Raw genomic sequence first — 55,916 nt, 5'->3', positions numbered from 1 at the left:
GTGGCCAACAAGCCGGCGTTCGACTGGAGCAGCTACCAGGCCAGCAAGCCGAGCTTCACCGGGGTGAAAGTGCTGGAAGACATCGACCTGGCAACGCTGGCCGAATACATCGACTGGACGCCGTTCTTCATCTCCTGGGACCTGGCCGGCAAGTACCCACGCATCCTCACTGATGAAGTGGTTGGCGAAGCTGCCACTGCGCTGTTCGAAGATGCCCAGGCGATGCTGAAGAAGCTGATCGACGAGAAGCTGATCAGCGCCCGCGCGATCTTCGGCTTCTGGCCGGCCAACCAGGTCAACCACGACGACATCGAAGTCTACGGCGACGACGGCCAACCGCTGGCCAAGCTGCATCACCTGCGCCAGCAGATCATCAAGCCGGACGGCAAGCCCAACCTTTCCCTGGCCGACTTCGTCGCGCCCAAAGAGACCGGCATCACCGACTACGTCGGCGGCTTCATCACCACCGCTGGCATCGGTGCCGAGGAAGTGGCCAAGGCCTATCAGGACGCCGGCGACGACTACAACTCGATCATGGTCAAAGCCCTGGCCGACCGCCTGGCCGAAGCCTGCGCCGAATGGCTGCACCAGCAAGTGCGCAAGAACTACTGGGGTTACGCCCAGGACGAGCAGCTGAGCAACGAGGATCTGATCAAGGAAGCCTACAAGGGCATCCGCCCGGCCCCCGGCTACCCGGCCTGCCCGGACCACACTGAGAAGAAGACCCTGTTCACCCTGCTCGACCCGGAAGCCGGCTTCGACAAGGCAGGGCGCAGCGGCGTGTTCCTCACCGAGCACTACGCCATGTTCCCCGCCGCCGCCGTCAGCGGCTGGTACTTCGCCCACCCCGAGGCGCAGTACTTCGCCGTGGGCAAGGTGGATAAGGACCAGGTGGAGAGCTACACCGCACGCAAGGGCCAGGAACTGGCGATCAGTGAGCGCTGGCTGGCGCCGAATCTCGGTTACGACGACTAATGACACAGGGGCGCCATGCGCCCCTTACCTTTATGACGCCTCTCGAAATCATCGCCTCCGCCCTCGGCATCACCTCCGTCTGGCTGACCGTGCGGCAGAACCCGCTGTGCTGGCCCATCGGCCTGGTCATGGTGCTGCTCTATGCCTGGTTTTTCTTCGATGCCCGCCTGTATTCGCTGGTGCTGCTGCACGGCGTGTTCGCCGCCATGCAGCTGTACGGCTGGTGGGTATGGCGCCAGGACGTGGACGCAAGCGGCAAACGGCCGGTCAGCGAAGCGAGCCGCAACGAGATCCTGATCGGCATGGCTGTGGCGCTGCTGTTCGGCCTGCTGCTGGGGCTGGCCATGGATCGCCTGACCGAAGCCGCCTATCCCTGGCCGGATGCTCTGCTCACCGCCTTCAGCCTGCTCGCTCAGCTGTGGATGGCGCTCAAGCGCTGGCAGTGCTGGGTGCTATGGATAGTGGTCGACGTGCTCTATGTCGGCTTCTTCGCCTTCCAGGGTTACTGGCTGACGGCCGCACTGTACGCCGTGTTCACCGCCCTGGCCGTGCTCGGCCTGCGCGAATGGCGGGCCCCGCGGGTGCAGCCGGCATGAAAGTGGTGGTGCTCACCGGCCCCGAGTCCAGTGGCAAGACCTTCCTCACCGAGCGTCTGCAGCGGCATTTCGGCGGGCTGGTGGTCGGCGAGTACGTGCGCCACTTCATCGAGCAAGAGCGCCGCGACACCTGTCTGGCGGATATTCCAACCATCGCCCGCGGCCAGTTGGCCTGGGAAGACGCGGCCCGCGCCCAGACGCCTGGGTTGCTGATCCTCGACACCCACCTGCTGAGCAATATGCTCTGGAGCCAGGCTCTGTTCGGCGACTGCCCGCCGTGGCTGGAACAGGCTCTGCTGGATCGACACTACGACCTGCACCTGTTGCTCTCGCCGCAGGGCGTGGACTGGTACGACGACGGCCAGCGCTGCCAGCCGCAACTGGCCGACCGCCAGCGCTTCCACCAGGATTGCCGCGCTTGGCTGCAGCGGCATGCACGCCCCTGGACGGAAATTGGTGGCGACTGGGTGCAACGCGAAACCCAGGCCATCGAACAGGTACGCCAACTGCTCGGCTAAAGCAGCTGACAGTAGCTCCTACACTTGTCCCATCGCCCCGAGACAACGCAGGAAGTCCATGTCCCCCATCACCTACATCCGTCTCCACCCTTCCGCCGGCCTGCTGTTCGTCCAGCTGCTCGGCGTGCTGCTGTACCCCTGGATGGAAGACACGCAAATCGGCCGGGCGCTGTTCGGCGCCTTCGGCCTGCTGGTGCTGGGCATGGCGCTGCATGTGGTCAAACGCAGTCCGGTGCAGACCTGGGTGGCCGGGCTGCTGGCCCTGCTGGTGGTGGGCCTGAACCTGCTCGACAGGTTCACCCCCAGCCCACTGCTGGAGGCGCTGATCGCCATTCTGGAAGCCGCGTTCTACGCCTATGCGGCGACCAGCCTGATCGCCTACATGACGGCCGACCAGCACGCCACCACCGATGAGCTGTACGCGGTCGGCGCGACCTTCACCTTGCTGGCCTGGGCCTTCGCACATCTCTTTACCTTCTGCCAACTGCTGTTGCCTGGCAGTTTCGTGGCGATGATCGAGCCACAGGCGGCGCGAACCTGGATGGAACTGCTGTTCCTCAGCTTCACCACCCTGTCTGGCGTCGGCCTGGGCGATATCGTGCCGATCACGCCCATGGCCCGCTCGCTGGTGATGATCGAGCAGTTCGCCGGGGTCATGTACCTGGCGCTGGTGGTGTCACGGCTGATCGCTCTGACCACGGCCAAGCGCTAGGCTCAACACTCCAGGCCAGAAGCGGCGAGGCCTGATGGAATATTCAGCGAACTTCTGCGCGCCTGTGCAGCTCAAAAATTAACGGAGCCAGTCCGGCTCATTCGATGGAGCGACGTTATGTACAAGCAGACTCTGGCAATACTCGGCGTGGTGGCGGTGGTCAGCGGTTGTGCGACCAAGCCGGAAAACCCGGTGGACTACGTGACCTATCGCGATCAGCCGCTGGTCAAGCAGGTCGAGGACGGCATGACCAAGCAGCAGGTCATGACCATCGCCGGGCCACCCTCCTCCGAAATCACCCGGCCTGGCACCCAGGGCAGTTGCAACAACTACGTGCTCAGCCTTGAAGGCCACCAGCAGGTCTACTACGTGAATTTCGACAGCAGCGGCCGCGTCGACAGCAAAGGCTTCAATACCTGCGAACAGCACGAGATCAACGAAAAAGCCCTGTAGCCCACAGGCTTTCGTTCCAGCCAAAGCCGCTGCCAACAGCGGCTTTTTTTCGTCTGCAGTTCCAGCCTGTCGTGCGAGCCAGAGCATCTATGCTTGCTGCATTCACTGAGCGCACTACCAGCAGACAGGGAGTTCCACCGGATGCTCGACTTCGTACTTCACGCATTGCATTCCTCACCGGAAATCGCGGTATTCCTGGCGATTTCCCTGGGCGTACTGATCGGCCGGATTCGCATCGGCAGCTTCCATCTGGGCTCGGTTGCCGGCGCGCTGCTGATGGGTCTACTGATCGGCCAGATCGGCCTGGAAGTCCCGCCAATTCTGAAGTCGGTGTTCTTCGTGCTATTCATCTATGCGGTCGGTTTCAAGAGCGGTCCGGAATTCTTCGGCAGCCTCAACCGCGGCACGCTCAAGCTGGTGATCCTTTCGGTCGTGCTGTGCGGCACAGCGCTGGGTTCGATCCTGCTGATGAACGCAATCTTCGACTTCGACGCCGGCTTTACCGCCGGGCTGGGCGCCGGTGCACTGACCGATACGGCCATCATGGGCACCGCCACCAGTGCCATCAGCCAGTTGCCGCTGGACGAAGCGGCGAAAGCCGAGCTCAACAGCCACATGGCCATCGCCTACGCCGTGACCTACCTGTTCGGCACCATCGGGCTGATCGTCTTCGTCGGCAGCATCGCGCCCAAACTGCTCGGCGTGGAGCTGCGCAGTTCGGCCCGCGAGCTGGAGATCGAACTGGGCATCGCCGATGAGGGCGACGCCTTCACCATCCCCTACACGCGCATTGTGGTGCGTGCCCATCAAGTCGCCGCGCAGGGAGCGGCCGATGGCCAACTCATCGCCGATATCGAAAAGCTGCACGAGGCCCTGAGCGTGGAGCGCGTGGTACGCGATGGCCAGGTGCTGGAGCGCGATGGCAGCCTGGTGCTGCAAGCTGGCGATATCGTCGGCGTCTATGCCCTGCGCGAGGCTGTCGGCCCGCTCTCGCAGTGGATAGGCCCGGAGATCGACCACCCGGAATCACTGTCCTTCCCGACCCGCGAAGCCGACATCGTGCTGACCAGCGCGGAGTTTGCCGGCAAGACCCTGCATGAAGCCAAGGCAAAGTTGATCGGCAGCGAGCGCCTGGGCTGTTTCCTCAAAAACATTACCCGCCAGGGCTTCGATCTGCCGCTGCTGCCCAATACCGTGCTGCGTCGGGGCGACGTGATCATCCTGACCGGGCGCCCTAGCAGCGTGGATGCCATCGCCGCACGCGTGGGCCGGGTACGCGAGAGCAACTACAAGAGCGATATCGCCGTGCACACCATGGGCATGGTGGTCGGCTCGCTGCTGGGCATTCTGTCGACCCATATCGGCATGATCCCGGTCGAGCTTGGCGTGGGCGGTGGCGTCCTGGTCACCGCGCTGGTGATCGGCTGGTACAACTCGCGCCACCCGGAGGTCGGTGCCCTGCCGCCTGCCGCGCAGTGGGCATTCTCCGAGTTCGGCCTGACCGCTTTCGGCGCGGTGATCGGCCTGCTAGCCGGGCCACAGGCGATCACGGCCATGCAGGAGCATGGCTTGTCGCTGCTGCTTTCCGGGGTCGTGGTAACCCTGCTGCCGCCCCTGGTGGCACTGTACTTCGGCCGCTATGTGCTGGGCCTGCACCCGATGATCCTGTTCGGCGCGCTCGCCGGCGCACAGACCGAAGCGGCCTCGATGAACAAGATCATCGACGAGTCCGGCAGCAACACACCAGTGATCGGCTTCACCGTGTGCTACGCGATCTCCAATGTGCTGCTGGCCGTGTGGGGGCCGATAATCATCTTCCTCACCGCCGGCTGAACCCTCCCTGCCCGCGCTACAAACCCCTCTAGCGCGGGCAATCGGCACGCCATCACCGCGATAGCGCAGGCATAATGCCCACCTCGATATGACCGCCGTTAAGCGCAGAACGCCATGATTGCACTCGCCGCCCTGGCTCTTGCCACCGCCCTGACCCTGTTCGTGCTGCTCCTTCGGGCCAAACGCGCCCAGCAGGAATTGGCGCAATACCGCGGGCTGATCGACAAGCTCACGGATGGCGTGCTGCGTATCGACCAGGACGGACGCATCCGCCAATTCAACCCGGCCGCCGCTCGCCTGCTGGGCAAGCCAGAAGCACAACTCCAGGACTGCCTGCTCAGCGAACTGATCCCCGAGGCAGGCTCGCTCACGTCGCTGCAAGGCCTCACGGCGCCCGGTGCCGAGGGCGGGAACATCTGCCTGCACGTTCTGCCCGCAGCCGCCGACGCCAGCGTCATCGTGCTGATCCAGCCGGCCAGCGACAGCGAAGGTTCGACAGAAGATGCCCAGCGCTTCCAGCGCAGCCAGTATTTCGCCCGCATCGGCACCTGGGACTGGGACATCGACACCAACCGCCTGTACTGGTCGGATGCCATCTACGCCCTGTTCGGCTATCAGGTCGGCGAAGTGGTGCCGAGCTACGAGCTGTTCGTCGCCAGCGTCCACCCGGATGACCGCGAGCAGGTACGCATCGGCGAGGTGCGCTGCATCGAAACCGGCGAGAACCACGACGAGGAATACCGGGTGATCTGGCCGGACGGCAGCCTGCACTGGCTGCGCGAGACCGGCAACGTGATCAAGGATGCGCAAGGTACGCCGGTAAAAATGATGGGCGTGGTACGCGACATCACCGAGGAAAAAGCCTGGGCCAGCCAGATGCACCAGCTCGCCCACCACGACGCCCTCACCGGCCTGCCCAACCGCCTGGTGTTCGAGGACCGCCTGCGCAACGCCCTGGAGCGCGCGCGGCGCAACGGCACCCGGGTGGCGCTGGTGTTTATCGACCTCGATGGATTCAAGGCGATCAACGATACCCACGGCCATGCTGCCGGCGACCAGGTGCTGGTCACCACCGCATTGCGCTTGAAAGGGGCGTTGCGTGAATCAGACAGCGTGGCCCGGGTGGGCGGCGACGAATTCGTGGTGATTCTCGAAGGGCTGACGCTGGAGCAACCGCTGGAAGAGGAAGCCCAGGGCATCGCGCAGAAGATCCTCGCCGCGCTGGCTGCACCGCTCAGCATCGGCCAACAGCAGCAATGCATCGGCGCCAGCCTGGGTATCGCGGTGTTCCCGGATCACGCGCCGAGCATGGACCGGCTCATTCATATCGCCGACCTGGCGATGTACGAAGCCAAGCGCAGCGGCGAGAACCAGTATCGTCTGGGCAGCGACACGCCCCCACGCACCAGCACTGAATAGCGCCAGCTCTTGGCGCTTAGCTGAGGGTCGTGCTGGAGCGGCGAATGATCTTGATCGAATGGGTCAGCGCCGGCTTGCGCGTCACACTGATGGCCCGACGGGTCACCGTGTCGATGGTGATGTTCCAGAAGCCACTGTTGGGCACGGTGATCTTCGCCGGGAACTTGTCGAACGCGCCGCCGTGGTAGGCATGGCGCCCGCCATTCTTGAAGCTGCGAAAATTCGCATCGCTCATCAGGCGGATATTGCAGGGCTGCGAGCACTGGATGACGACAATGTCGTCTTCGTTCAGGTGTTCGCGCTGGTGGATGAATTTCATGCGTTGGGGTCCTGAGGGTGAAGCGGAGCGCGCGACGATATCACGCGCACGCGTTACAGGCAGGTTCTGGCGATGGAACGCTACCACCCGGCAACCTGTTAGGGCGCTGCTATGCTGGGTTGGATAAATCAACTACTAAGGGAAATCCATGCGTCATCTGCCAGTGCTCTCGCTCATATTACTCATCCTCACCGGCTGCGCCGGCCCTGGCTACTTCGAAGCGCTCCCCCCAAGCAGTCCAGACCAGGCCGTCGTCTATCTGTATCGCCCCAAGGCAGACAATCCTGGCACGCAGCCACTGCGTTTTTCCTATCCGGACGTGCTAATAGACGAACAGAGTGTCGGCACCCTGCAGTTCAACGCCTATCGCCGCGTCGAACTGGCGCCGGGCCTCCACACCCTGCGCATCACCGGCCTGACCCGCCAGGCCAAGTGGGAGCCGCGCGACATCAAGCAAAACTTCACCGTCGCGCCGGGCGAGATCAAGTACCTTAAACTCGATGTACGTTTCAACCTGAGCGAAATGCCTTTGGGTTCTTTCGGCCCCAGCTACCTGATCCACATCCGCCCCATGCGCCCCGACGACGCCGTCTACGAAATTCGCACTACTGAACCGCAAACCCCATGAAGCAAGGAGCTATCCATGAGCACAACGCGCATTCTCACCCTTTCGCTGGCCGTAGCCCTGATCGTCGGTTGCCAAAGCAACGACGAGCTGAACACTGCGTATGACCGCACCGAGGCCTACGCAGAAGGTGTCCCTGGTGGCGCGGTCGCCGAGACGGATGAGCTGCTGGCCAGCGTCACTGCCATCGACACGGCCAAGCGCAGCTTTACCCTCAAGGATGATCACGGTAACAGCCGCACCTTTCAGGCTCCTGCGGAGATGCACAACTTCGAGCAACTCAAGGTCGGCGACCGGGTTCGAGCCGTGGTCGCCCTGGAGCGCATCGTCTACCTGCGGCAACCAGGTGAAGAGGCAACGGACGGTGCCGCTGGCGTATTGGCTACCGCCCCGCTGGGCAGCAAGCCCGGCATGCTGGTAGCCGACACCGTCGAGATCACCGCAGTGATCAAGGCCATGGATAGCAAACTGCGCACTGCCACCCTACAACTCCCCGACGGCAGCGAACGTACCGTCAACGTCCGCCCTGATGTCGTCATGAAAACCGAGTACCTCGGTCGTGAAGTGGTGCTGCGCATGACCTCCGCCTTCGCCGTCAGTGTCGTTCCGCAGTGACGACGAGGGAGTAACTCGGTAACGGGAGCCACCAATACCACCCCGCAGAGACGCAACTGCGGGGCAGTCCAACCAACAAGTTGGAGGGAGAGCAATTCTCCCCCCGACTACAAACGGAACAGCCGAATTCAGGCATCGGTGCATCTGTATAAAGCTCATCGCGCACTCCAGCCCCCGCAAATCACAACACGACGACAACGCCGGGAGACGCCCGCATGAAACCGCGCATCAGCATGATCACTCTGGGCGTCGATGACCTTGAGCGCGCCCTGCGCTTCTACCGCGATGGCCTGGGTCTGCACAGCGAAGGGATTGTGGGCACAGAGTTCGAGTACGGTGCCGTGGCCTTCTTCGACCTGCAGAGCGGCCTGAAACTGGCGCTCTGGCCCCGCGCGAGCATCGCCCATGACAGTGGCCTGCCGTTGCAGCGCCCCGCCGCCACCGAACTGACCCTGGGCCACAATGTTGCCAGCAAGGCCGAGGTCGACCAGGTCATGGCTCAGGCGCAGCAGGCCGGCGCGGTGCTGGTCAAACCGGCGCATGAGACGTTCTGGGGTGGCTACGCCGGCTATTTCCAGGACCCCGACGGGCACCTTTGGGAAGTCGCCTGGAACCCAGAATTCGTACCCGACGAATCCTGAGCCGCAACCTCATCAGGCCTCGGCGAGGCCCTTCTCGTAATCCTTGAAATACTGCGTGGCCAGCTCGACCTTCTGCTTCTCGCTGAGCAGCTTGCCGGCCATCTGGAAGAATTTCTGCTCCTCTTCCTTGAGATGGTGGAAGACCTTTTCCTCCAGCTTCTTGGCCATCGCCAGCCAGGCCGGACTGGAGCGTTCCAGCTCGTCGAGCTGCTCGATCATTTCGTCCAGCTCATGATGTTCGGCGATGGCATGGCGCGACAGATCCACCCCGTTGTCGTATTCCAGCAAGGGGCTGTAGAAATACCGTTCCTCGGCCCGCTCGTGAGCCTGCAGTTCGGCCTTGAGCTGCTTGTAGGCCGCATCGCGCTCCGGCGTATCACCGCTGGTGGCGATCACCGCCTGGGCATACTCACGCTGCTTCTCGTGGCTCTCGCGCAGGGCTTCGAAAATATTCATCGTCACTCCTTATCAGGCGAATCATGGCCACCAGCCCCAACCGACAGGCACGGGGCTGGCCAAGCCTCACCCACAGCAGACCCACGCCCGCGTGACAGGGTTCAGGCCTTTTGTGCCGCCGGGCGGCGTGGTTTCACCTTTGGCCCGGTGGTAGGATTCGCGCCCCATGCGTATTCCCGAGATTCACCAGCGCCTCGCCGACCTCGGCGCCCTGCCTGCCCACAGTGGTCGGGTGGTACGCGCCTGGCTGCAAGGCAAGCCGCTGAACACCGGCACTCGCCGCCAGCATACCGATAACTTCCTGCCACTCTCCGTGCGCAACGGGCTGCCGCAACTGAGCGACGACCTCGACAACCTGGTTCGCCTGCGCTCCGAGCACCCCGCCAGCGATGGTTCGGCGCGCCTGCTGGTGGAGCTGAGCGACGGCCAGATGATCGAAAGCGTGCTGCTGCCGCGCGGCGGCCTGTGCGTCTCCAGCCAGGTCGGTTGCGCAGTGGGTTGCGTGTTCTGCCAGACCGGCAAGAGTGGCCTGCTACGCCAGGTAGGCAGCGCCGAGATCGTCGCCCAGGTCGCCCTGGCGCGGCGCTTTCGCCCAGTGAAGAAAGTGGTGTTCATGGGCATGGGCGAGCCGGCGCACAACCTCGACAACGTGCTCGAAGCCATCGACCTGCTCGGCACCGAGGGCGGTGTCGGCCACAAGAACCTGGTGTTCTCCACAGTCGGCGACCCACGGGTGTTCGAGCGCCTGCCGCAGCAGAAGATCAAACCGGCACTGGCCCTGTCGCTGCACACCAGCAACGCCGAGCTGCGCCAGCAATTGCTGCCGCGCGCGCCGCGCATCGACCCGGAAGAGCTGATGGAACTGGGCGAGGCCTACGCCCGCGCCGTCGACTACCCGATCCAGTACCAGTGGACGCTGCTCAAGGGCATCAACGACAGCCAGGAAGAGATGGACGCCATCCTGCGTCTGTTCAAGGGCAAGTACGCGGTGCTCAACCTGATCCCCTACAACAGCCTGGAAGCCGACGAGTTCCAGCGCCCGGACGGCGACCGCATCGTGCAGATGGTGCGCTACCTGCACAGCCGTGGCGTGCTGACCAAGGTCCGCAACTCCGCAGGTCAGGATATCGACGGCGGCTGCGGCCAGTTGCGCGCCCGGGCCGTGGATATCGTCAACACCCAGCGCCTGCGCCGCCCGCCGAACTGACCCCGAGGGTGCTACCCTCGCCGCCTTGATGATCCAGGCCCTACCCTCCATGCAAACACTCGAACAATTGCGCCGTGGCGAACTGGCTGGTTGCCAGCGTCTCGACCTGAGCGCCGAGCTGCACGAATTCCCCGCGGAAATTTTCGACCTGGCCGACAGCCTGGAAGTGCTCAACCTATCCGGCAACCAGCTCAGCCAGCTGCCAGCCGACCTGCCGCGCCTGCGTAAACTGCGCGTGCTGTTCTGCTCGGACAACCCGTTTACCGCCGTGCCGGAAGTCCTCGGAGATTGCCCGCACCTGGAGATGGTCGGTTTCAAGGCCAACCGCCTGCGCCACCTGCCCGCCGACGCCCTGCCCGCCCAATTGCGCTGGCTGATTCTTACCGACAACCAGTTGCAGAGCGTGCCCAACGAGCTGGGTGACTGCTCGCGCCTGCAGAAACTGATGCTCGCTGGCAATCAGTTGGCGGAGCTGCCCACGAGCCTGGCCGCCTGCCACAACCTGGAGCTGCTGCGCATTGCCGCCAACCGCCTGCAGGCCCTGCCGAGCTGGCTACAGGAGTTGCCGCGCCTGAGCTGGCTGGCCTTCGCCGGCAACCCGATCAGCGATGCCAGTGAAGCCGCTGCCCTGGCGCGACATCCCGTGCCTGCCATCGCCCGAAGCGAAATCAGCCTCGGCGCCATACTTGGCCAAGGCGCTTCCGGAGTCATCCATCGCGCCGACTGGCAACGCCCGGGGCAGCCAGCACACGCCATGGCCGCCAAGCTATTCAAGGGCGCGCTGACCAGTGATGGCCTGCCCCACAGCGAAATGGCCGCCTGCCTGGCCGCCGGCGAACACCCGCACCTGATCCGCGTGGCCGGCCCCTTGGCCGAACAGGCCGATACGCCGGCGGGCCTGCTGCTGGAACTGATCGACCCCGCCTACCGCGTGCTGGCCGGCCCGCCATCGTTGGCCAGCTGCACCCGTGATGTGTATGCCGACGCGCGCCGCTTCGACCTCGACGAGGCACTGCGCATTGCCCACGGCGTAGCTTCGGCCGTGGCGCACCTGCACGCGCAGGGCATTCTGCATGGCGACCTGTACGCACATAACCTGCTGGTCAATGAGGCCGGGCACTGCCTGCTGGGGGATTTTGGCGCGGCGTCGTTCTTCGACCCTCAAGGCCCGCAGGCCAAGGCCCTGCAGCAGATCGAGGCCCGCGCCTTCGGCTGTTTGCTGGAAGAACTGCTGCAACGCTGCCCGGCCGATCAGCGCCCCACGCAACAGGCGGCGCTGTGGCAACTGCAGACCGCCTGCAGCGCGCGCACTGCCAGCGAGCGACCGCTGTTCGCCGAGATCGCCGCGCAACTGGCGGGCTGAATCAGCCCAGGGCGGTGTCGAGGAACATCATCACCGCGAAACCACCCATCAGGCCTAGGGTCGCCGGGGTCTGGTGGCCGTTGCGGTGGGTTTCCGGAATGATCTCGTGGGATACCACGAACAGCATCGCTCCGGCCGCCAGGCCCAGGCTGATTGGGTAGGCGATGGCATAGCCACTGGACATACCGAGGCCGATCACCGCACCGATGGGTTCCATCAGCCCGGTCGCCACCGCGATCAGCGATGCCTTCAGCGCCGACAACCCGGTGCTGCGCAGGGCCATGGCCACGGCCAGGCCTTCGGGAATGTCCTGGATCGAAATAGCACTGGCCAGCGGGATGCCCACGCTGAAATCCCCGGCGGCGAAGCCAACGCCGATGGCCATGCCTTCCGGCAGGTTGTGCAGGGTGATGGCGAAGACGAACAACCACACGCGATTGATCCGCTCGCAGTCCGGGCCGCAGGGGCCGGTGCTCTCGTGCTCGTGCGGGGTGAAACGGTCCAGGCCGAGCATCAGAAGCGCGCCCAGGGTCAGCCCGAGCACTACCGTGCCGGCGCCGAGAAAGCTATTACCCGTCAGCGTCTTGGCCGCATCCAGCCCCGGCAGGATCAGCGAGAAGGCGCTGGCAGCGAGCATCATCCCCGCGGCAAAGCCGAGCATGATGTCCTGGGTGCGGGTGGTGATATGGCGCAGGCCGAGGGCCAGCAAGGCGCCAAATGCAGTAGCGGCGAACCCCGCACTGCCACCGTACACGGCGTAGCGCAGACGCTCGGCATCCGGCCCGGAAAAGGCGTTCAGCCCGCTGCTGACCAGCAGCCAGGCTACCGCCAGCAGGGAAATGACCAGGCCCAGGGTAATTCCGGGGTTGCTGCGCGCCTGGGCCAGCCAGGCGGCGCGAAAACTGTCGGCGTGTGGGTGAGCCGTTTCCATGCTGTCACTTCCCTGCAGTCGAAGGCCCGACTATCCGCCGGCCACCGCCTCGGCACAAGCACAGGCAGCCCAGAAACACCAAGGCCCGCGATGGCGGGCCTTGGTCATGTACGGGAAGCGTGTTGGCGAACTCAGGTGCCGCTTTTCACTTTGCTCCAGATACGCGTGCGTACGCGGTCGATCTTCAACGGCATGGCTTCCAGGGCATACAGCTTGGTCATCACTTCCTGCGGCGGGTAGACCTTGTTGTCGGCCTTGAGCGCCGGATCGACCAGGGCATCGGCCTTGGCGTTACCGTTGGCGTAGTGCACGTGGTTGCTGATGCCGGCCATCACTTCGGGCTGCAGCAGGTAGTTCATGAAGGCGTAGGCCTGGGCCTCATTCGGGGCATCGACCGGCATGGTGACCATGTCGAACCACATCGGCGCGCCTTCCTTGGGAATCACGTAGTCGATCTTCACCCCATTGCCGGCTTCGCTGGCGCGGCTGGCGGCCTGCATGATGTCGCCGGAGAAGCCCACCGCCAGGCAGATGTCGCCGTTGGCCAGGTCACCGACGTACTTCGAGGAGTGGAAATAACGCACGTTCTTGCGCATCTCCATCAGCAACGCCTCGGCCTTCTTGTAGTCCTCCAGGTTCTGGCTGTGATGCGGCAGGCCCAGCTGGTGCAGGGCGATCGGCAGCATTTCCGGGCCGTTGTCGAGGATCGCCACGCCGCACTTGGCCAGCTTGGCCATGTTTTCCGGCTTGAAGATCACATCCCAGGAATCCACGGCCACGCCCTCGCCGAGTACGGCCTTGACCTTGTCGACGTTGTAGCCGATGCCGGTGGTGCCCCACAGGTACGGGAAGCCGTGTTGGTTGCCCGGATCGTTGGTTTCCAGGGCCTTCATCAGCACCGGGTTGAGGTTGCCCCAGTTGCTCAGCTTGCTGCGGTCGAGCTGCTTCAGCGCACCACCCTGGATCTGCCGGGCCATGAAGTGGTTGGAAGGAAACACCACGTCGTAACCGGAGCGTCCCGCCATCAGCTTGGCATCGAGGGTTTCGTTGCTGTCGTAGACGTCGTACTGGGCAGCCAGACCGGACGCTTTCTCGAAGTTTTTCACCGTATCCGGCGCGATGTAGTCGGTCCAGTTGTAGATGTGTACGCCGTCTGCAGCCTGGCTGGCCGATGCCACCAGCATCAGCGGGATGATTTTCTTGAGCATGGATTACCTCATTGATTGTTCTTGTAGGCGAAAAGTCAAAGCAGTTTTAGAACCTGTTCAGGATCTCGCGAGCTAGAGCCAGACAAGGCGAAAATGGCCGAGGGAGCGGAGTTTACGAGCGGTAAATGAGCATCCCGAGGCCGTTTTCAACGCGGTATGGCAGACGCGCAGCAGATCCTGGGCTGGTTCTCAGAAGATCAGCACATAGGTTTTCCGCACGGTTTCTTGTATGTCCCACACGCCAGTGGTGTTGGCCGGCATCATCAGGGCATCGCCGGCGCGGATCTCGATGGGTTCGCCAACATCCGGGGTGAAGGTGCAGCGGCCGGCGATGAAGTGGCAGAACTCCTGCTGCACGATCTGCCGACGCCAGCGGCCTGGAGTGCATTCCCACACGCCGGCTTCCACGCCATCGTCACGCTCGACGCTGGTCGTCGAAGTCACGGCCACCGGCTCGCTGAGCGGCACGGCAACCGGGTTGGACTCTTCCAGCAGCAAGCTGGCGGTGTTCTTGAAATGGCTGATGGTCATCGGTGCTCTCCAGAAAATAAGCGAATGGCGCGGCGGCTGGCCGGCCAGCAATCAGTGCATGAAGCCTTCCATGAAACCCGCCACGCTCTGCGCCAGACGGCGGCGCCAGGGCGCGCTGTGCGGGTCGGCGAGAACGCGGTCTTCATGGACGAAACTGCGGATGATGGCGTTGTAGCCCAGCCAGCGGCAGGGCTCCGGCTCCCAGGTCGGCAAGCGGCCCAGCGGGCTATCGCTCATGACCCAGGGCTGGCGAGTGAGCAGGCTATCCTGGCCGAGGATCAGGTCCGCCAGGGTGCGCCCGCCGAGGTTGCTGGCCCCCACGCCTTCGCCGCCGTAACCGCCGGACAGGGCGATACCGTTCTTGCGGTCGCGCAGCATGTGCGGCTGGAAGCGCCGGCCCATACCCAGGTTGCCGCCCCAGGAATGGGTCAGGCGGACCTTGCGCAATTGCGGGAAGAGCTCGCCGAACAGGTAGCGACGCAGCTCCTGCTCGCCCTCGGTGAGGTTGAAGTCGGTGCGCAGCTGGCCGCCGAAGCGGTAGCCGCCACGGGCGCCGAATACCAGGCGATCATCCGCCGTGCGCTGGCCGTAGGTGACTTGGCGGCTGGATTCGCTGAAGGCCTGGCCACGGTCCAGGCCGATCTGCGCCCAGATGTCGGCCGGCAATGGCTCGGTAGCCACCAGCAGGCTCTGCACCGGCAGTTGGTGGCGCCCCAGCGGCGGCAGGCTGGCGGCATAGCCTTCGACCGCCGGTACCACCCAGTCGGCGCGTACGCTGCCGTGCGCGGTACGCACCTGGCCCGGCTGCCAGTCGATTACACGGCTTTGCTCGTATATCTCCACACCCAGCGCCTCGACGGCACGGGCCAGGCCGCGCACCAGTTTGGCCGGCTGGATGGTCGCGCAATGGGGGGTGTAGATGGCGCCGTAAGCATTGGCCACGCGCAGTTGCTGGGCCAGCTCGCTGGGGCTTAGCCAGCGGTAGTCCTGTTCGCTCAGGCCTTCGGCGTGCAGCTCACGCAGCCATTCGCGCTGACGCACCTCCTGCTCCGGATAACGCGCGGCGCAGTACAGCACGCCAGCCTTGCGGTAATCGCAGTCGATGCCTTCGCGCTGCAACACCGCGCCGACCTCATCTGGAATGCCATGCAGCAGGTCAAAACCGGCCTTGCGCTGTTCGGCCGGCAAACCGCCGAGTAAACGGTCTTCACCGAGCAGATTGCCCATCAGCCAGCCGCCATTGCGCCCGGAAGCGCCGAAACCGGCGATCTCTGCCTCGAGAATCACCACGCGCAACTGCGGCGCCTGGCGCTTGAGGTAATAGGCGGTCCACAGCCCCGTGTAGCCGGCGCCGATGATCGCCACGTCGGCCTGCAACTCGGCGCCCAGGGCAGGACGCGGGTCGAGGGGCTCGTCGAGCTGATCCATCCACAGGCTGATGGTGCGCCAGTCGCTCATTGCATGCTCCGAAAACGGGGGATGCGCAGAGACTAGTCAGTCGCTTCAGGGCTTGTCTTGTGTGCGTGCCCGCAAGGAAATCTGTTTGAGGTAGGCCTTGGGCGATAGCCCCGTGTGGCGCCGGAAGCAGTTGTAGAAAGCCGACAGCGAGTTGAAACCAGCGGCGAACGCCAGTTCGTCGACCCGCTTGAGGTCACTGCCCGCCTCCAGGCCATCGAGCAGGTGCTGCAGACGCGCCTGGTTCACATAGCGATAGAAGCTCTGCCCCAGCACCTGGTTGAGCAGATGGGAAATCTGGTTGCGGCTGTAGCCGGTAGCCGCTGCCACCTGCTGCAGGTCGAGTTCGGGGTCGAGGAAGGGTTTATGGCGCTGGAAGTAATCCTGCAGGTCCTGCGCCAGCAGGCCGAGCTGGCGGGCGGACAGCCCCAGGCGGCTGATCGCCGGGCGCGACGTGCCACCTTCGCTGGCGGGGCGATCTTCGCGCAGCAGGGTGGCGTATTCGTTGATCCGCCAGATCAGCCCGTCACGCACGGTAATCGCCTCGCCGGTGCGAAACGCCACCAGGCCATCGCCGCCCTGCAGGCTGATGCGGTACTGGATGAACGCCGTGTGGCCGTCGATGCGGATGCGATCGACATGTTCCAGCGACTCTTCCGGCAGGCGCGGCAGGCTGCTCTGCACGTAATCGCGCAGTTCGGCCAGGCGCATGGTGCGCTGCTGGAAGAAGTCGTTGTACTCGATATCCGCATGGTAGAGCGCCATCACCGCCTCAAGGTCGCGGTATTTCCAACTGAGGTGATAGCGCAGCACCGTTTCGCGGGTGCGTTCGGTCTGTTCGGAATCGTCGGGGAATTCGCCGTCGCTCATGCCTGGCTCGCTTGCAGTAAGCCGCCAGCTTGCCCGACTGCCGACAACCGCTCAATGCCGAACGTCGCGGGCGTCAGCCAGCAAACAGGCGGATACGCGCAGCCTGGGCCAGCACGGCAGAAGGCTTGAGGCCGATGATGGTGCGAAAGGTATGGCTGAAGTGCGCCGAGTCGGTAAAGCCGGCGGCCACCGCGGCCTCAGTCAGGCTCATGCCGCGCGCCACGCCGACGGTGGTGACGAACAGGCGGTGCCACTTGCGGTAGCGACGAATTGGGATGCCGATCTTCTGGCGGAACAGCTGGGTCAGGCGCGGCACCGACAGGCCTATCTGTGCGGCCAGCACCTCGATCGACTGGTTGCTTGAGACATCCGCCTTGATCAGCTCCACCGCACGGACGATGCGTGGATCGAAGGAGAAACCCTCGGGCTTGCACTGCTGCGGGTTGATCAGCTCATCCAGCCAGGCCCAGATCTGCGCCGGCTCGGCAACGCTGCGGTGCAGCTCGTCGAAACGCTGGCGGTAGCGCTCCTCGTCCTGCAGATCGCTGAACAGCCCGCCACGATGGTTGCCCATGCGGGGCGCCAGCAAGGCGAAGTCCTCGCCGAACACGTCCAGATAACACAGCGCAATGCGTGAGCCGCAGGTGTCCACCTGCAGGTCGAGGCCCGCCGGCAGCAACGCACTCGAGCAGCTCTGCTCGACGCCCTGGCTGCGCAAGGACATCGGCCCATCCAGGCTGACCAGCAGCATGGCCGCGGCCTGCGAGAGCTGCAGCGGCTCGGCGAACGGGCTCAGGTAGAAGGTTCGCTTATCCCACAGGTAGAGCAGGATCGGGGCGTCAGTCGGCTGCATAGGCCTCCCGTTTTGCCACTCGCCCGAGGCGGCGGCTTTTGTTGTTTTTGTGCGCGGAGGCTTATCACAAGCGCTGCTGGCAGGCCTAACCAGCGCGCCACTAACGTGACACAAATCACGTTTTATTGGGCGCCATTCACGCGATTTCATCAGTTCGTACAAGTGCAGCCCAGTACACAGGTGTTCTGATGGCCGCCACTTCGCTGCTGTGTGCGGAGCTACAAAAACAAAAAACGAACACAGGAATCATCATGAAAAAGCTGCTCGTACCAGCACTGGCCGCCCTCGGCCTGTGCGCTGCACTCCCCTCCTTCGCCGCCGGCACCCAGGCGCAAACCAAGAACCCGATCGTCCTGGTTCCCGGGATTTTCGCCTTCGACACCCTCGCCGGTGTCGACTACTGGCACCAGATCCCCAGCGCCCTGCAGAACCAGGGCGCCAAGGTCTATGTACCGAAGATCAACGCTTTCGACAGCTCAGCCAAGCGCGGTGAAGCGCTGATCAGCCAACTCGAACAGATCCGCGCGGCCTCCGGCGGCAGCGTGAAGAAGTTCAACCTGATCGGTCACAGCCAGGGCGGGATCACCGCGCGTTACGTGATGAACACCCGCCCGGACCTGGTGGCGTCGGTCACCACCCTGCACACCCCGCACAAGGGCTCGCCCCTGGCAGACGTGGCCACCGGCGTAGCGCCGGCCGGCACCTTGCGCGGGGTCGCCTTCGATGTGTTCGCCAACGCGGTGGGTGACCTGGTCAACCTGCTGTCGAACAACAAGAAGAGCCAGGCGGATATCCGCGCCATGCTCGCTGAGTTCAACAAGAACGGCGCCGCGGCCAACAACACCAAGTTCCCAACCGGCATCCCCACCAGCGCCTGCGGTGAAGGCCCGGAAACCGCCACCATTGCCGGCAACAGCGTGCGCATGTACTCCTGGAGCGGTACCTGGCAGCTGACCAATGTGCTGGACGTCTCCGACCCCTTGTTCAACACCACCGCGCTGGCCATCAGCGAGGCCAACGATGGCGTCACCGGGCGCTGCTCCAGCCACTTCGGCAAGGTGATCAAGGACAACTACATCATGAACCACCTGGACGCGAACAATCAGGTCCTGGGCCTGGTGTCATTGTTCGAGACCAACCCCAAGACGCTCTACACGAACCAGGCCAATCGCCTGAAAAACCTCGGCCTCTGACCCGACAACGCACCTGGCTGCCAACAGCCAGGTGCGCCACAGGAGCGTTCATGTCCGGCAAACTCATCGCCGCCACCCTGGCCATCCTCAGCCTTGGCGGACTTTGCGTCACCACCGTCCTACTGCTCGACCCCGAACCCGCCAGCGCCCCAACCGTGGACGCCAGCCCCGCCATACCCGCCAGCCCTGCCGACAGCCGTACGGCCCAAGCGATCACGCTCAACCGTAGCCTGCGCCAGACACCTGCCACCGAACTGGCTGATCCCGGCCCGCTGCCCACGTCACTGCAAGGCACCCGGCACGACGTGCAACTGCACCAGGACAATAACGGCCAACTACGCATCGAAGACGGGCTGCTACGGCTGTTCGACTTTTACCTGGCCGGCCTGGAAGAGGAAGGTATCGACCCCGTACTCACGCGCATCCACCGCGACCTGGCCGCGCAACTGCAAGGCCAGGCCTTGGAACAGGCACGCGACCTGCTGCAACGCTATGTGGACTACCGCATCGCCCTGCAAGACCTGCCGCCTGGCGACAGCACCCTGGAGGCCAGCGCTCTGCGCCAGCGCCTGGACGGCCTGAATGCCCTGCGTCAGCAGCACTTCTCGGCAGAGGAAAACCAGGTGTTCTTCGCCCGCGAGAATGCCGAGAACGACTACATGGTGCAGCGCCTGGCGCTCAGTCAGCAGGCAGGACTGAGCAACGAACAGCGCCAGCAGGCAATCACCGAGCTGGATGCACAGTTGCCCGATGAGCTGCGTGAGGAACGCGCCAACGCCAGCCGCGCCGGCGAGCTGTACAGCACCACCGCCGCCATGCAGGCACAAGGCGCCAGCGCGGAGGAGATTCGCCGAGTTCGTGAACAGGAATTAGGCAGCGAAGCGGCGGACCGCCTCGCCGAGCTGGATCAGCAGCATGCTGCCTGGCAGCAACGCCTCACGGACTATGCCGCAGAGCGCAATCGCCTGCGCGCCGCCGGGCTGAGTCCAGGCGAGCTGAACAGCGCCATCAGCGAGTTGCAGGCCAGCCGCTTCGACGAGCTGGAGCGTATGCGGGTGCAGGCTCTGGATGCCGAGCTTTAGTCCAGCCAGGCCTCCTACCAGTCAGCGACTAGACTGCAGGCAGGAGGTGCCCATGACCGATCAACAGGATGACAAGCCGCTGAGTTTTGGCCAGATGCTGCAAAGCGTGCTGGCGGCGGCCTTTGGTGTGCAAAGCGGCAAGAACCGCTCGCGCGATTTCTCCCGCGGCAAGCCCAGCCACTTTCTGATCATCGGCGTGCTGTTCACCTCGGTATTCGTGGTGACACTGATTGCGCTGGTCAAGCTGGTGCTGTACCTGGCCGGAGTCTGACTCAGCGCAGCAAGCTGTCGACGGAACAGCTGTAACGCTGCATGCGTGGCCGGGTAACCGCACTGAAGCTGCGGAAATTCAGGCTCTTGCCGCCATCACCGATATGCTGCGACAACTGTTTAGCCTCTCGCTCATCGAGCAGACGGAACAGCGGCGCCACCTGGTCCTTGCCCCCGCGCGCGGCGAAATCGAGCCCCGCAGCGTAGTCATGCAGCATGACCATGGCGCATCCGCCAAGAATGAAATGCCCACCGACCAGCGCACTGACACGGCCGTCGATACGCGCATCGAGGACGCGCGGTGAAGTGTTCAGCGCCGAATAGCGCAATGTGCGCCCCTGCTCCTGTGCTGCACGCATCACGCCGAAGGCCATCTCATCGTTCGCCGACCACACCAGGCTGACCTCCGGATAGCGCGGCAACAGCGCCTTGGCCTGCTCGTAGGCACGCTGTTCCTTCCATTCGCCATACACCATCTGCCGCAGGCGGATCTGCGGATGATCGGCTAGCGCCCGCCGCAAGCCCTCCTCGCGCAGGCTCGCCGACGGGGTCTGCTTGACGCCGGAGAACGCTACAACCTCGCCCCGCCCTTGCGGTGCCAGGCTGAACAGGGTGTGGGCCATCAGGTAGCCCGCTTCTTCGTCATTGGGGACCAGGCTGCCGATCCAGTTGGCGTATTTTTCACGGCTACCGCCGGCCAACGTCTGCTGTTCGGGCGTTAGGGTGCTGTGCAGGGCGAACAGCTTGATCCCGCTATCGGCGAACAGGCGCAGGATTTCCGGGCCGACATATTGCTCATTGGCGAAGACCAGGAAATCCGGTTTTTGCGGGGCCTGCAGCACATCGCGGGCGTTCTGCAGGATCTTGTGTGGGTCACGATCGCCGTAGACCACCTGCAACTGCATGCCCAGATCACCAGCCGCATCCTGCATATACGCCGAGTAATCGACCCAGAAGCGCTCGTGGGGAAACCCCGGGTTCAGGAAGACCACGGAAGTGGCTTGCGCAGAAAGGCTCACCAGAAACAGGAAGAACAGCAGGGAGGCACGCAACAAGGTATTCATCAATCATCGTTCACAGCAGTGTGCGCCAGAGTATACAGACCCAGGCATGGCACTCTGCCACCGCCCGACCAAAGCACCATGAAAAAGGCCAGCGCCGGGAATCCCGATGCTGGCCTCGTTGTCTCCACGCGAAATTATTGCTGGCTGACCCAGAACACTGCCGTAGCTACCGCAATCACAATCAGCATGAAGATGGCCCGGGCATCGACGATGCTGTCCTTGTCGTCCGCGTTGGTGTGGTCGGTCATGGCTTCCCCCTTTGTTGTGGTTATAAGTGGTTCGCCTCGTCAGTTAAGACCAGCCCCCGCAGAGCCTCAAGCCAAAAGCTGGGATTTGCCTGGTTTTTTAGTACTTTTCGTTTAGTGCATATACGCAAACATCACTTTTGCGCATAACCCTTAGCTGGTATCTTCCCCCGGCTCCGCCTGGAGTGCGCAGCCGTGCGCGTAAGAAGCCTTAGCTGTCTGATGAAGCAGTAGCCTGAACCACAGGATATATATGTACGTATACGACGAGTACGATCAACGGATTGTCGAGGACCGCGTCAAGCAGTTCCGCGACCAGACCCGCCGCTATCTGGCCGGCGAACTCTCCGGTGAAGAGTTCCGCCCCCTGCGCTTGCAGAATGGCCTGTATATCCAGCGCTTCGCGCCCATGCTGCGGGTTGCCGTGCCCTATGGCCTGATGTCTTCGGCCCAGGTGCGCATGATGGCCAAGATCGCTCGCGACTACGACAAGGGCTATGCGCATATCAGTACCCGGCAGAACGTGCAGTTCAACTGGCCGGAACTGGAAGACGTGCCGGACATCCTCGCCGAGCTGGCCACCGTGCAGATGCATGCGATCCAGACCAGCGGCAACTGCATCCGCAATACCACCACCGACCAGTTCGCTGGCGTGGCCAAGGACGAGCTGATCGACCCGCGCCCCTGGTGCGAGATCATTCGCCAGTGGTCGACCTTCCACCCGGAATTCACCCACCTGCCGCGCAAGTTCAAGATTGCCGTCAACGGCGCCGTGAGCGACCGTGCTGCCATCGAGGTGCATGACATCGGCCTGGAAGCGGTGAGCAACGAAGCCGGTGAGCTAGGCTTCCGCGTGTCCGTCGGCGGCGGCCTGGGCCGTACCCCGATCGTCGGTAGCTTCATCAATGAGTTCCTGCCGTGGCAGCACCTGCTCGGCTACCTCGACGCCATCCTGCGCGTGTACAACCGCTATGGCCGTCGCGACAACAAGTACAAGGCGCGCATCAAGATCCTGGTCAAGGCGCTGACCCCCGAGGTCTTCGCTGACAAGGTCAACGCCGAATGGGCCCACCTCAAGGATGGCCCGACCACCCTGACCGAGGCGGAAGTCGCGCGCGTCGCCGCTCATTTCGTCGACCCAGCCTATGTGGCCCTGGCCGACCAGGACAGCCAACTGGCCGCCCTCGATGCCGAGCACCCTGGCTTCGCCCGCTGGCGCCAGCGCAACACCTTCGCCCACAAGAAACCGGGCTACGTGGCCGTGACCCTGTCGCTGAAACCGACCGGCGTGGCCCCAGGCGATGTCACCGACAAGCAGCTCGACGTCATCGCCGACCTGGCCGACCGCTACAGCTTCGGTGAAGTGCGCAACAGCCATAACCAGAACATCATCCTCGCCGATGTCGAGCAGCAGCAGCTGTTCACCCTCTGGGGCGAGCTGCGCGAGCAGGGCTTCGCCACGCCGAACGTGGGCCTGCTGACCGACATCATCTGCTGCCCAGGCGGTGACTTCTGCTCGCTGGCCAACGCCAAGTCGATCCCGATCGCCGAGGCCATCCAGCGTCGCTTCGATGACCTCGACTACCTGTTCGACATCGGCAACCTCGACCTGAACATCTCAGGCTGCATGAACGCCTGCGGCCACCACCACGTGGGCCACATCGGCATCCTCGGCGTGGACAAGAAAGGCCAGGAGTTCTACCAGGTGTCCCTCGGCGGCAGCGCCGGGCGCGAGGCCAGCCTGGCGCAAATTCTCGGCCCATCCTTCGCCGAAGCGGAGATGGCCAACGTGATCGACAAGATCATCAAGGTCTACGTCGAGAAACGTACTGAAGAAGAAAGCTTCCTCGATACCTTCCGCCGTGTCGGCATCGATCCGTTCAAGGAGCGCGTTTATGCAGCGAATCATTAAGAACGACCAGGTCCTCGACGAAACCTGGACCCTGCTGCCCAAGGAAGCCACCCTCGACGAGCTGTCCAACTGCGGCGACCTGATCGTGCCGCTGGCCCTGTGGGTCGAGCATGCACATGCCCTCAAGGCCCGCGATGGCGGCCTGGGCGTGTGGCTGGATGCTGGCGAGGAGATCGAGGAGATCGTCGATCAACTGGACAACTTCCAGGTCATCGCCCTGAATTTCCCCGCCTTCACCGACGGGCGTCACTGCTCCACCGCCTACCTGCTGCGCAACCGCTACGGCTACACAGGCGAAGTGCGCGCCATCGGCGACGTGCTGCGCGACCAGCTGTTCTCCTACAAGCGGGTCGGCTTCGATGCGTTCGCCCTGCGTGCGGACAAAGACCCGTACGACGCGCTGAAGGCCTTCGAGGAGTTCTCCGAGGTCTACCAGGCCTCTAGCGACCAACCGCAGCCGCTGTTCCGCCGCCGCGCCTGATCGCCGCTCCACAGAAAAAGCCCCGCACTGCGGGGCTTTTTTATTCCAAGCCCGCCGTAGCCCGGATGTAATCCGGGAGCGGAGCCGCCTGCTTCCCGGATTACATCCGGGCTACTGAAAATGTCGCTTCTACGGGTTGGCGCGCACCGACTCCCACGCCACCTGCGCCAGCAGCTCGCGGCAATCGGCCAGTTGCGTGTGCGTACGCCCAGCCAGCCAGTTGCGGGCGAAGTCGTGAGTCGGACCTATGATCACCGACGCGAAACAATCCGCCGGCATGTCCTTGAACAGCCCCTGCTCGCGATAAGCAGAAAGCGCCTCGAAGATGCGCTGGAAGTGCTCGCGATTGGCCTCGCGCAGCAACTCCCCCTGCTCGCCGGCCTCGACCCGCCCGCGACTGTGCAGGACGAAACGCGCCCAATCCGGGTTAGCCACCACCCAATCGACGTAACTGGTCACCAGCAGCTTGACGCAGGCTTCAGCACTGTCAGTAGTGGCGAACCCCGCCTCCAGCAACGCCGCGTACTCCGCAGTGCCCGCCAGATACAGGGCGGCGATGATCCGCTCCTTGTTGCCGAAGTGGTGGTACAGGCTGCCGATGCTGGCCTCGGAACGATCGCGGATCATCTCGATGGTGGTGCCATCCACTCCAGCCTCGGTGAAGCAGGCCAGCGCAGCCTGGAGGATTTCATCTTTGCGTGAGCGGCGAGCCATGTTTTCCTCGGTCCTCGTCATTCTAGAATATTTTTCTAGAATTAAATTCTGTTATTCGTATACTGCCCTGGCGCGCACTCATCTTCAATCAGTAAACCGGCCAGGAGAAACCCATGAGCCAGATGTTACAGATGTTCCAGCAAGCCGGTCCGGCGCAGTTCAGCGCGATGATCGGCCAGGTAGCGCCCTACTTCGCCAGCATCGCCCCGCAGTTCGTCGAACTGCGTCCGGGTTATGCCGAAGTGACTTTCCCCAAGCGCCGCGAAGTGCTCAACCATATCGGTACTGTGCATGCGATTGCCCTGTGTAACGCCGCCGAACTGGCAGCCGGCACCATGACCGACGCATCGATTCCCAAGGGCTGCCGCTGGATTCCACGCGGCATGACCGTGGAATACCTGGCCAAGGCCGATGGCGACATCCGCGCCGTGGCTGATGGCAGCGCCATCGACTGGAGCCAGCTGGGCGATGTCACCGTGCCGGTGCAAGCGTTCGTCGGCGACAAGCCGGTGTTTCGTGCCGACATCACCATGTACGTCAGCCAGGCCTGAACGATCTGCCGCGTCATGTAGGGCGGGTGCAACCCGCGAGCCGGTTATACCCGCCCTACGCACCAGGTGCTCAAAACGAAAAGGCCCGGCAGTTGCCGGGCCTTTTCTGTCACACACAACTCAGCCGAGATTGACCAGCACCCGCCCGACCAGCTTGCCGGCGAGGATCTGCTCGATCGCCTTGGGCAACTGCTCCAGCGTAACTTCTTCGGCCAGGCTATCGAGATTGCCCAGCTTCCATTGCACGGACAACTTGTCCCACATGGAGGCCTTGACCACCAGCGGCAGCTCCACCGAATCCACCCCCAGCAGGTTCACGCCACGCAGGATGAACGGCATCACGCTGGCCTTGAAGCCGATGCCGGCGGTCAGGCCACAGCAGGCCACGCTGGCGCCGTAGCGCAGCGACTTGACCACGTTGAACAGGATATCGCCGCCGACCGTATCCACGGCGCCGCCCCAACGCTCCTTGAGCATTGCCTTGTCAGCCCCGTCCTGCAGGTCACTGCGCGGCACGATCTGCTGCGCACCGAGCTGGCGCAGGAACTCACCCTGCTCGGCCTTGCCGGTCGACGCTGCAACGCTGTAACCCAGGCGCGTCAGCAGCGCCACGGCAATGCTGCCGACACCACCGGTGGCACCGGTAACCAACACCTGCCCGGCAGCCGGCGTCAGCCCGGCCTGCTCCAGCTTGTCGATACACAGCGCCGCGGTCAGGCCAGCGGTGCCCAGCAGCATCGACTCACGCAGGGACAACCCCGCCGGGCGCTTGATCACCCAGGACGCCGGCACGCGAATGTACTGGCCATAGCCTCCGGAGGTGTTCATGCCGAGGTCGTAGCCGGTGACGATCACTTCATCACCTACCGCGAACTCGCCCACCGCCGACTCGGCTACCACACCGGCGGCATCGATGCCTGGCGTGTGCGGGTAGTTACGGGTCACCCCGCGATTGCCGCTGGCGGATAACGCATCCTTATAGTTGAGCGAGGAATACTGCACGCGAATCAGCACATCGCCAGCCGGCAACTCCGCCGTGTCACGCTCGACCACTCGCGAGACAAAAGCCTCACCTTCTGCGCTGACCAACAGCGCCTTGAACTGACTCATGGCAACTCCTCCTACCAGAAACGTTGTTGCTGCAGCCGGCTCCACCAGCTCAACAGCACGCGGTCAACGGCAACGCTGGCAGCCAGCCCGAATCGCTCCGGCAGGCTCTTGCGCTCCGCGTAATGCAGCTGGAACAAATCAGCTTCGCGCGCGCGCTCAGCCAGGTATTCGTCACTGGTCTTGAGCTCATCGACCAGTTGTTTGCCTTGCGCCGCCAGCCCCAGCCAGACTTCGCCCGTGGCGATCTCGTCGATCGACAGTTGCGGGCGGTATTGGCCGACGAAGTTCTTGAACAGCTCGTGGGTGGTCTCCAGGTCTTCCTGGAATTTCTCCCGGCCCTTGTCGGTGTTCTCGCCGAACACGGTCAGGGTGCGCTTGTACTCACCTGCGGTGAGCACCTCGAAGTCGATGTCGTGCTTCTTCAGCAGGCGATGCACGTTTGGCAACTGCGCCACCACGCCGATGGAGCCGAGGATGGCGAACGGTGCTGCCAGAATCTTCTCGCCGATGCAGGCCATCATGTAGCCGCCGCTGGCCGCCACCTTGTCCACGCAGACGGTCAACGGCACGCCAGCCTGGCGGATACGCGCCAGTTGCGACGAGGCCAGGCCATAGCCATGCACCATGCCGCCGCCGCTTTCCAGGCGTAGCACCACTTCGTCCTCGGCCGTGGCCATGCTCAGCAGTGCAGTCACTTCGTGGCGCAGGCTGTCGGTGGCGGATGCCTTGATGTCGCCGTCGAAATCCAGCACGAATACCCGTGTGCGCTTCTTGCCGGCCTTCTTCTCCTGCTTGGCCGCTTTGGCCTCGGCCTTGTGCTGAGCCTTCAGCTGCGCCTTGTCCAGCAGGGCCTGCTCGAGGCGCTCACGCAGCGCCTTGTAGAAGTCATTGAGCTTGTGCACTTCAAGGTGGCCACCGCTCTTGCCACGCCCCTTGCCACGCAGGGAGGCGAAGGCCACCAGCACGACGATCACCGCGACCACCAGGGTCAGCGTACGCAACAGGAACCCCGCATAATCCGCCAGAAACTCCACACATCCCCCTTGCTTGCCAGTTACCGAGCGGCCGTCCACGGCGCTCATCTGATTCAAGCATACCGAGCCACAGGGTCGGTCACCAGCCACAACGGCCGCGTGTCGGCCCGTTACAAGGATTCAAACAAGCGTATGTTTTTTCGTTGACAGCGGCCCGGCTCTGCCCATAACCTCGCGAAACTCCTAACCCGCCAGGATTGACGTGCCGACGTGGGCAGCATCTATCTGATACGACATGGCCAGGCCTCCTTTGGTGCAGACGACTACGACGTTCTGTCGCCAACCGGCATTCGCCAGGCTGAAATACTCGGTGAGCATCTGGGCCACCTCGGCCTGAGCTTCGACCGTTGCCTGGCCGGCACCCTGCGCCGTCAACAGCACACCGCCACCTCGGCCCTGCAACGCTGCGTTGCCGCCGGCCTACCGGCACCCGAGCTGGAAATCGACGCGGCCTTCAATGAATTCGATGCCGAAGCCGTCATTCGCGGCCTGATCCCGGCGATGCTGGCGGACGAGCCGGATGCCATGCGCATCCTGCGCAATCCCAAGGATGATCGCGCCGCTTTCCAGCACCTGTTCGCCCGCATCATCCGCCGCTGGATCACCGGCGAGTATGACCAACCGGGCCACGAAACCTGGCAAGGCTTCCTCGACAACGTGCGCGGCGGGCTTGAACGCCTGCTGGCCCAGACCGAGCGCCAACAGAACATCGCCATCTTCACGTCCGGCGGCACCATTACCGCGGCCATTCACCTGCTGACCGGTGTACCTGCGGATAAGGCCTTCGAACTCAACTGGCAAATCGTCAACACTTCGCTCAGCCGCCTGCACTTTCGCAACGGCGAAGCGACCCTGGCTTCCTTCAACAGCCGTGTGCATCTGGAGCTGTTGAAGGCACCGGAACTCATCACCTACCGCTGAGTCCGGCCCAATGCAGCTCTGCTGCAATAAAAACCTGAAAAAGGATCTATACCATGAGCGTTGCTGACATCGTCCAAACCATGCAATCCAAGTTCAACGCCAGCGCCGCTGCCGGCCTGGATCTGGTATTCCAGTTCAACATCGAAGACGGCGAGAACTACGCACTGATCGTCAAAGACGGCACCTGCAACGTGCAGCAAGGCGACAACCCGAACGCCAACGTCACCCTGATCATGGACAGCGCCACCCTGAAAGGCATCGCCACCGGCGAGACCGACGGCATGCAAGCCTTCATGGGCGGCAAACTGCGCGCCGAAGGCGACATGATGCTGGCCATGAAACTGGCCGAGCTGTTCCCGGTATAAGATTTTCCGGGCGCCTGCGCTAGCGAAAAACCGGAGTCTGCCGACTCCGGTTTTTTTTCGCCCCGGCAAAGCCTGCGCAGCTAATCAGGGCCCTTGATTGCACAGCAACACCCAGATCTATAACGGTGTGCTTTGCTTGTTAGGGCCTCATGGCAACATTAGATTAGCCAATAATTAGTGCCACCCATCATAAGTAGAAGGGATAAGCATGACGCTTACTGACCAGTCCACCGGCATCCGCGATGGCGAAGAGCTCGACTCTGCCATCATCGACCAGTACCTCAAGGCCCACATCCCTGGCCTGGTGGGTGAGCCACGCATCAGCCAGTTCCCGGGTGGCGCCTCCAACCTGACCTATCTGTTGGAATACCCGAATCAGGAGTTCGTCCTGCGCCGTCCGCCGTTTGGCCACAAGGCCAAGTCGGCCCACGACATGGGTCGCGAGTTTCGCATCCTCAATCAGCTCAACGATGGTTTTCCCTACTGCCCCAAGGCCTACGTGCACTGCACCGACGACTCGGTGATCGGCGCCGAGTTCTATGTGATGCAGCGGGTCAACGGCATCATCCTGCGCACCGACATGCCGGCCGAGCTGAACTTCAGCACCGAGCAGACGCGCGAGCTGTGCAAGAGCTTCATCGACAAACTGGTCGACCTGCACAACGTCGACTATCAGGCCTGCGGCCTGGCCGACCTGGGCAAGCCCGAAGGCTATGTGAAGCGCCAGATCGAAGGCTGGACCGACCGCTACGAAAAGGCCATGACGCCTGACGCCCCGACCTGGGAACCGGTCAAGGCCTGGCTGCGCGAGAAGATGCCGGCTGATCACCACAAGCCCAGCATCGTGCACAACGACTACCGCCTGGACAACGTGATCCTCGATCCGAACAACCCGGCGCAGATCATCGGCGTGCTGGACTGGGAACTGACCACCATCGGCGACCCGCTGATGGACCTGGGCAACACCCTCGCCTACTGGATCGACGCCACCGACCCGGCGCCGATGCAGCTGATGCGCCGCCAGCCGAGCAACGCGCCCGGCATGCTCAGCCGCCAGGAGTTCGTCGACTACTACGCCGCGCGTGCCGGCATCCAGATCGACAATTTCGACTTCTACTACACCTACGGCCTGTTCCGCCTGGCCGGCATCGTGCAGCAGATCTACTACCGCTTCTTCCACGGCCAGACCAAGGACAAGCGCTTCGCGCAGTTCATCATGATGAACAAGCTGCTGGAGCACGCAGCCCTGCAGGTCATCGGCAAATCCACTCTGTAACCCGGCTCAGACAAGGTAATAGCAATGTCCAAGACAAACCTGTTCGACCTCGACGGCAAGATCGCTTTCGTTTCCGGCGCCAGCCGCGGCATCGGTGAAGCCATCGCCAAACTGCTGGCCCAGCAAGGCGCTCATGTCATCGTCTCGAGCCGCAAGATCGACGACTGCCAGAAAGTCGCCGACGCCATCATCGCCGACGGCGGCAAAGCCACCGCCGTGGCCTGCCATATCGGCGAGATGGAGCAGATCAGCAACGTCTTCGCGACCATCCGCGAGCAGTTCGGCCGCCTCGACATCCTGGTCAACAACGCCGCTACCAACCCGCAGTTCTGCAACGTGCTGGACACCGACCTGGGCGCCTTCCAGAAGACCGTCGACGTCAACATCCGCGGCTACTACTTCATGTCCATCGAAGGCGGCAAGCTGATGAAGCAGAACGGTGGTGGCAGCATCATCAACGTTGCCTCGATCAACGGCGTTTCCCCGGGCGAGTTCCAGGGCATCTACTCGGTGACCAAGGCCGCCGTGATCAGCATGACCAAGGTCTTCGCCAAGGAATGCGCGCAGTTCGGCATCCGCTGCAACGCGCTGCTGCCAGGCCTGACCGACACCAAGTTCGCCTCGGCTCTGGTGAAGAACGACGCGATCCTCAACGTCGCCCTGCAACGCATCCCGCTCAAGCGCGTGGCCGAGCCGAGCGAAATGGCCGGCACCGTGCTGTACCTCGCCAGCGATGCGTCCAGCTACACCACTGGCGTGGCGCTCAACGTGGACGGCGGTTTCCTCTCCTGAGGCGCTGCCTCGGCGCAGAATCGCAGCCACAAAAAAGGGACCCTCGGGTCCCTTTTTCATTGCTTGGGTTTACTGCCAGTCTTTCAACGCCTGGTTGGCCGCCTGATTCATCGGCTGTGCCAGCAGGCCAGTGGGGCTCAGACTCACACTGAACATCGCACCATCGGCAATCGGCAGGTAAGTCACCCGTGCCGCCTGCGGATCGAAGAGGAACAGGTCATGCTGCCCCAGGCGCAACCAGCGCCACAGATCGATGCCGTAAGGGCTGGTAGCCAGGGTGACTTCGGCGTAACGGGCGCTTTCCTGTTGTTCGATGGCCAGGAAGCGGCCGGAAAGTTTCTCCAGGCGATAACCGGGTTGCAGGCCGATCAGCGCGGCCAAGCCCTTCCAGCGCAGCAGGCGGCCATCCAGTTGCCAGAGATCCCCCTCGAGAATGACTTCGCGCTCCTCGCCGCCTTCCTGCAGGTTGACCCGATACCGCTGCGGGCCATCGGCACTGAAGTTCAGAATCAGCAAAGGCTTGTCTTCCGGCAGAGTGCCGTAGCTCATCAGGTCATAGGCCACCACACCGACCAAGGCCGCCAGGCCAAGAAAAGCCAGGCCAAAGGTGCCGCGCAACCACCCGAGAAACCAACTGCGCGTTAGCAGAATGCGCGCCGCGATAAACAGCGCCAGAACTGCCAGAAGGCCAACAAACCAGGCCAGGCCGTCATACTGCATGAGTCGGATTCCTTCTCCATGAAATTGCCGGCATTATGCGCAGCAGCCCGGCAACCGGCCAGCCGCAGCCCTGCACAATTGAATCCACGTCGAGTTTTTTATGCCTTTTCCCTTTGAACTGGGCGTCGATCCCATCACGTTGGCGGTTCTTGCCCTGGTTGCCTTCACCGCCGGCTTCATCGACGCGATTGCCGGTGGCGGCGGCCTGCTGACCATTCCCGCCCTGCTTACCGCTGGCCTGCCGCCGCACCTGGTGCTGGGCACCAACAAGCTGTGCGCCACCTTCGGTTCGGCCACCGCCAGCTACACCTTCTACCGGCGCAAGCTGTTTGCCCCACGCCAATGGCGCAACGCGCTGATTGCCACGGCCATCGGCTCAGCGCTGGGCGCCATGCTAGCCCACTGGCTGCCGGCTGCCTGGCTCAATCAGATGCTGCCCGCCGTAGTGTTTGGCTGTGGCCTGTACCTGCTGTTCGGCAAGACCCCGGAAAACCAGGGCCCGCAAGACGCGCCCATCGTGACCGGGCGCCAGTGGCCGCAGGGCCTTGGTCTGGGTTTCTACGATGGTGTCGCCGGGCCCGGCACCGGTGCGTTCTGGACGGTCAGCACACTGCTGATGTACCCACTGGATCTGGTGCGGGCCAGCGGCGTGGCGCGCACGATGAACTTCGTCAGCAATGCCATGGCCCTGGCCGTATTCATCATCACCGGCCAGGTCGCTTGGCTACTGGGCATCTGCATGGGCCTGGCACTGATGGCCGGTGCCTACCTGGGCGCGCACACGGCCATACGCGGCGGTTCGAAGTTCATCCGCCCGGTGTTCATTCTGGTGGTGTTGGCATTGACTGCACGCCTGGCGTGGCAGCACTGGTTCAACAGCTGACTAGCGCGCCAGCTCAGGTTCCGGCCGGCCCAGGCGCCGTGCCAGATAGAGATCGATCAGGTAGCGGGCAATCGAACGCTGCATCGGCAACTGCGGCAACTCTTCGATGTGGAACCAGCGCGCGTCTTCGATTTCGTCAGCCTGCGGCACGATCTCACCGCTGACGTACTCGGCGTGAAAACCCAGCATCAGCGAGTGCGGGAACGGCCAGCCCTGGCTGCCCAGGTATTGCAGGTTGCCTACTTGCAGGCCGACCTCCTCAAGCACCTCACGCGCCACACACTCCTCCGCCGACTCGCCCGGTTCGACGAAGCCAGCCAGGGTGCTGTACATGCCTGGAGGAAAACGCTGCGAGCGCGCTAGAAGCACTTCGTCGCCACGGGTGATCAGCACGATCATGCTTGGCGAGATGCGCGCGTAACTGTGCAGACCGCACTGCGGGCAACGCATGCAACGCTCACGCGACACCTGCACGGTGGCCTGTCCACAACGCCCGCAGAAGCGATGCTGGTCATCCCAGGCGCCTATCTGCTCGGCAAACGAGAGCATACGAAACGTCGGGTAGTCGGCCTGCAGCATGAACTGGCGCAGGTTCTGCCAGAAGCAGCCCGGCAGCTCGGCCGGATGCCGCAGCTCCAGCAACCACACCGGCTCACCATCGAAATGGCCGAGACCATGCTCCGCAGCCACCGGCAGGTCCTGCCGTTTCAGCCATTCACGGGGGAACAGCACGCCATTGCCATCCGCCAGGAAACCTTGCGTGCTGCGCGCCAGCGCCCAGCCACCCGCCTGGTCATTGTCCAGGGGGGGCGTGGTCTGCCAGCCCGCAGGCATCAGGCAGCCACCGGCAAGCCCAGGGCGCGCACGCTTTCCTCGGCGAGGTCGAGCACGCTTGGGGTGGTTTCCGGACGCAGCACTGCACCCGCTTCAAGGTAGTACTCGAGGCTGCTCAGGGCGTCAGCGAGGGTTTCCAGCATCTGCTCGGACGGCATCTGCGGGGCCTCGATCATCCGCGTCAGGATGTAGTCGGCGCAGGCCCCGATCAGCCTGGCAGCACGCTCCTGGCCGAGGAACCAGAGCCCGCCACGCACGGCCTGCAGGCTGAATGGCACGTTGGCCAAGTGCAGCTTGTCGCCGTTCGATTCGAGGTAGGAGGTAATTGCCCGCTTGGCCAGGGCCAGTCCGCCCTGCGCCTCGTCGACCACGACGATGCGCGCTTCATTCAACTGGTGCGCGGCAAAGGCCTCGCCCTCATCGCCCGGCTGCATTGCCTGGGGCCGCGAATTGCGCTGTTCGCCACGTTCCAGGCTGGCGACCATGCTTTCGACGTAGAGCACGCCTTCGGCCAGCTTGTGCAGATCGGCGCTCTGCGCCGGGGTATTTTCGTCCCAGCTGGCCACCACCGGCAGCTGCACCTGCAGCGCATTGGCCGCCGAGCTGAGACCGACCATGCCGAGGGTCTTGGCCAGCTTGCCGAGCATCGCGTGCAGATTGCCGAAGCTGTCCGGCTGCGCGGTGCCGCGCTCGATCAGGTCGAGGGCGTCCTTGACGCTGGCCAGCTCCTCGCGAATCGCTGAGGACAGCGAACGCATCACGCCCTGCCCCGGCCCGGACAGGCGCTGGTATTCCTCATCGAGCAGGTGGTCGGTGAACGGCAGCGCCGTCAGGCCGAACACCTCACGCACATCGCTGGCGTACTGGCCCCGGCTGTCAGCCAGTGCGACCAGATACAACAATTCCTTGAGCAGGCTACGCGGCGCTTCATAGGCCGGATTGGCCAGCGCCTGTTTCAGCTCGCGATCCAGGCGGGAGAACAGCTGTTTGCGCGCCTTGCGCGTCAGCAACTGGCCGTCGAGCTGGGCCTCCACCGCCGCCGCACCGATCCAGTACAAGCGACCACGCGCTTCACTGGCAAACAGGCTGTCGAGACGAGCAAGGGCACGCAGCATCAGCTTGAGCCCGGCTTGCGGATTGTCTTCACGGATAAAACCGAGCAACCCGACCTGGTACATATGGCGCAGGCGCCGCGCATCGTCGGCGCTGACTGCCGCTGCATGGGGCACGCCCGCCGGGCGCGTCTGGTCTAGACGCACACTGAAGAAGAAACTCTCCGGCAACGGCGGCTGGGCACCGGCCAGACGCAGATCGTTGATCGCCGGCAACAACAGTTCCGGCATTTCCTGGCGATGGGCGTCGACGTTTTCCAGGTAGCGGCGCAGTACATACATGGCGCTGCTCAGCGCCGACAGCTGACCATCACGCTCCTCGCCCGCACCGGCCGGGATGTCGGTGGCCTGCTGCAGCACTTCCTGGGCCAGCAGCTCGGCACCGGCCAGTTCGATCAGGTTGAGGGTGCCGCGTACCTGATGCAGGCTTTCCACCGCCTGTTGCAGCAGGCTGCCGTTGTTCCGTTCGGCAATGAAGTGCTCGAGACTCTGTTCAGTCTCTTCCATGGTGGTGAACAGCTCGTCACGCACCAGGCTCAGGGATGTCGCTCCAGTGACCATAGGTCTACTGCACCTCGCTCGGCTGGTACTGCATCAATCGGCAAATTCGGCTTTTTGCTTGCTCATGTGCGCGGCCATGGCCACACGCAAATCAGCAGACTGCAACATCGCGGCATTCCAGTTCGCCACGTATTCCAGACCGTCGTCGACCCGATGATCACGCATGTAGCGGATCATGTGCTTGGTGCCACGAATGGCGATGGGGGATTTCTCGGCGATTTCGCCAGCCAGCGCGAGGACCCCGGCCAGCAGCTCGTCCTGGTTGGCATAGGTGCGGTTGACCAGGCCGATGCGCTGGGCTTCGCCGCCATCGATGGTGCGCCCGGTGTAGGCCAGCTCACGCATCATGCCGTCGCCGATGATGCGCGGCAGGCGTTGCAGGGTGCCAACGTCGGCGGCCATACCCATATCGATCTCCTTGATGGAGAACTGCGCATCGGCTGTGCTGTAGCGCATGTCGCACGCGGAGATCAGGTCGATGGCGCCGCCCAGGCAATAACCCTGGATAGCCGCCAGTACCGGTTTGCGGCAGTTGTCGACGGCATTGAAGGAGGCTTGCAGCTGGAGAATCTTGCGGCGCAGGCCTTCGGCATTTCTACCGACATCCTTGCCCAGCGCGCTGCCGGCCTGGGCCAGCAGCATCAGGTCGATGCCCGAGGAAAAGTGCTTGCCGGCACCGGAAAGCACCACCACACGGGCTTCGTCGGTGTCATCGACCCATTGGAAGATCTCGATGATTTCCGTCCAGAAGTCCGCGTTCATCGCATTGACCTTCTCCGGACGGTTGATCTGCACATGGGCGATTTTGTCGCTCAACTCGACGCGAAATGCTTTGTAGTCGGGCACGCAGATCATCCTCGAAGGCCAGGGCGCACAAGGCGCGCATAGAAATATTGTTATGGAATTAGCCGGCCAACTATAACAAGCATGCAACAAATGTCGATGCTGGCCACTGTGACGCAGAACACGCGGACAAAGCTAAGAGGATTTCTGACTATATCCGTTAAACTCTTGATCTCTTTGAAAGTGCACCGCAAAGCGGCTGTCTTATCTACGGGAAATATTCCATGCCTAGATCACTCGCCAGCGCCTTTGGCCAGAACTTCCTCGGCCATTCGCCACGCTGGTACAAACTGACCATCCTCGCCCTGCTGATCCTCAATCCGCTGATGCTGTGGATCGCCGGCCCCGTCGCGGCTGGCTGGCTCCTGGTCGGCGAGTTCATTTTCACCCTGGCCATGGCACTCAAATGCTACCCGCTGCAGCCCGGCGGCCTGCTGGTACTGCAAGCCCTGGTGCTCGGGCTGACCAGCCCGAAAGCGCTGTACGACGAACTGGCGCACAACTTCCCGGTGATCCTGCTGCTGATGTTCATGGTCGCCGGCATCTACTTCATGAAGGACCTGCTGCTGTTCCTGTTCGCCCGCCTGCTCCTTGGGGTGCGCTCGAAAGCCATTCTGTCCTTGCTGTTCTGCCTGCTCTCGGCGTTTCTCTCGGCCTTTCTCGATGCGCTGACGGTGACCGCAGTGATCATCAGCGCCGCCATCGGCTTCTATTCGGTGTACCACCGCGTGGCTTCGGGTGGCGGCGAGACCGCCAGCATCGACAGCGATCAGGCACTCAGCCACCTCGGTCGTGAAGAGCTGGAGCAGTTCCGCTCGTTCCTGCGCAGCCTGCTGATGCACGGTGCAGTGGGCACCGCCCTCGGCGGCGTCTGCACCCTGGTGGGCGAGCCGCAGAACCTGCTGATCGGCCATGAAATGGGCTGGAATTTCAGCACCTTCTTCCTGACCGTCGCGCCGGTATCGATGCCCGTGCTGGTCGCAGGCCTGATCACCTGTGTGCTGCTGGAAAAACTGCGCTGGTTTGGCTACGGCACCGAGTTGCCGCCGGCCGTTCGCCAGATTCTCGCCGACAGCGCCGCCGAAAACACCCGCAAGCGCACGCCGCAACAGCGCGCCGCCTTGCTGGTACAAGCACTGGCAGCGCTGCTGCTGATCATCGGCCTGGCCCTGCACATTGCCGAGGTCGGCTTGATCGGCCTGATGGTGATCGTGCTGATCACCGCCGTCACCGGCATCACCGAAGAACACCAGATTGGCCGCGCGTTCCAGGATGCCCTGCCCTTCACCGCGCTGCTGGTGGTGTTCTTCGCCGTGGTCGCGGTGATCCACGACCAGCAACTGTTCACCCCGCTGATCCAGGCCGTACTCAGCCTGCCCAGCGAGCAGCAGCCGGGCATGCTGTTCATCGCCAACGGCCTGCTCTCGGCAATCAGCGACAACGTGTTCGTCGCCACCATCTACATCACCGAGGTCAAACAGGCGTTCCTCGCCGGCAAGATGAGCCGCGAGCACTTCGAGCTGCTGGCGGTGGCGATCAACACCGGCACCAACCTGCCCAGCGTGGCGACACCAAACGGCCAGGCGGCCTTCCTGTTCCTGCTCACCTCCGCCGTCGCACCGCTGGTGCGCCTGTCCTACGGGCGGATGGTGTGGATGGCGCTGCCATATACGGTGGTCATGGGTGGTCTGGGCTGGTGGGGTGTGAGCCACTGGCTATAGAGACATCACGCTGTACCCGGTTGCGCCATTGGCGCCAGGTGTACAGCGGAATGCCCACCATCAACACCAGAAAGCCCCAGAACACCGCCTGCTCGCCCGTGCCGTAGAGCGCCCACATCGAGTAGATGAAGGCGCCGCAGCCGATCCACAGGATGCGCCCCTGCTCATGCCGACCGAACTCGCCGGGGCGCACCGCGAGCAATTGCAGCAACGCTGCGGCGCAGAACACGTAGGGCACCACGCCGGCCATGGTGCCGAGCAGGATGATCAGGTTGAACACCTCGACCAGATCGCCACGGCCATCCACCAGCACCAGCAAGGTCACCAGCACACCGGAAATCAGCAGGCCGTTGGCCGGAACCCCGTGCTTGTTGGTCTTGGCCAATGCCTCCGGCAACAGGCCGTCGCGCGCCGTGGCCATGGGAATCTGCCCCTGCAACAACACCCAGCCGTTCAGCGCCCCGAGGCAGGCCACCACCGCGCCGCCGGCGATGAAGTAGTAACCCCAATCGCCCAGCATGACCCGTGCAGCATCGGCGAACGGCGCCGTCGAGTGCGCCAGCACCGAGGGTGGCAACACACCCTGCACTGCCGTGATCGAGAGGATGTAGACCACCGCTGCCACTACCGTGCCGAACAGGGTCGCCCGTGGAATGGTACGGCGCGGGTCGCGCACATGTTCGGCCGGCACGGTGGCCGACTCCAGGCCGATGAACGACCACAGCGTCAGCGCCGCCGTGGTGGCTATCGCCTGGGCATAACCACCACCGGGTAACTCGGCGGGCTCGGGGATGCGCAGGTGCTCGGGATGAAAATAGAACCAACCCATTACGCCAACCAGCAGCAACGGCACCAGTTTGAGCGCAGTGAGAATGTTCTGTACCAGGCCGAAAGCCTTGATCCCGCGCAGATTGATCAGCGTGCACAGCCAGATCGCCGCAATCGCCGTAGTCACCATCAGCACCGGATCACGCAGGATGGGAAAGAACACCTGCAGATAGCCCACCAGCGTCACCGAGATCGCCGCATTGCCGATCCACGCCGCTTTCCAGTAGGTCCAGGCACACAGGTAACCGGCAAAGCCGCCGAACGCATCGCGCGTATAGGCATAAGGGCCGCCAGCCGCCGGATTGATTCGCGCCAAACGCGAGAACGTCAGCGCCAGCAGCACCGCGCCAGTGCTGGAGATCAGCCAGCCGATCAGGCTCAGCCCACCATAGGGCGCCAGGCTCGACGGCAGCAGAAACACCCCCGAGCCAACCATGTTGCCCACTACCAGTGCGGAACAGGTCCAGAAACCCATTTCGCCCTGCACTCCCTTTTCAGCAGGCGCCATGTACGTCTCCCCGACTGCAATTAAATTGCATACGTCCTAGCGAGCTAGAGCGAGATAAGGCAAAAGTGGCCGAGGGAGCGCAGTTTACGAAGTGTAAATGAGCATCCCGAGGCCATTTTTAACGCAATATCGCCGACGCGCAGCAGGTCGTGCTTACTCCTTGATGCAATCCACGGTATAGCAGGCGCCAGAGCCTGCGTCTTCACTCTGCAGGCCATGCACATCGGCATCGAAGCCTGGGAACTGGCTGTCGAAGGTGCGGGCGAACTGCAGGTAATCGATGATCGAGCGGGTTTCCGCCGTGAAGCGCTCGCCCGGCATGATCAATGGAATGCCCGGCGGATACGGCACCAGCATCACCGCAGCGATACGCCCTTCGAGCTGCTCGATCGGCACCGCCTCGACCTCGCCGCGCACCAGCTGGTTGTAGGCATCGGCCGGTTTGATCGCCACCTGCGGCAGCACCGTGTACATGCGTTTGAGCGCCTTGGCCGTGGCGTTTTCGCGGTAGCAGGCGTGCAACTGATCGCAAAGGTCGCGCAGGCCCATGCCGGCATAGCGCGCCGCGCCTTCGCGAGCCACGCTGGGCAGGGTTTCACTGAGCAGCACGTTGGCGTCGTACTGGCGCTTGAACTCCAGCAACTCGGTAAGCAAGGTGCTCCACTTGCCCTTGGTGATGCCCATGGAGAACAGCACCAGGAAGGAATACAGGCCGGTCTTCTCCACCACCAGACCGCGCTCCCAGAGGAACTTGCTGACCACCGCTGCCGGAATGCCCGACTCGGTCAGCTTGCCGTCAGCGGACAGCCCCGGCATCACCAGGGTGACCTTGATCGGGTCGAGCAACACGTAGTCCTCGGCGATATCGCCGAAGCCGTGCCAGTCGGCATTCGGCTGCAGCAGCCAGTCGGCGGTGTGCACGCTCTCGGCTTGGGCCGGCTGCCAGATACTGAACCACCAGTCGTCCGCTGCCAGGTTCTGCCGCAGGTTGGCCAGGGCACGGCGGAAGCTCAGCGCCTCGTCAAAGGTTTCCTGGATCAGCGAACGCCCGGCCGGCCCTTCCATCATCGCCGAGGCCACGTCCAGCGAGGCGATGATGCCGTACTGCGGCGAGGTGGAAATGTGCATCATGAAGGCTTCGTTGAAGCGATCACGATCCAACTGACGGGCGCCGCCGTCCTGCACATGGATCATCGACGCCTGGCTGAACGCCGCCAGCAGCTTGTGGGTGGAGTGAGTGGTGAACACCAGCGGAGTCTTCTCGCCGCACTCGGTGCCCATGCCGTAACGCCCGGCGTAGAACTCGTGGAACGCCGCATAGGCATACCAGGCCTCGTCGAAATGCAGCACCTCGACGCTGTCGGCCAGGGTGCGTTTGATCAGCTCGGCGTTGTAGCAGAGACCGTCGTAGGTGGAGTTGGTCACCACCGCCAGCTTGACCTTGGGCTCACGGCCTCTGGCCAGTGGGCTGGCATCGATCTTGGCCTGGATCGATTCCTTGCTGAACTCACTCAGCGGAATCGGCCCGATGATGCCCAGTTCGTTGCGCTCCGGGCACAGGTACAGCGGGATGGCGCCGGTCATGATGATCGAATGCAGGATCGACTTGTGGCAGTTGCGGTCGACCAGTACCAGGTCATCGCGGCCGACCATCGAGTGCCAGACGATTTTGTTCGCCGTCGAGGTTCCGTTGATCACGAAGAAGGTGTGGTCGGCGCCGAAGTTGCGTGCCGCCCGCGCCTCGGCTTCGGCCAGCGGGCCGGTGTGGTCGAGCAACGAGCCCAGCTCCGGCACCGACACCGACAGGTCCGAACGCAGGGTGTTTTCACCGAAGAACTGGTGGAAGGCCTGCCCCACCGGGCTCTTGCGGTAGGCCACGCCACCACCGTGCCCCGGCGTGTGCCAGGAATAGTTGGACTGCGCGGTGTGCTGCACCAGCGCCTTGAAGAACGGCGGCAGCAGGCCGTCGAGGTAATTGTGCGCCGCGCGCGCCACCTGGCGGGCGAGGAAGGACACCGTGTCCTCGTACAGGTAGAGAATGCCGCGCAGGTGATTGAGGTCGGCCATGGCCTCGGCCGGCGCGTTCTCGATGGTGACCTGCTCACCGAGGGCGAAGATCGGCAGTTGCGGCGCCCGCACACGGGCAATGCGGATCAGCTCGACCATGTCCTGCAGCAGATGGCGGTTTTCCCCGGCGCCTTCGGCGGCGACCAGGATGCAGGCCAGGCCGTGGTGAGTGGAGGCAACGATGCGCCCCTCGGCGGAGTTGGCGCTGGAAAGAATGCTGAAGCCGTCCTTGCTCAGCTCCTGGGCAATGGCCCGTACGCGCTCACCGGCCACGGTATCGGCCTTGATGTCGCGGTGAACGATAAGGACGGGGAAGTTCAGGTCTTTATACATTGCGGCTTCCTGAGCGGAGGGTGCTCTCGGGCACCTATCCCCTCAGGTTAGAAGTTCGCCCGAAGCGGCGGAACCCCCTTAGCGGCAAGCTGTACGAAAAGGTCGCATTAGCCTTAGGAGCAAGCGGCGCGAGCGAAACCTCACAACGCAGCGCGCGCTCCTACCGCTTAGCTTTCGCTCGGCGCTTCCAGCTGCGCCCACAGCGACGGTGCGCCAGCAGACTTCTCGATGACCGCCAGGCGCGCGACATGGGCCGCCAGCTCTTCGTCACTGGCGCGGATCACCCGGGTCAGGTTGCGCCCGGCATCCAGACGACGAATCGGGCTGGGCACCTGGCGGCCGCTGCCATCGCCACCGTCGCCGGCCAGCGACAGGTGCGTCTGGCCACCGGTCATGGTCAGGTAGACGTCGGCCAGAATCTCGGCGTCGAGCAATGCGCCGTGCAGGTCACGACCGGAGTTGTCGACGCCATAGCGTTTGCACAGGGCATCGAGGTTGTTGCGCTGGCCCGGATGGCGCTCGCGGGCCATCAGCAGGGTGTCGAGCACCGAGCAGTAGTCGCTGACTTCGGCGCGATCGCTCTGGCCGAGCAGGGCGAACTCGTTGGCGATGAAGCCGATGTCGAACGCCGCGTTGTGGATGATCAGCTGCGCGCCGTGGATGAACTCGTAGAATTCGTCGGCGATCTCCTTGAAGCGCGGCTTGTCGGCGACGAATTCGTTGGTGATACCGTGAACCGCGATGGCGCCTTCGTCGATCTCGCGATCCGGACGCAGGTAGACGTGGAAATGCCGCCCGGTCAGGCGCCGGCCTTCCAGTTCGACACAGCCGATCTCGATGATGCGGTGACCATCGGTCACTGGCATGCCGGTGGTTTCGGTGTCGAGTACAACGCTACGCATGCTTCATCCCTCTGACTTCATCCACACCGCGGTTGGCCAGCTGATCGGCCTTCTCGTTGCCCGGGTGGCCGGTATGCCCACGCACCCACTGCCACGTCACCTGATGGCGATTGACCTGCTCGTCCAGCGCCTGCCACAGGTCGGCGTTCTTCACCGGCTCCTTGGCAGCGGTCTTCCAGCCACGCTTCTTCCAGTTCGGCATCCATTCCTGGATGCCCTTCATCACGTACTGCGAGTCGGTCACCAGGCGTACCGAACAGGGCCGGGTCAGCGCGATCAGCGCGCAGATCGCCGCCATCAACTCCATTCGGTTATTGGTGGTGTTGGGCTCGCCGCCCCAGAGTTCTTTTTCCGCACCTTTGAAAACCAACAGCGCGCCCCAGCCGCCCGGGCCGGGATTGCCCTTGCAGGCGCCATCGGTGTAGATCTCGACTAGTTCTTCGCTCATTGACTACTTATCTATTGCTCGGAATCGCGGCGGCTGACTTTGGCCACCGGCATTGGCAGCAACTTGCCCATCGAGGCCCGTTGCACCGGTCGCAGGGGGCGCAAGCCGACCACCAGCTTGCGCGCCACCAGCAGATAGAAGCCCGCGCCCGGCGCTTGCCAGGCACTGCCCCAAGTCTCCAGGCGGGCCAGGCGTGACTGCCAGGCCGCTGAAGCAAGCGGCGGACGATAGCACCCGAAGCGGCGTTTCTCCAGCGCGAAACCGAGCAGGCTGAGCCAGTCCGCCAGGCGGGTCGGCGCGATGCACCGGGCCTGGCGAAAGCCATCCCGGGCGAACAAATGCCGCAGCCCCCAGGTGCTCCAGGGGTTGACCCCGACGATCAGCAGATAGCCACCTGGGCGCACGCTGTGGGCGGCTTCGCGCAGCAAACCGTGGGGCGACAGACTGAAATCCAGGCCATGCTGCAGCACCACCACATCGGCGGCATGCTCGCCCAGTGGCCAGGCCTGTTCCTCGCAGGCAATGTCCACACCGGCCAACGGCGCACCGAGGCGCACGTTGCAACGAATCTGCGGCGCGGCCGGCGGCTGCGCCTGGCCCGGGCCGTAATGCACCAGGTAGCCGCCGAAATAGCGCGCCAGCTCGGCATCCAACGCCACCCGCTCCTCGGCCAGCAGCAACTCACCCAGAGGCGAGGCCAGCCAGTCACTCGCGGCCTGGGTCAGCGTCAGCCACTCGGCATCGGCCTGGGCGAAAGGCTGTTCGCTCATGACACACTCCTGCATGGTCAAAGGTCGCCATCAGTGCCTAAGATGCGCCATTGCTCCCTTATTGGCGACCCGCAAAATGTTTCAGATCGACGCCCTTCCCGCCTTCAGCGACAACTACCTGTGGCTGATCCAGGATCACCAGCAGCAGCGCTGCGCGGTGGTCGACCCCGGCGATGCCGGCCCGGTACTGGCCTGGCTCGAAGCCCATCCGGGCTGGCAGCTCAGCGATATCCTGATCACCCACCACCATCCCGACCATGTCGGTGGCGTGGCCACGCTCAAGGCCGCGACCGGCGCGCGTGTCTACGGCCCGGCCAACGAGCAGATCCCCGCCCGCGACGTGGCCCTCGATGAAGGCGCTCGCATCCAGGTGCTGGGCTGCGACTTCCTTATATATGCAGTCCCTGGCCACACCCTGGGGCACATTGCCTATTACAACGCCGCCCCCGAACAGCCCTGGCTGTTCTGCGGCGACACCCTGTTCTCGGCCGGTTGCGGGCGACTGTTCGAAGGCACGCCGGCGCAGATGCACGACTCCCTGAGCCGCCTGGCCAACCTGCCGGACAGCACCCACGTCTACTGCACCCACGAATACACCCTGAGCAACCTGCACTTCGCTTGCGCCGTCGAGCCGAACAATCCGGCCGTGGTCGCCCGCTTTGAAGAAGTCAGCGCGCTGCGCGCGGCACAACGCATCAGCCTGCCCTCGAATATCGCCCTGGAAAAAGCCAGCAACCCGTTTCTGCGTTGCGGGGAAATATCCGTTAAAGAAAAAGTCGACGAGCGGGACGGCCCCCGGCAGCGCTCGGCGGTCGAGGTATTTGCCAGCCTGCGCGCGTGGAAAGACGTGTTCAAAGCTGGTTAAAAACTGACCAAAGGGCCGGCGAAAACTTGACCACCCCCAGGGGCGTTCCTAGAATCCCCGAACTTTTTGCGCCGGCAGCTACTACCGACCAATGCTTTTATTACCTTTTAGAACACTGAATTCATCAGCATTGGCCCGGGGAGCGAAAGTTCTGGCGGTACTGCTGTGCATTGGTCTGGCAGGCTGCCAAAGCACAGGAAGCAGCCGTGACAGCAGCCGCGACAGTGATCGCAGCGCCACCCTGCGTCAGGAGCCGGAATGGCTCAACGACGCCCCCGTCGCCGAAAAGCCCCAGGACATCTGGGACCGCATGCGCAATGGCTTCAAGCTGCAGGACGAGATTGGCGTCAACCCGCGCATCGAGAACCAGCGCCTGTGGTTCGTCAGCAAACCGTCCTACCTGGAAAGCGCCAGCGGCCGCGGCAGCCTGTATATCCACTACGTGGTCGAACGCCTGGAAGAGCGCAACATGCCGATGGAGCTGGCGCTGCTGCCGGTCATCGAAAGCGCCTACAACCCCTTCGCCTACTCCCGCAGCCATGCGGTCGGCCTGTGGCAGTTCATCCCCGCCACCGGGCGCCACTTCAACCTGCGCCAGACCACCTGGTACGACGGTCGCCGCGACGTAACCGCCTCGACCAACGCCGCACTGAGCTACCTCAGTCGCCTGCACGACATGTTCAACGGTGACTGGCTGCTCGCCCTCGCCGCCTATAACGCCGGTGAAGGCACCGTCAGCCGCGCCATCGAGCGCAACCAGAAACTCGGCCTGCCGACCGACTACTGGAACCTGCCGCTGCCCAAGGAAACCCAGGACTACGTGCCCAAGCTGCTGGCCCTGTCGCAGATCGTCATGTCGCCGGAAGCCTACGGCGTTTCCCTCAGCCCGATCGCCAACGAACCCTATTTCGAAGAAGTGGCGATCAAGCAGAACCTCGACCTGTCGCGCGTCGCCGCCATGGCCGACATGGATGAAGACGAGCTGTTCAACCTCAACCCGGCCTTCAAGAAACGCATCACCATGGATGGCCCGCGCCACCTGCTGGTGCCAACCGACAAGGCCGAGATGCTCACCGCCAGCCTGGCGCTGATGAAGCCGCAAGCCCAGGTGGCCTGGCAGGAATACCGCGTACGCTCCGGCGACAGCCTGCACAGCATCGCCAACCGCTACGGCATGACGGTCAACACCCTGAAAGACACCAACAAGCTGAGCAGCAATAGTCTGCGTGTCGGCCAGGTACTGAGCATCCCCGCGACGCCGGGCAGCACTCCGCAAGCACCGATCCAGCAGCGGATTGCCAAGGCGAAACCCGCGGTCGCGACACAGCGCTACAAGGTCAAGCGTGGCGACACCCTGTGGCAGATCGCCAACGCCAATGGCGTGGCCCTCAAGGATCTGCAGCGCTGGAACGGCCTCACCGCCAAGAGCCGCCTGAGCCTCGGGCAAAGCCTGGATATCCGCGGTGGCTCCGGTGGCACCGGCAACTCGGTGGCCGCGAGCAAACCCAAAGCCAAGGCCGACAAGCGCCAGGCCGTGACCTACTACCGGGTCAAGAGTGGCGACTCGATGTACATGATCGCCCGCCGCTTCAACGTCGACATGAACAACCTGCAGCGCTGGAACCCGCTCAGCGACAGCACCGCACTCAAGCCGGGGCAGACCCTGACGCTGTATCTCGACTGATCAAAAGCTCGCGCAAAGAAAGGCCGCCCAAGGGCGGCCTTTTTCGTCAGAGCCTGTCCACGATCTTTTGGACTAGAGCTAGACAAGGCAAAAACAGGCGAGGAAGCGGAGTTTACGAGTTGTAAATGAGCATTCCGAGCCTGTTTTTAACGCGGTATAGCCGACGGACAAGAGATCGTAGGCAGGTTCTCAGCGCTTGCTCAATGCCTCCAGACAACGCCCGGTCAACTGGGTAAAGCGCTGGAAGGCGACGAATTGCTCATGCTTGAGCGCCCGCCCGGAAGTGCGACAGTCGGCGTAAAGCACGCCAATCTCGCGCGTCCCGGCTAGCAGAGGTGCAATCAGGAACATGCCCTGCCCCAGGTGCTGACGCATCGGCAGGGTCACCAGTTCGTTGAGGTTGTAGCTGGCCGGCACGCCCATCCAGATCGCCTCGCGGTTACGCAGGACGTAGCTGAAGATATGCGGCTGCTCGCGCTGATTGGCCGGTAGCTGGAAGTCCTCCAGCCAGCCCTCGGTGCCCTCTCCAACCACCCGCTTGGCGCGGAAGCGGCTCTGCCCGTCGGCCAGCACCGCCAACATCACCCGCTCCAGCCCGGCGCCCTGGTGCAGGCCCTTGAGCAGGGTTTCCAGGATCAGGCCGACATCGGCCTTCTGGCTGACCATCATGCCGAGGTCCTGCAGCGCCTGCTGCATCACCAGCAGGTTGGGTTGCAGCAGGCGCGCCTTGCGCTCCTGCTGCTGTAGCTTGATCTGTTCCGGATCGGTGTTGGGGATCAGCCGGCAAAGCTGGCTCGCGCCGAATGTGGCAGCCACCTCCACCGCTTCCTCGGCACTCTCCAGTACCTGTTTGAGCGCATCTTCCGGGCTGATCCCGGTGAAGTCCGCCAGCTGTTGCACCAACGCGTCCATGCCCGGTGAATCCCAGCCTTCCAGCGCCGCTTCGCTGATCTTCACGCCCAGGTTGATGGCGCGCACCGCCGGGTCGTGCTGGTTGCCGCTGCCGTGGGCGAAACTGGCCAATTCGCCGAGGTTCCAACTCTTCACCAGGCCCTGGGTGAGCTGGCGGAAGCTGGTGCCGATCACCTGGCGCACCGCTTCGTCTTCATCCATGCCGGGCTGGTCGAGCAAATCAGCCAGCTCATCCGCCTGATCACCGCCGCAGCTCCAGAACGCCAGCTCGCCAACGGTATGCAGCAGCGCGGCGATGAACACTTCTTCCTGGTTCTTCGCGAGCACATAGCCGGCGATGTTGCGGGCCTGCACGGCGGCATGGAACGAGCGCGCCAGCAGCATCTGCAACTGCTCGCGGGGAACCCGTACCAGCAGGCTGTCGATCAGGCTGACCGACATGCCGATCAGGCGCACGTTGTCGAAGCCGATCAGCACGATGGCCCGGGAAATGGTGCGGATGCTTTCCTGCGAAGGGTTGTAGTAGACGCTGTTGCCGATGCGCAGGACCTTGGACGTCAGCGAGGCATCACGCAGCAACACATCAGCCAGTTGCTGAACCGACGAGGTGTCGGCCTGGGACAGGCGATGCAGATCCTGCACCACCGCAGCGAGCGCCGGTAATTCGGCCTGATTGAGGCGGTCTATCCATGCCTGTAAACCGATACTGCGTTCCACTCGGGCATAAACCTCTTTCAATTTGTTTGAGTGTAATCAAATTGATGGCGCCTGCAGCGCAAAAGGCACTCTTTTTCCAGCGGATACAAGCTGTTACTGTACCTGCCAAGAAGCCCAAAGACGCCATGGATCGGACCTTGCGCCTGATGCGTACCCTGTTCCCGCTGCTACTCGGCCTGGCCATGAGCTTTCCCGCCTTCGCGACCCTCAGCGAAAGCCATGGTTACGCCCAGTTCGGCACCCTCAAATACCCCGCCAGCTTTACCCACTTCGACTGGGTCAACCCCGATGCGCCCAAAGGCGGCACGTTGCGGATGATGGCCTACGGTACGTTCGACACGCTCAACGCTTATAGTTTCAAGGGCAGCAGCCCCTCGGCCGCGCCCAACTTCCTGCAGTACGGGGTCAGCGAGCTGAACGAAACGCTGATGGCCGGCACCGGCCAGTACGACCCTTCCGGCGATGAAGCGGCCTCCAGCTACGGGCTGATCGCCAAGTCGGTGGAATACAGCGAGGACCGCAGCTGGGTGGTGTTCAACCTGCGCGAGGAAGCCCGCTTCCATGATGGCAAGCCGATTACCGCCTATGACGTGGCCTTCTCCTATCGCCTGCTGATCAAGCAGGGCCACCCGCAATACCGCACCAACCTGCAGGAAGTGCAGCGGGTCGACATTCTCAACCGCCATCGCATCCGCTTCGTGTTCAAACGGGCCGGCAATCCCCTGCTGATCCTGCGCCTGGGCGAGCTGCCGGTATTGCCGCAGCACTACTGGAAGAACCGCGATTTCAAGGCCACCACCTTCGAGCCACCGCTGGGCAGCGGACCGTACCGGGTGACCAAGGTGGTCCCGGGCCGCAGCCTGGAGTTCACGCGGGTCAAGAACTGGTGGGGCGAGCAACTGCCGGTCAATCGCGGCAAATACAACTTCGACCGGGTTGAAGTGGAGTTCTACCGCGACAGCGATGTCGCCTTCGAAGCCTTCAAGGCCGGCGAGTTCGACTTCTACATCGAGCACCAGGCGAAGAACTGGGCCAATGGCTACCGCTTCCCCGCCATCGCCCGTGGCGAGGTGATCCGCGCCGAGATCCCGCACCAGATTCCAACCCAGACCCAGGCGCTGTTCATGAACAGCCGCCGCGCCATCTTCAACGACCGCAAGGTGCGTGAAGCCATGGGCCTGATGTTCGACTTCGAATGGACCAACCGCGCGCTGTTCAACAGCGCCTACAAGCGCAGCAGCAGCTACTACCCGAACAGCGAATTCAGCGCCACCGGCAAGCCCGAAGGCGGCGAATGGCTGTTGCTCTCGCCCTACCGCAAGCAGTTGCCGAGCAAGCTGTTCAGCGAACCCTTCAGCGTGCCCACCACCGATGGTCGTGGCATCCCGCGGGAAACCCTGCGCCGCGCGCTCGGTCTATTGGCCGATGCCGGCTGGATGCCATCCGGCCAGGGCCTGAAGAATGCCAAGGGTGAGTCGTTGCGCTTCGAGATACTGCTGGTCAATCCCAACCTGGAGCGCATTCTCCAGCCGTACACCGAGAACCTGGCCAGCCTCGGCATCCGTGTCGTTTTGCGTACCGTCGACCGTGCCCAGTACAAACAGCGCCTGGACCACTTCGATTACGACATGGTGCTGATGACCCTGCCGCAAAGCCTCAGCCCCGGCCTGGAGCAATGGCTGTACTTCCACTCCAGCCAGGCAGCCGTGAAAGGCAGCAAAAACTACGCAGGCGTGACCCATCCGGTGGTCGACACCCTGCTCGACAAGCTGCTAAATGCGCAGTCACGCGACGAACAGGTTGCCGCTGCCCGCGCCCTGGATCGGGTCTTGCTCTGGCAGCACTACAGCATTCCCAATTGGTACATCAATCATCACCGCCTGGCGTACCGTAACCGGTTCGCCTTCGTCACCACCCCGCCCTACACACTCGGGCTGCGGGCCTGGTGGCTGAAGCCCACGGAGACCGCTCGATGACGACCCCCTTACGCACTTTGGGTGCCGGCCTGCTGTTGCTCGGCCTGGCCAGCGTCGGCCAGGCTGCCCCGCAGCACGCCCTGACGCTCTACGGTGAGGCACCCAAGTACCCGGCCAACTTCAAGCACTTCGCCTACGTCAACCCGGATGCGCCCAAGGGCGGCACCCTGCGCCAGCCCGGCACCGGCAGCTACGACAGCTTCAACCCGTTCATCCCCAAGGGCAACGCGGTCGATGTCGGGCTGATCTACGACAGCCTGACCTACCACTCGCCCGACGAGCCGATGACCGAATACGGCCTGCTCGCCGAGAAGATCGACAAGGCCGACGACAACAGTTACGTGCGCTTCATCCTCAACCCCAAGGCGCGCTTCCACGACGGCACCCAAGTGACCGCCGACGACGTGGTGTTCACCTTCAACACCCTGCTGGAAAAGGGCGATCCGATGTACCGCCACTACTACGCCGACGTGGCGCAGGTGGTGGCCGAAGACAAGCTGCGGGTGCGCTTCGACTTCAAGCACAAGGAGAACCGCGAGCTGCCGCTGATCCTCGGCCAGCTGCAGGTACTGCCCAAGCACTGGTGGGCCAGCCGCGACTTCAGCAAGAACAGCCTGGAGCCGCCGATGGGCAGCGGCCCGTACCAGATCGCCAAGTTCAACCCTGGCAGCAGCGTGCGCCTGGAGCGAGTCAAGGACTGGTGGGCCAAGGACCTGCCGGTAAGCCGCGGCCTGTACAACTTCGACGTAATCGAGATCGAGTACTACCGCGACACCCAGGTAGCCCTGGAGGCCTTCAAGGCCGGGCGCTTCGACGTCAACCTGGAATACTCGGCCAAGGACTGGAACACCGGCTACGACTGCCCCGCCAAGCGCAACGGCCAGTTCGTCCAGGAAGCCATCCCCAACCACAACCCCGCCGGCATGCAGGGCTATGTATTCAACCTGCGCCGCGCGAAGTTCCAGGATGTCCGCGTGCGCGAGGCCATCGCCCTGCTGTTCGACTTCGAGTGGGCCAGCAAGCAGCTGTTCTATGGCGCCTACAAGCGCACCAACAGCTACTTCGCCAACTCCGACATGGCTGCCCGCGAACTGCCCGACGCGGCTGAACTGAAAATCCTTGAGCCGCTGCGCAAGGAGTTGCCGCCACAGGTATTCACTGAGGTATTCAACCCGCCGGTCAGCGATGGCAGCGGCATCATTCGCGAGCAGAGCCGCCGTGCCTACCAGTTGCTCACCGAAGCCGGCTACCGCATCGAGAACGACAAGATGGTCGATGCCAACGGCCAGCAACTGAGCTTCGAATTCCTCAACTTCCAGGCCAACCTGGAGCGGGTGATCCTGCCCTTCAAGCGCAACCTGGCAGAACTGGGTATCGACCTGCAGATCCGCCGGGTCGATGTCTCGCAGTACGTCAACCGCCTGCGCTCGCGCGACTTCGACATGACCTCGGCCATCTGGCCGCAATCCAACTCGCCGGGCAACGAACAGCGCGAGTTCTGGCACTCCAGCAGCGCCGACAACCCCGGCAGTCGCAACCTGATGGGCTTGCGCGACCCGGCCATCGACAAGCTGGTGGACGGGCTGATCCGCGCCGACTCGCGCAAAGCGCTGGTCACCCACGCCCATGCGCTGGATCGCGCCCTGCTGTGGGGTCACTATGTGGTGCCCAACTACTACGTCGATACCTGGCGCGTGGCCTACTGGAAGCGCTTCGGCCGCCCGGCGGTGACACCCCTGTATGACTACGGCCTGATGAGCTGGTGGGAAGAACGCCCCGCCGGCACGCCGACCGACCCCGTTACCCCGGCCCAGGAAGCCAACTGATGCTCGCCTATATCCTGCGCCGCCTGCTGCTGATCATCCCGACCCTGCTTGGCATCCTGCTGATCAACTTCATCATCATCCAGGCCGCTCCCGGCGGCCCGGTGGAGCAGATGATCGCCAAGCTGGAAGGCTTCGACGCGGCCTCCGGCGGCGCCACCGGGCGCATTTCCGGCGGTGGTGGCGAAGTGGCCGTGGCCGGTTCCAGCTACCGTGGCGCCCAGGGCCTGGACCCGGACCTGATCGCCGAGATCGAGCGCATGTACGGCTTCGACAAGCCGGCGCCCGAACGCTTCTGGATCATGCTGAAGAACTATGCGCAGCTGGACTTCGGCATGAGCTTCGCGCGCGACACCTCGGTCATCGACCTGATTATCGAGAAGCTACCGGTGTCGATCTCCCTCGGCCTGTGGAGCACCCTGATCACCTACCTGATCTCGATTCCCCTGGGGATAGCCAAGGCCACGCGCCATGGCAGCGCCTTCGATGTGTGGACCAGCTCGGCGATCATCGTCGGCTACGCCATCCCCTCGTTCCTGTTCGCCATCCTGATGATCGTGCTGTTCGCGGGAGGCAGTTACTGGGACTGGTTCCCTTTACGCGGGCTGACCTCGAACAACTTCGACGAGCTGACCCTGGGCGGCAAGGTGCTCGACTACTTCTGGCACCTAGCACTGCCGGTCACGGCCCTGGTCATCGGCAACTTCGCCACACTGACCCTGCTGACCAAGAACAGCTTCCTCGACGAGATCAGCAAGCAATACGTGGTCACCGCCCGCGCCAAGGGCCTGACCAACCGCCAGGTGCTCTACGGCCATGTGTTTCGCAACGCCATGCTGATCATCATCGCCGGCTTCCCCAGCGCCTTCCTCGGCATTTTCTTCACCGGTTCGATGCTCATCGAAGTGGTGTTCTCGCTGGACGGCCTGGGCCTGCTCGGCTTCGAATCGATCGTCAACCGCGACTACCCGGTGGTATTCGGCACGCTGTTCATCTTTTCCCTGTTCGGCTTGCTGGCCAAGCTGATCAGCGACGTGTCCTACAGCCTGGTCGATCCACGCATCGACTTCGAAAGCCGGGAGAATTGAGATGAAGCTCTCCCCACTCAACAAGCGCCGGTTTGCCCGCTTCAAGGCCCACAAGCGCGGCTGGTGGTCACTCTGGCTGTTTATCGCCCTGTTCGGCCTCAGCCTCGGCGCCGAGCTGATCGCCAACGACAAACCGCTGGCCGTGCGCTACGACGGCGAATGGTATTTCCCGGTGTTCAAGCGCTATGCGGAAACCACCTTCGGCGGCGAATTCCCGCTACAGGCCAACTACAAGAGCCCCTACATCCGCGAACTGATCGCCGCCAAGGATGGCTGGATGCTCTGGCCGGTGATCCCCTTCGACTACGCTAGCATCAACTACGACCTGCAGGTACCCTCGCCCGCGCCGCCGTCGGCGCAGAACTGGCTGGGCACCGATGACCAGGGCCGCGATGTGCTGGCACGGATCATCTACGGCTTCCGCATCTCGATCCTGTTCGCCCTGGTGCTGACCGTGCTCAGTTCGATCTTCGGCGTGTTCGTCGGCGCCCTGCAGGGCTTCTACGGCGGCTGGATCGACCTGGCCGGGCAACGGGTACTGGAAATCTGGTCCGGCCTGCCCATGCTGTTCATGCTGATCATCCTGTCCAGCTTCGTGCAGCCGAGCTTCTGGTGGCTGCTGGGGATCATGCTGCTGTTCTCCTGGATGACCCTGGTCGACCTGGTGCGCGCCGAGTTCCTTCGTGGACGCAACCTGGAGTACGTGCGCGCAGCCCGCGCACTGGGCATGCAGAACGGCGCCATCATGTTCCGCCACATCCTGCCCAACGCCATGGTTTCGACCCTGACGTTCATGCCGTTCATCATCACCACCGCCATCGGCACCCTGACCTCGCTGGACTTCCTCGGCTTCGGCCTGCCGGCCGGCGAACCCTCGCTGGGCGAGTTGGTGGCCCAGGGCAAGGCCAACACCCAGGCGCCGTGGCTGGGCATCAGCGCCTTCCTGGTACTGGGCATCATGCTCAGCCTGCTGGTGTTCATTGGCGAAGCCGCCCGTGATGCCTTCGATCCGAGGAAATAGGATGAACCAGTCGAACAACCTCATCGAAGTGCGTGACCTCGCTGTCGAGTTCATCAACGGCACCCAGGTGCAACGGGTGGTCGAGGGCGTCAGCTTCGACATCCGCAAGGGCGAGACCCTGGCCCTGGTCGGTGAAAGCGGCTCCGGCAAGTCGGTCACCGCGCACTCCATCCTGCGCCTGCTGCCCTACCCGCAAGCTCGCCACCCCGTCGGCAGCATCGCCTACAACGGCGACGACCTGCTCAAACTCAGCGAAGCCAAACTGCGCGGTATTCGTGGCAACCGCATCGCCATGGTGTTCCAGGAACCCATGACCTCGCTCAACCCGCTGCACAGCATCGGCAAGCAGATCGGCGAGGTACTCGCGCTGCACAAGGGCCTTACCGGCAAAGCGGCCACCACGCGCACCCTGGAGCTGCTGGAGCTGGTCGGCATCCCCGAACCGCACAAGCGCCTGCGCGCCCTGCCCCACGAGCTGTCTGGCGGGCAGCGCCAGCGGGTAATGATCGCCATGGCCCTGGCCAACGAGCCGGAGCTGCTGATCGCCGACGAGCCAACCACCGCGCTGGACGTCACCGTGCAGCTGAAGATCCTCGAGCTGCTCAAGGAGTTGCAGGCCCGTCTGGGCATGGCGCTGCTGCTGATCAGCCACGATCTCAACCTGGTTCGACGAATCGCTCATCGCGTATGTGTCATGCAGCGCGGTCGCATCGTCGAACAGGCGTCGTGTGAAGAATTGTTCCATGCGCCGCAGCATCCCTATACCCAGGAATTGCTCGGCGCCGAGCCCAGCGGCGAACCGGCGGATAACCCCGTTGGCGCGCCGCTGCTGGAAGTGGACGACCTGCGTGTGTGGTTCCCGATCAAGAAAGGGTTGCTGCGCCGTACGGTCGACCATGTGAAGGCGGTGGACGGTATCAATTTCAGCCTGCTCCAGGGTCAGACCCTGGGCATCGTGGGCGAAAGCGGTTCCGGCAAGTCCACCCTCGGCCTGGCGATCCTCCGGCTGCTCGGCAGCCAGGGCGCCATCCGTTTCCAGGGCCAGGCGCTGAACGGGCTGTCGCAACAGGCAATCCGGCCTTTTCGACGGCAGATGCAGGTGGTCTTTCAGGACCCTTACGGCAGCCTCAGCCCGCGTATGTCAGTCGGGCAGATCGTTGGCGAAGGCCTGAGCATCCACCGCATGGGGACGCCAGCGGAACAGGAACAAGCCGTCATCGACGCGCTCACGGAGGTAGGTCTGGATCCGGAAACCCGGCATCGCTATCCCCATGAGTTTTCCGGCGGGCAACGGCAGCGAATCGCCATTGCCCGGGCACTGGTACTGAAACCGGCGCTGATTCTGTTGGACGAGCCCACCTCGGCGCTCGACCGCACAGTCCAGCGCCAAGTGGTGGAGTTACTGCGTTCGTTGCAGGCCAAGTACAACCTGACCTACCTGTTCATCAGCCACGACCTGGCGGTGGTCAGGGCCCTGAGTCACCAACTGATGGTGGTGAAGCAAGGCAAGGTAGTCGAACAAGGCGCTGCCGAGACGATTTTCGCTGCACCGCAGCACACTTATACCCGGCAGTTGCTGGAGGCCGCCTTCCTGGCCCCCGCCACTGCCGATTAACCAGAAGAGGAACAACGCACATGGGTTTTCTCGCCGGTAAGCGCGTACTGATCGTTGGCGTGGCCAGCAAACTGTCGATTGCCTCGGGCATCGCCGCCGCCATGCATCGCGAAGGCGCCGAGCTCGCCTTCACCTACCAGAACGACAAGCTCAAGGGCCGCGTCGAAGAGTTCGCCGCAGGCTGGGGCTCGAATGCCGAGCTGTGCTTCCCCTGTGATGTGGCCAACGACGAGGAAATCGCCAGCGTATTCGCGGCCCTCGCCAAGAAATGGGATGGCCTGGACTGCATCGTCCACTCGGTTGGCTTCGCTCCGGGCGACCAGCTCGATGGCGACTTCACTGATGTCACCACCCGCGAAGGCTTCCGCATCGCCCACGACATCAGCGCCTATAGCTTCGTCGCCCTGGCCAAGGCCGGTCGCGAGCTGATGCAGGGCCGTAACGGCAGCTTGCTGACCCTGTCCTACCTGGGCGCGGAACGCACCATGCCCAACTACAACGTAATGGGTATGGCCAAGGCCAGCCTGGAAGCCGGCGTGCGTTATCTGGCTGGCAGCCTCGGCCCGGAAGGCACGCGCGTCAACGCCATCTCCGCCGGCCCGATCCGCACCCTAGCAGCCAGCGGCATCAAGAGCTTCCGCAAGATGCTCGCCGCCAACGAGAAGCAGACCCCGCTGCGCCGCAACGTGACCATCGACGAAGTCGGCAACGCCGGCGCCTTCCTCTGCTCCGACCTGGCCTCGGGCATCAGTGGTGAGATCATGTATGTCGACGGCGGTTTCAATACCACCGCCATGGGCAATATCGAAGACTGATCTTCACGCCCATGAAAAAAGGCCGCTTCTCAGCGGCCTTTTTTATTTGCAGCCAACCCCATCTCTCGATGGGGTTGCTCACCCTTAGTAACGCTCGATATCAGCCTGGGCTTCCAGCAGTTTGCGGAACGCGCTGAAGTCCTGCTGGCCAATACGCGAGGCCAGGTAGCGACGGGCATTGGCCTTCTCTTCGGCAGACATCTCAGCCTTCGCTTCGCTCACACCGTCCAGACGTACAAGCACGAAGTCGCCACTGTTCAGGCTCACACCGGCGAAGGTC

The 55,916-nt window shown here is 63.4% G+C and carries 55 protein-coding genes (2 of these 55 cut by a window edge); 32 read left to right on the top strand and 23 right to left on the bottom strand.

The features are described from left to right. From metH to H3H51_RS19600, 7 genes are all read left to right on the top strand, one after another. A protein-coding gene (metH, locus tag H3H51_RS19630) for a methionine synthase (RefSeq protein WP_183090760.1) crosses the window boundary here: on the top strand, positions 1–975 show its 3' end. The gene continues 2,736 nt to the left of window position 1, outside the view; only the last 975 of its 3,711 coding nucleotides appear in the window; its start codon lies off the left edge, out of view; the stop codon is at positions 973–975. Positions 976–1,007: 32 nt separating this feature from the next. Beyond that, positions 1,008–1,571: a nicotinamide riboside transporter PnuC gene (pnuC, locus tag H3H51_RS19625; protein ID WP_183090759.1), complete on the top strand. Its 564-nt coding sequence runs from the start codon at positions 1,008–1,010 to the stop codon at positions 1,569–1,571. Beyond that, positions 1,568–2,089, top strand: a complete 522-nt coding sequence (locus H3H51_RS19620) for an AAA family ATPase (protein ID WP_183090758.1) — start codon at positions 1,568–1,570, stop codon at positions 2,087–2,089. The genes pnuC and H3H51_RS19620 overlap by 4 nt, the downstream gene beginning before the upstream one ends. Before the next feature lie 58 nt (positions 2,090–2,147). Beyond that, complete coding sequence (locus tag H3H51_RS19615; protein ID WP_183090757.1) at positions 2,148–2,801, top strand: potassium channel family protein; 654 nt, start codon at positions 2,148–2,150, stop codon at positions 2,799–2,801. 117 nt (positions 2,802–2,918) lie between these two features. After that, a complete protein-coding gene (gene osmE, locus H3H51_RS19610; RefSeq protein WP_183090756.1) occupies positions 2,919–3,254 on the top strand; it encodes an osmotically-inducible lipoprotein OsmE in 336 nt (111 codons plus the stop codon). 141 nt (positions 3,255–3,395) lie between these two features. Continuing rightward, positions 3,396–5,087 (top strand): aspartate-alanine antiporter, encoded by a 1,692-nt coding sequence (gene aspT, locus H3H51_RS19605; protein ID WP_183090755.1) that lies wholly within the window; start codon positions 3,396–3,398, stop codon positions 5,085–5,087. A 114-nt stretch (positions 5,088–5,201) separates the two neighbouring features. Continuing rightward, on the top strand, positions 5,202–6,506 hold the full coding sequence (locus H3H51_RS19600; RefSeq protein WP_183090754.1) for a diguanylate cyclase domain-containing protein: 1,305 nt from the start codon (positions 5,202–5,204) through the stop codon (positions 6,504–6,506). A gap of 16 nt (positions 6,507–6,522) precedes the next feature. Here H3H51_RS19600 and H3H51_RS19595 read toward each other — a convergent pair whose 3' ends face one another. Then, positions 6,523–6,825 carry a DUF1883 domain-containing protein gene (locus H3H51_RS19595; protein WP_183090753.1) on the bottom strand — a complete coding sequence of 101 codons (303 nt, stop codon included), beginning with the start codon at positions 6,823–6,825 and terminating at the stop codon, positions 6,523–6,525. A 148-nt stretch (positions 6,826–6,973) separates the two neighbouring features. Here H3H51_RS19595 and H3H51_RS19590 point away from each other — a divergent pair, with 148 nt between their 5' ends. From H3H51_RS19590 to H3H51_RS19580, 3 genes are all read left to right on the top strand, one after another. Beyond that, positions 6,974–7,453 (top strand): DUF2846 domain-containing protein, encoded by a 480-nt coding sequence (locus H3H51_RS19590; protein WP_183090752.1) that lies wholly within the window; start codon positions 6,974–6,976, stop codon positions 7,451–7,453. Positions 7,454–7,468: 15 nt separating this feature from the next. Beyond that, positions 7,469–8,065, top strand: a complete 597-nt coding sequence (locus H3H51_RS19585; RefSeq protein ID WP_183090751.1) for a hypothetical protein — start codon at positions 7,469–7,471, stop codon at positions 8,063–8,065. Between the two features lie 215 nt (positions 8,066–8,280). Beyond that, positions 8,281–8,706, top strand: a complete 426-nt coding sequence (locus H3H51_RS19580; RefSeq protein ID WP_183090750.1) for a VOC family protein — start codon at positions 8,281–8,283, stop codon at positions 8,704–8,706. Between the two features lie 12 nt (positions 8,707–8,718). On the opposite strand, the gene H3H51_RS19575 is transcribed toward H3H51_RS19580, so the two are convergent. Beyond that, on the bottom strand, positions 8,719–9,162 hold the full coding sequence (locus H3H51_RS19575) for a hemerythrin domain-containing protein (protein ID WP_183090749.1): 444 nt from the start codon (positions 9,160–9,162) through the stop codon (positions 8,719–8,721). 166 nt (positions 9,163–9,328) lie between these two features. On the opposite strand from H3H51_RS19575, the gene H3H51_RS19570 reads away from it, so the two are divergent. Together H3H51_RS19570 and H3H51_RS19565 are read left to right on the top strand one after the other, a co-directional pair. Next, positions 9,329–10,369 carry an RNA methyltransferase gene (locus H3H51_RS19570; RefSeq protein ID WP_183090748.1) on the top strand — a complete coding sequence of 347 codons (1,041 nt, stop codon included), beginning with the start codon at positions 9,329–9,331 and terminating at the stop codon, positions 10,367–10,369. A 49-nt stretch (positions 10,370–10,418) separates the two neighbouring features. Further along, a complete protein-coding gene (locus H3H51_RS19565) occupies positions 10,419–11,732 on the top strand; it encodes a leucine-rich repeat-containing protein kinase family protein (protein ID WP_183090747.1) in 1,314 nt (437 codons plus the stop codon). Between the two features lies 1 nt (position 11,733). Here H3H51_RS19565 and H3H51_RS19560 read toward each other — a convergent pair whose 3' ends face one another. From H3H51_RS19560 to H3H51_RS19535, 6 genes are all read right to left on the bottom strand, one after another. Then, entirely contained in the window at positions 11,734–12,663 is a 930-nt protein-coding gene (locus H3H51_RS19560) for a ZIP family metal transporter (protein ID WP_183090746.1), read from the bottom strand. A 131-nt stretch (positions 12,664–12,794) separates the two neighbouring features. Beyond that, positions 12,795–13,871, bottom strand: coding sequence for a polyamine ABC transporter substrate-binding protein (locus tag H3H51_RS19555; RefSeq protein ID WP_183090745.1), 1,077 nt, complete (start codon positions 13,869–13,871; stop codon positions 12,795–12,797). A gap of 189 nt (positions 13,872–14,060) precedes the next feature. Then, a complete protein-coding gene (locus H3H51_RS19550) occupies positions 14,061–14,402 on the bottom strand; it encodes a cupin domain-containing protein (protein ID WP_183090744.1) in 342 nt (113 codons plus the stop codon). Positions 14,403–14,453: 51 nt separating this feature from the next. Next, the gene (locus H3H51_RS19545; protein ID WP_183090743.1) at positions 14,454–15,860 is read right to left on the bottom strand and encodes an NAD(P)/FAD-dependent oxidoreductase; all 1,407 of its coding nucleotides are present in this window, start codon (positions 15,858–15,860) and stop codon (positions 14,454–14,456) included. A gap of 45 nt (positions 15,861–15,905) precedes the next feature. Further along, positions 15,906–16,727, bottom strand: a complete 822-nt coding sequence (locus tag H3H51_RS19540) for an AraC family transcriptional regulator (protein WP_183090742.1) — start codon at positions 16,725–16,727, stop codon at positions 15,906–15,908. A gap of 73 nt (positions 16,728–16,800) precedes the next feature. Next, the gene (locus H3H51_RS19535) at positions 16,801–17,580 is read right to left on the bottom strand and encodes an AraC family transcriptional regulator (protein ID WP_183090741.1); all 780 of its coding nucleotides are present in this window, start codon (positions 17,578–17,580) and stop codon (positions 16,801–16,803) included. 251 nt (positions 17,581–17,831) lie between these two features. Between H3H51_RS19535 and H3H51_RS19530 the strand changes: the two genes are divergently transcribed. From H3H51_RS19530 to H3H51_RS19520, 3 genes are read left to right on the top strand one after another with little or no spacing between them, the layout of a single operon-like run. Beyond that, a complete protein-coding gene (locus H3H51_RS19530) occupies positions 17,832–18,773 on the top strand; it encodes a lipase family alpha/beta hydrolase (protein WP_183090740.1) in 942 nt (313 codons plus the stop codon). Positions 18,774–18,823: 50 nt separating this feature from the next. Further along, positions 18,824–19,855: a lipase secretion chaperone gene (locus tag H3H51_RS19525; RefSeq protein ID WP_183090739.1), complete on the top strand. Its 1,032-nt coding sequence runs from the start codon at positions 18,824–18,826 to the stop codon at positions 19,853–19,855. A 52-nt stretch (positions 19,856–19,907) separates the two neighbouring features. Further along, positions 19,908–20,126: a DUF2970 domain-containing protein gene (locus H3H51_RS19520; protein ID WP_183090738.1), complete on the top strand. Its 219-nt coding sequence runs from the start codon at positions 19,908–19,910 to the stop codon at positions 20,124–20,126. Between the two features lies 1 nt (position 20,127). On the opposite strand, the gene H3H51_RS19515 is transcribed toward H3H51_RS19520, so the two are convergent. After that, positions 20,128–21,189 (bottom strand): ABC transporter substrate-binding protein, encoded by a 1,062-nt coding sequence (locus tag H3H51_RS19515; protein ID WP_183090737.1) that lies wholly within the window; start codon positions 21,187–21,189, stop codon positions 20,128–20,130. A gap of 498 nt (positions 21,190–21,687) precedes the next feature. On the opposite strand from H3H51_RS19515, the gene H3H51_RS19510 reads away from it, so the two are divergent. Both H3H51_RS19510 and H3H51_RS19505 read left to right on the top strand, forming a co-directional pair. After that, entirely contained in the window at positions 21,688–23,346 is a 1,659-nt protein-coding gene (locus tag H3H51_RS19510; protein ID WP_183090736.1) for a nitrite/sulfite reductase, read from the top strand. Beyond that, positions 23,330–23,827: a DUF934 domain-containing protein gene (locus tag H3H51_RS19505; protein ID WP_183090735.1), complete on the top strand. Its 498-nt coding sequence runs from the start codon at positions 23,330–23,332 to the stop codon at positions 23,825–23,827. Before H3H51_RS19510 ends, H3H51_RS19505 begins: the two co-directional genes overlap by 17 nt. A 129-nt stretch (positions 23,828–23,956) precedes the next feature. Here H3H51_RS19505 and H3H51_RS19500 read toward each other — a convergent pair whose 3' ends face one another. Then, complete coding sequence (locus tag H3H51_RS19500) at positions 23,957–24,541, bottom strand: TetR/AcrR family transcriptional regulator (protein ID WP_183090734.1); 585 nt, start codon at positions 24,539–24,541, stop codon at positions 23,957–23,959. Between the two features lie 113 nt (positions 24,542–24,654). Between H3H51_RS19500 and H3H51_RS19495 the strand changes: the two genes are divergently transcribed. Beyond that, positions 24,655–25,092 carry a hotdog fold domain-containing protein gene (locus H3H51_RS19495; protein ID WP_183090733.1) on the top strand — a complete coding sequence of 146 codons (438 nt, stop codon included), beginning with the start codon at positions 24,655–24,657 and terminating at the stop codon, positions 25,090–25,092. Between the two features lie 120 nt (positions 25,093–25,212). Here H3H51_RS19495 and H3H51_RS19490 read toward each other — a convergent pair whose 3' ends face one another. Together H3H51_RS19490 and sohB are read right to left on the bottom strand one after the other, a co-directional pair. After that, the gene (locus tag H3H51_RS19490; protein WP_183090732.1) at positions 25,213–26,202 is read right to left on the bottom strand and encodes a YhdH/YhfP family quinone oxidoreductase; all 990 of its coding nucleotides are present in this window, start codon (positions 26,200–26,202) and stop codon (positions 25,213–25,215) included. Positions 26,203–26,213: 11 nt separating this feature from the next. Next, positions 26,214–27,236: a protease SohB gene (gene sohB, locus H3H51_RS19485; protein ID WP_183090731.1), complete on the bottom strand. Its 1,023-nt coding sequence runs from the start codon at positions 27,234–27,236 to the stop codon at positions 26,214–26,216. Positions 27,237–27,446: 210 nt separating this feature from the next. Here sohB and H3H51_RS19480 point away from each other — a divergent pair, with 210 nt between their 5' ends. The 4 genes from H3H51_RS19480 (at position 27,447) to H3H51_RS19465 (ending at position 30,590) form a co-directional block, all read left to right on the top strand. Further along, positions 27,447–28,157: a histidine phosphatase family protein gene (locus H3H51_RS19480; protein ID WP_183090730.1), complete on the top strand. Its 711-nt coding sequence runs from the start codon at positions 27,447–27,449 to the stop codon at positions 28,155–28,157. A 53-nt stretch (positions 28,158–28,210) separates the two neighbouring features. Next, on the top strand, positions 28,211–28,522 hold the full coding sequence (locus tag H3H51_RS19475; protein WP_183090729.1) for an SCP2 sterol-binding domain-containing protein: 312 nt from the start codon (positions 28,211–28,213) through the stop codon (positions 28,520–28,522). A gap of 208 nt (positions 28,523–28,730) precedes the next feature. Continuing rightward, positions 28,731–29,798: a phosphotransferase family protein gene (locus H3H51_RS19470; RefSeq protein WP_183090728.1), complete on the top strand. Its 1,068-nt coding sequence runs from the start codon at positions 28,731–28,733 to the stop codon at positions 29,796–29,798. Between the two features lie 24 nt (positions 29,799–29,822). Beyond that, positions 29,823–30,590 (top strand): SDR family oxidoreductase, encoded by a 768-nt coding sequence (locus H3H51_RS19465; protein ID WP_183090727.1) that lies wholly within the window; start codon positions 29,823–29,825, stop codon positions 30,588–30,590. Between the two features lie 69 nt (positions 30,591–30,659). Here the strand turns inward: H3H51_RS19465 and H3H51_RS19460 are convergent, their stop codons facing one another. Further along, entirely contained in the window at positions 30,660–31,310 is a 651-nt protein-coding gene (locus tag H3H51_RS19460) for a hypothetical protein (protein ID WP_183090726.1), read from the bottom strand. Positions 31,311–31,410: 100 nt separating this feature from the next. Here H3H51_RS19460 and H3H51_RS19455 point away from each other — a divergent pair, with 100 nt between their 5' ends. Next, a complete protein-coding gene (locus tag H3H51_RS19455; RefSeq protein WP_183090725.1) occupies positions 31,411–32,193 on the top strand; it encodes a TSUP family transporter in 783 nt (260 codons plus the stop codon). On the opposite strand, the gene nudC is transcribed toward H3H51_RS19455, so the two are convergent. From nudC to H3H51_RS19440, 3 genes are read right to left on the bottom strand one after another with little or no spacing between them, the layout of a single operon-like run. After that, positions 32,194–33,027, bottom strand: a complete 834-nt coding sequence (gene nudC / locus H3H51_RS19450; RefSeq protein ID WP_183090724.1) for an NAD(+) diphosphatase — start codon at positions 33,025–33,027, stop codon at positions 32,194–32,196. It lies immediately after the preceding gene. After that, positions 33,027–34,700 carry a ferrous iron transporter B gene (locus tag H3H51_RS19445; protein WP_183090723.1) on the bottom strand — a complete coding sequence of 558 codons (1,674 nt, stop codon included), beginning with the start codon at positions 34,698–34,700 and terminating at the stop codon, positions 33,027–33,029. Before H3H51_RS19445 ends, nudC begins: the two co-directional genes overlap by 1 nt. Before the next feature lie 33 nt (positions 34,701–34,733). Next, a complete protein-coding gene (locus H3H51_RS19440) occupies positions 34,734–35,546 on the bottom strand; it encodes a crotonase/enoyl-CoA hydratase family protein (RefSeq protein WP_183090722.1) in 813 nt (270 codons plus the stop codon). Between the two features lie 221 nt (positions 35,547–35,767). On the opposite strand from H3H51_RS19440, the gene nhaB reads away from it, so the two are divergent. After that, the gene (nhaB, locus tag H3H51_RS19435) at positions 35,768–37,264 is read left to right on the top strand and encodes a sodium/proton antiporter NhaB (RefSeq protein WP_183090721.1); all 1,497 of its coding nucleotides are present in this window, start codon (positions 35,768–35,770) and stop codon (positions 37,262–37,264) included. Here nhaB and H3H51_RS19430 read toward each other — a convergent pair. The 5 genes from H3H51_RS19430 to H3H51_RS19410 form a co-directional block, all read right to left on the bottom strand. Beyond that, on the bottom strand, positions 37,221–38,600 hold the full coding sequence (locus H3H51_RS19430; protein WP_183090720.1) for an amino acid permease: 1,380 nt from the start codon (positions 38,598–38,600) through the stop codon (positions 37,221–37,223). The genes nhaB and H3H51_RS19430 overlap by 44 nt on opposite strands. 153 nt (positions 38,601–38,753) lie before the next feature. Continuing rightward, positions 38,754–41,000 carry an Orn/Lys/Arg family decarboxylase gene (locus H3H51_RS19425; RefSeq protein WP_183090719.1) on the bottom strand — a complete coding sequence of 749 codons (2,247 nt, stop codon included), beginning with the start codon at positions 40,998–41,000 and terminating at the stop codon, positions 38,754–38,756. A gap of 167 nt (positions 41,001–41,167) precedes the next feature. Next, on the bottom strand, positions 41,168–41,902 hold the full coding sequence (gene dnaQ, locus H3H51_RS19420; RefSeq protein ID WP_183090718.1) for a DNA polymerase III subunit epsilon: 735 nt from the start codon (positions 41,900–41,902) through the stop codon (positions 41,168–41,170). Beyond that, a complete protein-coding gene (gene rnhA, locus H3H51_RS19415) occupies positions 41,895–42,350 on the bottom strand; it encodes a ribonuclease HI (RefSeq protein WP_183090717.1) in 456 nt (151 codons plus the stop codon). The genes dnaQ and rnhA overlap by 8 nt, the downstream gene beginning before the upstream one ends. A gap of 11 nt (positions 42,351–42,361) precedes the next feature. Next, positions 42,362–43,120, bottom strand: coding sequence for a class I SAM-dependent methyltransferase (locus tag H3H51_RS19410; RefSeq protein ID WP_183090716.1), 759 nt, complete (start codon positions 43,118–43,120; stop codon positions 42,362–42,364). 76 nt (positions 43,121–43,196) lie between these two features. On the opposite strand from H3H51_RS19410, the gene gloB reads away from it, so the two are divergent. Beyond that, positions 43,197–43,985 (top strand): hydroxyacylglutathione hydrolase, encoded by a 789-nt coding sequence (gene gloB / locus H3H51_RS19405; protein ID WP_183090715.1) that lies wholly within the window; start codon positions 43,197–43,199, stop codon positions 43,983–43,985. A 91-nt stretch (positions 43,986–44,076) separates the two neighbouring features. Beyond that, positions 44,077–45,669 carry a lytic transglycosylase gene (locus H3H51_RS19400; RefSeq protein ID WP_183090714.1) on the top strand — a complete coding sequence of 531 codons (1,593 nt, stop codon included), beginning with the start codon at positions 44,077–44,079 and terminating at the stop codon, positions 45,667–45,669. A gap of 189 nt (positions 45,670–45,858) precedes the next feature. On the opposite strand, the gene H3H51_RS19395 is transcribed toward H3H51_RS19400, so the two are convergent. Then, the gene (locus H3H51_RS19395) at positions 45,859–47,298 is read right to left on the bottom strand and encodes an HDOD domain-containing protein (protein WP_183090713.1); all 1,440 of its coding nucleotides are present in this window, start codon (positions 47,296–47,298) and stop codon (positions 45,859–45,861) included. Between the two features lie 146 nt (positions 47,299–47,444). Between H3H51_RS19395 and H3H51_RS19390 the strand changes: the two genes are divergently transcribed. The 6 genes from H3H51_RS19390 to fabI are packed head-to-tail and all read left to right on the top strand — an operon-like array spanning position 47,445 to position 55,636. Next, positions 47,445–49,274 (top strand): extracellular solute-binding protein, encoded by a 1,830-nt coding sequence (locus tag H3H51_RS19390; protein ID WP_183090799.1) that lies wholly within the window; start codon positions 47,445–47,447, stop codon positions 49,272–49,274. Continuing rightward, the gene (locus tag H3H51_RS19385) at positions 49,271–51,100 is read left to right on the top strand and encodes an extracellular solute-binding protein (protein WP_183090712.1); all 1,830 of its coding nucleotides are present in this window, start codon (positions 49,271–49,273) and stop codon (positions 51,098–51,100) included. Before H3H51_RS19390 ends, H3H51_RS19385 begins: the two co-directional genes overlap by 4 nt. After that, the gene (locus H3H51_RS19380) at positions 51,100–52,185 is read left to right on the top strand and encodes a microcin C ABC transporter permease YejB (protein WP_183090711.1); all 1,086 of its coding nucleotides are present in this window, start codon (positions 51,100–51,102) and stop codon (positions 52,183–52,185) included. Before H3H51_RS19385 ends, H3H51_RS19380 begins: the two co-directional genes overlap by 1 nt. Before the next feature lies 1 nt (position 52,186). Continuing rightward, positions 52,187–53,206, top strand: a complete 1,020-nt coding sequence (locus H3H51_RS19375; protein WP_183090710.1) for an ABC transporter permease — start codon at positions 52,187–52,189, stop codon at positions 53,204–53,206. A gap of 1 nt (position 53,207) precedes the next feature. Then, positions 53,208–54,821 carry an ABC transporter ATP-binding protein gene (locus H3H51_RS19370; RefSeq protein ID WP_183090709.1) on the top strand — a complete coding sequence of 538 codons (1,614 nt, stop codon included), beginning with the start codon at positions 53,208–53,210 and terminating at the stop codon, positions 54,819–54,821. 20 nt (positions 54,822–54,841) lie between these two features. Beyond that, on the top strand, positions 54,842–55,636 hold the full coding sequence (gene fabI, locus H3H51_RS19365) for an enoyl-ACP reductase FabI (RefSeq protein ID WP_183090708.1): 795 nt from the start codon (positions 54,842–54,844) through the stop codon (positions 55,634–55,636). 84 nt (positions 55,637–55,720) lie between these two features. Here fabI and H3H51_RS19360 read toward each other — a convergent pair whose 3' ends face one another. Beyond that, positions 55,721–55,916, bottom strand: the 3' end of a protein-coding gene (locus H3H51_RS19360; protein WP_183090707.1) for a SurA N-terminal domain-containing protein. 1,664 nt of this gene lie beyond the right edge of the window; 196 of the gene's 1,860 nt are visible here — the last part of the coding sequence; the start codon falls outside the window, past its right edge; it ends in the stop codon at positions 55,721–55,723.

The sequence above is a fragment of the Aquipseudomonas ullengensis genome, assembly GCF_014174475.1.
In the GTDB taxonomy this organism is placed as follows: Bacteria; Pseudomonadota; Gammaproteobacteria; order Pseudomonadales; family Pseudomonadaceae; genus Aquipseudomonas; species Aquipseudomonas ullengensis.
The sequence above is the reverse complement of the archived record's forward strand: the minus strand, read 5'-3'. Positions and strand labels throughout refer to the sequence as shown.

Excerpts from the sequence above, each read along its gene's own strand:
- pnuC (WP_183090759.1), top strand. The coding sequence starts at position 1,008 with ATGACGCCTCTCGAAATCATCGCCTCCGCCCTCGGCATCACCTCCGTC.
- H3H51_RS19620 (WP_183090758.1), top strand. The coding sequence starts at position 1,568 with ATGAAAGTGGTGGTGCTCACCGGCCCCGAGTCCAGTGGCAAGACCTTC.
- H3H51_RS19615 (WP_183090757.1), top strand. The coding sequence starts at position 2,148 with ATGTCCCCCATCACCTACATCCGTCTCCACCCTTCCGCCGGCCTGCTG.
- osmE (WP_183090756.1), top strand. The coding sequence starts at position 2,919 with ATGTACAAGCAGACTCTGGCAATACTCGGCGTGGTGGCGGTGGTCAGC.
- aspT (WP_183090755.1), top strand. The coding sequence starts at position 3,396 with ATGCTCGACTTCGTACTTCACGCATTGCATTCCTCACCGGAAATCGCG.
- H3H51_RS19600 (WP_183090754.1), top strand. The coding sequence starts at position 5,202 with ATGATTGCACTCGCCGCCCTGGCTCTTGCCACCGCCCTGACCCTGTTC.
- H3H51_RS19595 (WP_183090753.1), bottom strand. The coding sequence starts at position 6,825 with ATGAAATTCATCCACCAGCGCGAACACCTGAACGAAGACGACATTGTC.
- H3H51_RS19590 (WP_183090752.1), top strand. The coding sequence starts at position 6,974 with ATGCGTCATCTGCCAGTGCTCTCGCTCATATTACTCATCCTCACCGGC.
- H3H51_RS19585 (WP_183090751.1), top strand. The coding sequence starts at position 7,469 with ATGAGCACAACGCGCATTCTCACCCTTTCGCTGGCCGTAGCCCTGATC.
- H3H51_RS19580 (WP_183090750.1), top strand. The coding sequence starts at position 8,281 with ATGAAACCGCGCATCAGCATGATCACTCTGGGCGTCGATGACCTTGAG.
- H3H51_RS19575 (WP_183090749.1), bottom strand. The coding sequence starts at position 9,162 with ATGAATATTTTCGAAGCCCTGCGCGAGAGCCACGAGAAGCAGCGTGAG.
- H3H51_RS19570 (WP_183090748.1), top strand. The coding sequence starts at position 9,329 with ATGCGTATTCCCGAGATTCACCAGCGCCTCGCCGACCTCGGCGCCCTG.
- H3H51_RS19565 (WP_183090747.1), top strand. The coding sequence starts at position 10,419 with ATGCAAACACTCGAACAATTGCGCCGTGGCGAACTGGCTGGTTGCCAG.
- H3H51_RS19560 (WP_183090746.1), bottom strand. The coding sequence starts at position 12,663 with ATGGAAACGGCTCACCCACACGCCGACAGTTTTCGCGCCGCCTGGCTG.
- H3H51_RS19555 (WP_183090745.1), bottom strand. The coding sequence starts at position 13,871 with ATGCTCAAGAAAATCATCCCGCTGATGCTGGTGGCATCGGCCAGCCAG.
- H3H51_RS19550 (WP_183090744.1), bottom strand. The coding sequence starts at position 14,402 with ATGACCATCAGCCATTTCAAGAACACCGCCAGCTTGCTGCTGGAAGAG.
- H3H51_RS19545 (WP_183090743.1), bottom strand. The coding sequence starts at position 15,860 with ATGAGCGACTGGCGCACCATCAGCCTGTGGATGGATCAGCTCGACGAG.
- H3H51_RS19540 (WP_183090742.1), bottom strand. The coding sequence starts at position 16,727 with ATGAGCGACGGCGAATTCCCCGACGATTCCGAACAGACCGAACGCACC.
- H3H51_RS19535 (WP_183090741.1), bottom strand. The coding sequence starts at position 17,580 with ATGCAGCCGACTGACGCCCCGATCCTGCTCTACCTGTGGGATAAGCGA.
- H3H51_RS19530 (WP_183090740.1), top strand. The coding sequence starts at position 17,832 with ATGAAAAAGCTGCTCGTACCAGCACTGGCCGCCCTCGGCCTGTGCGCT.
- H3H51_RS19525 (WP_183090739.1), top strand. The coding sequence starts at position 18,824 with ATGTCCGGCAAACTCATCGCCGCCACCCTGGCCATCCTCAGCCTTGGC.
- H3H51_RS19520 (WP_183090738.1), top strand. The coding sequence starts at position 19,908 with ATGACCGATCAACAGGATGACAAGCCGCTGAGTTTTGGCCAGATGCTG.
- H3H51_RS19515 (WP_183090737.1), bottom strand. The coding sequence starts at position 21,189 with ATGAATACCTTGTTGCGTGCCTCCCTGCTGTTCTTCCTGTTTCTGGTG.
- H3H51_RS19510 (WP_183090736.1), top strand. The coding sequence starts at position 21,688 with ATGTACGTATACGACGAGTACGATCAACGGATTGTCGAGGACCGCGTC.
- H3H51_RS19505 (WP_183090735.1), top strand. The coding sequence starts at position 23,330 with ATGCAGCGAATCATTAAGAACGACCAGGTCCTCGACGAAACCTGGACC.
- H3H51_RS19500 (WP_183090734.1), bottom strand. The coding sequence starts at position 24,541 with ATGGCTCGCCGCTCACGCAAAGATGAAATCCTCCAGGCTGCGCTGGCC.
- H3H51_RS19495 (WP_183090733.1), top strand. The coding sequence starts at position 24,655 with ATGAGCCAGATGTTACAGATGTTCCAGCAAGCCGGTCCGGCGCAGTTC.
- H3H51_RS19490 (WP_183090732.1), bottom strand. The coding sequence starts at position 26,202 with ATGAGTCAGTTCAAGGCGCTGTTGGTCAGCGCAGAAGGTGAGGCTTTT.
- H3H51_RS19475 (WP_183090729.1), top strand. The coding sequence starts at position 28,211 with ATGAGCGTTGCTGACATCGTCCAAACCATGCAATCCAAGTTCAACGCC.
- H3H51_RS19470 (WP_183090728.1), top strand. The coding sequence starts at position 28,731 with ATGACGCTTACTGACCAGTCCACCGGCATCCGCGATGGCGAAGAGCTC.
- H3H51_RS19465 (WP_183090727.1), top strand. The coding sequence starts at position 29,823 with ATGTCCAAGACAAACCTGTTCGACCTCGACGGCAAGATCGCTTTCGTT.
- H3H51_RS19460 (WP_183090726.1), bottom strand. The coding sequence starts at position 31,310 with ATGCAGTATGACGGCCTGGCCTGGTTTGTTGGCCTTCTGGCAGTTCTG.
- H3H51_RS19455 (WP_183090725.1), top strand. The coding sequence starts at position 31,411 with ATGCCTTTTCCCTTTGAACTGGGCGTCGATCCCATCACGTTGGCGGTT.
- nudC (WP_183090724.1), bottom strand. The coding sequence starts at position 33,027 with ATGCCTGCGGGCTGGCAGACCACGCCCCCCCTGGACAATGACCAGGCG.
- H3H51_RS19445 (WP_183090723.1), bottom strand. The coding sequence starts at position 34,700 with ATGGTCACTGGAGCGACATCCCTGAGCCTGGTGCGTGACGAGCTGTTC.
- nhaB (WP_183090721.1), top strand. The coding sequence starts at position 35,768 with ATGCCTAGATCACTCGCCAGCGCCTTTGGCCAGAACTTCCTCGGCCAT.
- H3H51_RS19430 (WP_183090720.1), bottom strand. The coding sequence starts at position 38,600 with ATGGCGCCTGCTGAAAAGGGAGTGCAGGGCGAAATGGGTTTCTGGACC.
- H3H51_RS19425 (WP_183090719.1), bottom strand. The coding sequence starts at position 41,000 with ATGTATAAAGACCTGAACTTCCCCGTCCTTATCGTTCACCGCGACATC.
- dnaQ (WP_183090718.1), bottom strand. The coding sequence starts at position 41,902 with ATGCGTAGCGTTGTACTCGACACCGAAACCACCGGCATGCCAGTGACC.
- rnhA (WP_183090717.1), bottom strand. The coding sequence starts at position 42,350 with ATGAGCGAAGAACTAGTCGAGATCTACACCGATGGCGCCTGCAAGGGC.
- H3H51_RS19410 (WP_183090716.1), bottom strand. The coding sequence starts at position 43,120 with ATGAGCGAACAGCCTTTCGCCCAGGCCGATGCCGAGTGGCTGACGCTG.
- gloB (WP_183090715.1), top strand. The coding sequence starts at position 43,197 with ATGTTTCAGATCGACGCCCTTCCCGCCTTCAGCGACAACTACCTGTGG.
- H3H51_RS19400 (WP_183090714.1), top strand. The coding sequence starts at position 44,077 with ATGCTTTTATTACCTTTTAGAACACTGAATTCATCAGCATTGGCCCGG.
- H3H51_RS19390 (WP_183090799.1), top strand. The coding sequence starts at position 47,445 with ATGCGTACCCTGTTCCCGCTGCTACTCGGCCTGGCCATGAGCTTTCCC.
- H3H51_RS19385 (WP_183090712.1), top strand. The coding sequence starts at position 49,271 with ATGACGACCCCCTTACGCACTTTGGGTGCCGGCCTGCTGTTGCTCGGC.
- H3H51_RS19380 (WP_183090711.1), top strand. The coding sequence starts at position 51,100 with ATGCTCGCCTATATCCTGCGCCGCCTGCTGCTGATCATCCCGACCCTG.
- H3H51_RS19375 (WP_183090710.1), top strand. The coding sequence starts at position 52,187 with ATGAAGCTCTCCCCACTCAACAAGCGCCGGTTTGCCCGCTTCAAGGCC.
- H3H51_RS19370 (WP_183090709.1), top strand. The coding sequence starts at position 53,208 with ATGAACCAGTCGAACAACCTCATCGAAGTGCGTGACCTCGCTGTCGAG.
- fabI (WP_183090708.1), top strand. The coding sequence starts at position 54,842 with ATGGGTTTTCTCGCCGGTAAGCGCGTACTGATCGTTGGCGTGGCCAGC.